Raw genomic sequence first — 57671 nt, 5'->3', positions numbered from 1 at the left:
ATTTCGATGAGAATGGCACTTTGGCGATAGAAGACTTTGTTGATGCTTTAATGGGACGTCGCCCTGAAAAGCGCTTTAACTTTATTCAAGCGAATGCAGCTTTTGCCGATTCGATTGATGTATAAGTATTGTTTTTGTTTCTTAATCTAAGAAAAGATCAGGAAGTAAATTTGATTCAGATCCTTGAATATAAGAGGAAAAATCAGTTATTCCTTCTTCTCTTAAAACTTCTTCATCTATAAAAAAGTGCCCTGTGCAGTGTCGGCTCTTTCGTTTGATAATAAAAATAGCAGCTTCAGCCACAATGTCAGGTTTTCTTGCTGCTTGTAGCAACGTTTTTCCTCCTAACATCTCAACAGCGGCGGTTGCAATAATAGTTTTTGGCCATAACCCATTAAAAGCTATACCTTCTTCGGAGAATTCTTGCGACATTCCAAGAACACACATACTCATCCCATATTTAGACATCGTGTAAGCCCCATGTTTCTCGAACCATTTGGGATTCATATTTAAAGGGGGAGATAAAGTCAGAACATGAGGATTTATCGCTTTTTTAAGATAAGGTAAACAAGCTTGCGTAACTGCAAAAGTTCCTCGCACGTTTATCGAAAACATAAGGTCAAATCTCTTTAAAGGAGTTTCAAGCGTTGAGGCTAAATAAATTGCACTGGCATTATTAATAAGAACATCAATCCCCCCAAAAGTTCTGATTGTTTGTTCAACAGCAGCTTGAATTTGCTCTTCATTTCGAATATCACATTGCAAAGGAAGAACTTTCCCCCCCAGCTCCTCAATCTCTGCCGCCACAGTATAGATTGTTCCTTCTAATTTAGGATGGGGCTCGGCTGTTTTTGCAGCAATCACAATATGTGCACCTTCTTTAGCCGCCTTTAAGGCAATTTCTTTTCCGATTCCGCGACTTCCACCTGTGATAAAAATTGTTTTCCCTTGTAAAGTTGTCATTGAATCATCTCTTTTCACGAATAGATTCTTCTAGGGTGCGCCAGTGCCTTATGGCGGATGTTAAGCGCTCTTTTTCAAGGACAATTTTCAATTCAGAAAATACTTTCTGCGTCGGAACAGATCCTTTTTTATTAATAAAAAGAGCTTTTACAATAGCAACCGCTGCCAATTGGCCATGAGAAACAAGACGTTGTTCAATGTAAAACCACTTTTCATCCCATCCGATAATGCTACTATGTAATTCAAATTTCTGGAAACAATTTAAAGCTCGACGGAATCTAATATGACTTGCCCCAAGAACAGCTTGCCACTTTTTTTTGAATACAAGCCCACGTCCATTTGAACGTAAAATAAGGTCTAAACGACCTAAATCCATAAGACTAAAATAGCGCGAGTTTGTCATATGCAAGTTAAGATCAAGATCCGTTGGAATGACCCGAAAAGAGAGAATAGATGTCCCAAAAAAATCAAGGGGTGTCCGAAAAAATGACTGTAGAAAGATACGCAGCAAACGAATAATCAGATTCATACACATACCCCTCAAATTTATTTTACTCTAAAACAAAAACCTCAAAAAGGTCCAAAATCTTCTTCTTTGATTTCCATCAAAGACTTAGAACCAGACATAATACACGCAAATAAAGAAGAAGTTTGCGGAAGAATTTTCTGCATAAAAAATCGCGCCGTTGCTATTTTACTCTCATAGAAATCTCTTTCATGTCCCTCTTTTTTTGCATAAGCAATCTCACAGGCTTTTGTCCATAAATACGCATGGGAAGTCAAAGCAAACATCCTCAAATAATCAGAAGCCGCAGCGCCAATCTCATCAGGATTACTTAATCCTCGCTGAGCTAAAGAGATTGTTGCTTGTTGAAGACGATCAAACGCTTTTTGAAGAGGTCCTATGAATTCAGCTAACATTTCATCTCCCTGTTTTTCTTGAATATAATTATAAACTGGATGAAAGAAACGACGTAAATATCTTCCTGTTGCCATCGGAATTTTTCGGCCTACAAGATCGAGGGCCTGAACACCATTCGTGCCTTCATAAATCTGCGCAATACGCGCATCCCGTAGATATTGCTCCATCCCATATTCATGAATATAGCCGTGCCCTCCATAGACTTGCACCCCTAGGCTTGCAACTTCTGTCCCGCAATCCGTCATAAATGCTTTAACAATAGGGGTCATTAACTGAACAAATTCCTCAGCCTCTTCACGATCATTCTCATTTTCAGCTTTTTGGGAACGTACAACCTGAGAAGCAACCCACGTCCCAAGCATCCGATTTCCTTCGTTATAGGCTTTCATTGTCAACAGCATTTTACGAACATCTGGATGAACGATAATAGGGTCCGCCGCTTTTTCAGGATGCTTTATCCCTGTTAACGATCTTCCTTGTAGCCGTTCTTTTGCATAAGAAAGCGCATTTTGATACGCGATCTCTGCGATCCCAAGACCCTGATTTCCGACAGCTAAACGCTCATTATTCATCATAGTGAACATATTAGCTACCCCTTTATAAAGAGAGCCAACAAGCCAACCTTTTGCCTCTTCAAAATTCAGCACACAGGTTGCAGAACCTTTAAGACCCATCTTATGTTCAATAGAATCACAATAGACTAAATTACGCTCCGTAATACCTCCATCTGAGTTGGATAAAAATTTAGGAACAAGGAATAAACTAACGCCTCGAACCCCCACAGGTCCTTCAGGTGTGCGCGCCAAAACAAAGTGAATGATATTCTCTGTGAGATCATGTTCTCCAGAAGAAATGAAAATTTTTGTTCCTGTGATTTTATAGCTTCCATCGGATTGAGAGAGAGCCTTAGTCCGCACTAATCCTAAATCTGTTCCGCAATGAGGCTCAGTTAAGCACATCGTGCCGCTCCATACGCCTTCAACCATTTTGGGAAGATAATGGCGTTTTAATTCATCTGTTCCATGTTTTAATAGAAGTTGATAAGCTCCACGCGTCAGACCCGGATATAGTCCAAAAGAAAGATTAGAAGAACAGACCATCTCTTCTACAGTCAGCGCTATAGTCTCTGGAAGGCCTTGTCCTCCAAATTCAGGTTCACAAGCAAGAGATGCCCATCCACTACTAACAAATTCATGATAAGCTTCTTTAAAACCTTTCGGCGTTTTCACTTCTCGATTTTCCCAATGACATCCTTCTGTATCACCACTTAAATTGAGCGGAAAAAGGACGTTTTCACAAAACTTTGCAGCTTCAGTAAGAATCATCTCAATATCTTGTTCAGACAAGTTTTCAAATCCAGGAAAAATTGCCTCTTCAGAGCTTGCAAAAAGCTCTAACATGGCGAACTTCATATCACGTAAGGGAGCTTTATAACTTGGCATTCTCTAGTTCCTTAAAGGCTTACCTGTTGCGAGGATATGTTCTATTCTTGCAAGGGTTTTTGGGTTTTTAATCAAAGTGATGAATGCTTCTCTCTCAAGTTTTAGAATTTCATCTTCTCCTTGAGTGTCTGTAATATCAATATCTCCACCACTTAAAATTGTGGCTAAATATTTTGAGACTTCTTCATCATAAGGCGTTGCTTTTCCTGCCTTAACAAGGACTTTAACCGCCATGGAAAGAGCCACACGAGCCACACCTCCAGGAAGAGAATAGAGATGTGCTTGAGGGGGATGATAATCTTTAACAAGATCAAGAGCTTTTTGTTTTGCTGCAGCGAGCAACCGATCACGATTCATCGTGATTTCATTCTCTTCTTTTATGAATAAAAGTTCTTTGGCTTCAAACGCAGATTTTGCCACTGTCGCAGTCCCAATCATTTCAAAGACTTTTCCAACAGCGACCATTGCTCCGCCAGGCCGCTTATGATGATTAAGCCAACGTCCCAACATTTCCTTACAGCCACCCCAGGCGGGAACAAGGCCAACACCGACTTCAACTAATCCCATATAGGTCTCAGCATGAGCTTGAATAGCATCACAATGCAAAAGTATTTCACATCCGCCTCCTAAGGCCATTCCAGAAGGGGCGCCAACGACAGGAAAAGGCGCATATTTTAGCGCTTTATAAGCTTGTTGCCCTTCTGCAACGAGTTGTTGAATAAGAGGCCACAAAGCACAATTTACAGCAAATAACGCAAGCCCAAGATTTGCTCCTACTGAGAAATTTTGACCTTCATTATAAATTACAAGGGCTTTGTAATCTTTTTGAACAATTTCGACAGCTTTATGAATCATTTTCATAATATCAAGATCGATAGAATTCATCTTGCTTGTAAATTCAAGACAAACCACACCGTCTCCAATATCCCATAAGGCGGCGGAGCCATTCTTGGCCAAAGGCTTCGATGTAATTTTAATATCCGACAGTAAAAGTTGCCCTGGAAGGCGTTGAATTTCTTGATACCCTCCTTTAAGGATTAAATGATGAAGCTTGCCGTCTTGTACTTTATAAAATGAATGTGAACCCACCTTCTCTAACAGAGATGGTACTGCTCTTCCTTCTTCTTTCAATCTTTGAACAAACCATGAAGTTCCAATTTTATCTAATAATTCGAAGGGACCATATTTCCATCCATACCCAAGCTTCATCGCCGTATCAATAGCCACAATATCATCAGCGATTTCATCTACTTTAGACGCGACATAGCAAAGGAGTTGCGAAAGAACCGACCATACATACTTGCCATACTGATCAGGATAAGAAAGAAGATCCTTTAGAGTCGATGTATTTTCTAAAATAGAAAGTTTAACCTTATTTGTTTGACTGTAGGTCCCCGTTATAAGATCAATAACTTCTTTAGTTTTAGACCCATTATCGCGATTAATACGATAAAATCCTCCCTTTCCTTTGCGCCCCACATACCCTTCTGAAATCATCTTTTGAATTAAAGGGGTTTCTTGTTCCAATTGACAATAAAGGTCATGAGAAGGCAGAGATGCTTTCATGCTCGTACCAATTAAGGGCATTAAATCAAGACCCACTAAATCAATTAAACCAAAAACACCTGTCTTAGGAATCCCCATCGGTTTAGAAAAAAGGGCGTCTACTTCCTCAACTTTGAGGCCTTGTTGAATAGCTTCTAAAACCGCAAGCTGCAGCCAAAAAATACCGATACGATTTCCAATAAATCCCGGAGAATCGTGGCAATCAACAACACTTTTTCCTAATTTAATGTCTGTAAATAATTTTATGGCCTCAACTTTTTTAGGATCTGTAAAGGAACTTTTTATGACTTCCAATAAACGCATATATCGGGGGGGGTTAAAAAAATGCGTAATCATAAAAGATGATTGAAAAATTTTCGTCCGATCTTTAATGAGGTGCCGCAACAAAATTGTCGACGTATTGGAGGAGATAATTGTATGAGGCTTAAGAATTCCTTCAAGTTTTTGATATAAATTTTGTTTAGCGTCAAGATTTTCAACAATGGCCTCAATTATCCAATCACAGGCGCTTAGCTTCTCAAGATCATCTTCAAGATTCCCAGGGGTAATAAATTTAGCCATCTTAGGTGTCATAAAAGCCGCAGGATCAACTTTCTGTAAGCGTTCAATAGCTTGCTCTGCAAGTTGATTCTTTTTTCCAAATCCCGATTGAGGCATATCTAAAAGAAGCACTTCAACGCCCGCATTTGCAAGATGAGCTGCAATTCCACTGCCCATTGTGCCCGCACCAATCACACCAACTTTTTTAATCTCAAAAGTCATTCGCAGGCCTCCAAGATAGTTGCAATTCCTTGGCCGCCACCGATACATTGCGTAGCCAGGGCATATCTCTTTTTTTCTCGTTTGAGTAAGGCTGCCGCCTTTCCTGTAATACGAGCGCCTGTCGCTCCTAAGGGGTGCCCCAAGGCAATTGCCCCACCATCAATATTAACCTTTTGAAGGTCAAGGCCGAGCTCTTTTACACAAGCAATAGCTTGAGAAGCAAAAGCTTCATTAAGCTCGATAATATCCAGGTCTTTTATTTCAAGTCCTGCGCGTTTCAGCGCTTTTCGGGTAGCATTTACAGGACCTATCCCCATCACTTCGGGATCGCAACCAGAAATTGCCATCGACTTAATTCTTGCAAGACAAGGGAGGTTATTTCTTTTTGCATATTCTTCAGAGACAACCAAAACAGCTGCAGCCCCATCAGTGAGAGGTGAAGAAGTTCCCGCTGTGACGGACCCTCCTTCTTCAAAAGCTGGTTTAAGTGTGGCGAGCACATCCAAAGTTGTTTCTGGACGAATACAGCCATCTCTCTCAATTTTTTGATCTCGGATAGGGACTGCTATGATTTCTTCTTCCAACTTGCCATTTTCACGCGCTGCAGCCGCGCGTTTGTGACTCTCAACCGCGAATTCATCTTGTGTTTTCCTTGAAATGTCAAAACGTCGGGCGACATTTTCAGCCGTCTCTCCCATCGACATATAAGCTCCTGGCATGGTTTCATAAAGTTTAGGGTTTGGCATTGGATTAAAGCCTCCCATGGGCACGCGACTCATGGATTCAACACCTGCACAGATAAAAACCTCTCCCGCTCCGGCTTCGATTGCGCCCACAGCAGAATGAATAGCCTGCATCGAAGATCCACAAAATCGATTTATTGTCACACCCCCTATTGAAAGAGGAAGTTCTGCCAACAAAACAATCAATCGAGCTACGTTTAATCCTTGCTCTCCTTCAGGAAAAGCACACCCTAAAAGAAGATCTTCAATGTCGTTAGCATTAATCCCTGTTTTGTTGAGGAGGTCTTTGATGACAAAAGCAGCTAAATCGTCAGCGCGAACTTTTGTAAGTTCGCCTTTATTCGCAAAAGTAAAAGGTGATCTCACATATCCTGCAATAAGCGCTTTTGTTGTCATTGTCATTCCCCCTCTTAATAGCTAAGTTGCCTTTTTAGTTGGTTTATTTAATTCTTCTGCTCGAAGTTCTTTCTTAGATAATTTTCCAATCATCGTTTTGGGAAGCGTGTCCCGAAATTCAAAATATCGTGGCATTTCAACAGCGGATAAACGGTCTTGTAGAAACTTTTTTATGTCATCCGGATCAGCTTTTTTTCCTGATTTCAATTTTACAAAAGCTTTAACGCTTTCCCCTTGTTTCTTATCTGGCACACCAATCACGGTTACTTCTTCAACGTCTGGATATTGGTAAATGGCTTCTTCAACAACTCGAGGATAAACATTATACCCACTACAAATTATTAAATCCTTCAGTCGATCCACGAGGAAAATATATCCATCCTCATCCATATAACCGATATCACCTGTCCGAAAATAATCCCCCTGGAATACACTCTGTGTGTCTTCAGGACGCTTCCAATAACCTTTCATCACCTGAGGACCTTTAATACATATTTCTCCTCGTTCTCCTTGAGGAACTTCTTGATCTTTTTTCTCAGAAGACATAATGCGGACTTCCGTCCCGGGTAAAGGAATGCCTATAGACCCTGCTTTATTAAGGGCGTAAAAAGGATTAGAGGTGACGCCTGGCGATGTTTCTGAAAGTCCATAAGCTTCTACAAGCTTACACCCCGTCAACTCTTCAAATTTCTTTTTGACTTCGATAGGAAGAGGCGCCCCTCCTGATAAACATGCGTTCAAACTCTTTAAGTTAAAATTCTTAATATTAGGATGGTTGTTAATCATTGTATAAATTGTTGGAACAGCAGGAAAAAATGTAATCTTATGCTTTTGAATCATCTTCATGGCTTCATCCACATTGAATCGTGGAAACATCATGAACATTTCTGAGCCAGATCTGATTGCGAATGTCATAATAGCTGTCATTGCAAAGACATGAAACAGGGGGAGAGCCGCTAAAATACGCTCATTTCCTTCATTAACTTTTGAGAACCACAGACGAGCTTGTTGAGCATTAATATAGATATTCGCATGCGTTAGCATGGCGCCTTTAGGTAACCCTGTGGTGCCGCCCGTATATTGAAAAACGGCAATGTCTTCCTGAGGATCAATCTTGATGACTTTAGGATTCCCTTCATTATTAATGAGCTCTTTAAAACGAACGTGATGCTGATCCCATGACATATTTGCGAGATCCTTCCGTTTTAACAATGGGAACAGAATATTTTTAGGGAAAGGCAAGATATCTTTAACGGGACAAATAATAATTTTTTTAAACTTTGTCTCTTTTTGTGCTGCAAGAATTTTCGAATAAAGAACTTCAAGATCAAGAGTCACCATTATTTCAGTTTCAGAATCCCGAATCTGATCTGCAATTTCTTGGACGACATAAAGAGGACTATAATTGACGACAACGCCCCCTGCTTTTAAGATTCCAAAATAAAAAATGGGGAAATAAGCCGCGTTAGGCATAAAAATACCCACTTTTGTGCCTTTTTTAACGCCGAGATTTTGTAATCCCTTCGCAACTTTATTCACAAGCGACAAAACTTCTTGGTAACTAAATTTTTTCCCTAAAAAATCAATGCATGGTCTTGTAGGAAATCTGCGAGCGCTTTCTTCAAGTAAGTCATAAACGGGCTTGCCAGTAAATTGAACATCCCAAGAAATATCTTCAGGATATTTCTTTAGCCATAAATGTTCAGTTTTTTTTTGTTTACCCATCTTTATTCCTCTTTCCTTATCTGTATCTTGAAATAATTCTTGTTAAAAAATGATTAAAAAAAAAGGTGCGTGATAACCTTCACACACCTTTTTTTTCTTAGCTTAATAAGCGACTAGAAACGCCACTTAATTTGAGCGCTCACTAAATCAACGCTCGTTTTATAGGAACCAACTAAGTTACCACGACTTGCATCGTTAAGTTTGCTTTTAGCCTTACGAACGAATTCATGCGCATAGTTAATGGAAAAAGACACATCCTTAGCTTCAGTTGGAGTCCACGTCGCACCAAGAGCTGCCCAATGACGTTCTTGATCGGGAACGGCAGGTGTTCGGTGATCATCGCGAACAGCCGATGGATCAAAAGCATACCCTGTCCGGAATGTCCATTCTTCAGAAGGACGCCAATTTAAACCAAGATGATAAGAAACCGTATTCCGCCATTTCATCGGCGTAATATCGGGGACTACACCTGGTGTAGCAAAACGGACATTAATTTCTTTCATCCGTTTCCACTGAGTATAATTAACCTCTCCCAATAAAGTCATTTGAGGATGAAAATCCCATGCGGCGCCTAAAATAACGCGTTCTGGTGTTTTTACATCTGCTTTGATGCCTTGATTATTAAAACGAGGCGCATTTAAATAAGGCGCTATGGCTGCGGGTTTTTCAAAATTAGCTTTTCCTGTAAGCTTATGATGAACTTGGCTAGTATAATTCAATCCAAGGCGAACATTCTTTAAAAGACGATAAGCTAAGCCAACGTTCCACCCATAACTCCACTTATCTCCCTTGAGCTTAACTCCTCCATCATAGGCTTGAGATGCTCCAAAAAAAGATCCAAAATCAATCGCGCGAGATAAACGCACATCCATATATTGAATCTGCACGCCTGCACCAATTGCAAATTGCTCATTCACTTTATAGGCAACCGCTGGCATAATATTGATCGTCTTTAATTCTGACCTTAAAGCATGATACCGCCCTTTCCAACCCTCTTCATAGTCAGTTTTAAGGCCCCAGGGGCTTGTAATGGCAAGACCAAACTTCACATCTTTGTTAAAATTCCAGGCTAAATAAGCCGCAGGAACAACTGCATCTTTGCCACCATTCCCCCCATTGCTTCCTGTTAAAGCAGCACCGGATGCAACTTTTGATCCCTTATCCTTAAATTTAATGCTGGGAAGTACAACGGTGCTTGCCACTGCAACTTGATAAGGAGAAGTCATAAACCCTAAAGCTGACGCCGGGTTTCGAGTCATTGTTGTAATATCGCCTTCTTTGACTGAACTTCCTGCAAGGGCTTCACCGATGCTATCGGAATTCCAAAGTTTAGCTTCATAACCACCGGCAATAAGAGGACTTACACTTCCTGCTAAACTTGCAGTAATTAAAACTAATGAGTGAAGTTTCTTCATATTTTCTCCATAAATTTAATTAACCTTTTCACAATAAAGCGATTTTTTTAGTTAAATACAACTAAAAAGCATTCTATTCTTTCTTATCGCGCTGAGAATCTTTTAAGACTTAAAAAAATCCCTCTTTTGATAACTTTTTTCGGGAACCATCTTGCATGGCCGAATCAACCTCATTATAGTCGCCATTAGTCGGAGCGTAGCGCAGCCTGGTAGCGCATCACACTGGGGGTGTGGGGGTCGTGGGTTCAAATCCCGCCGCTCCGACCATTTTGGTACTTTTAAAGGAAATTCCATGAAAATTAACAATAAAATCAAAAAGATTTTAAGTTATTATGAAAGTGATAACCCGGGAACAAAAACGAATCTTGCCCGCCTTTTGACGCATGGCCGACTCGGTAATACCGGACGATTAATCATTCTTCCCGTGGATCAAGGATTTGAACATGGTCCTGGCAGAAGCTTTGCCAGCAATCCCGCCGCCTATGATCCCCATTATCATTATCAACTTGCCGTGGATGCCGGCCTTTCTGCTTATGCCGCTCCCTTGGGCATGCTGGAAGCAGGTGCCGATACTTTTGCCGGCGCTATTCCTACTATTCTAAAAATTAACAGCTCAAACTCACTTCTTCCCTCAACAAAAGAAGCGCGCCTTTCAGATCAAGCTGTCACAGCTTCTATCCAAGATGCTCTCAGATTAGGGTGCATTGGAATTGGCTTTACGATTTATCCAGGCGCAGATGCGAGTTTAGACATGTTTGAGGAAATTCAAGCCCTCGCAGAAGAAGCAAAAGCTTATGGCCTTATCGTCGTTATTTGGTCTTATGCGCGTGGAAATGTTTCTAAAGAAGGCGAAACAGCCATCGACGTGGTCACGTATGGAGCCCATATGGCAGCTCTTTTAGGAGCTCACATTATTAAGGTGAAACTTCCTTCTGCTCATCTTGAAGTTGACGCGGCTCGCAAAGAATATGAAAAATATAAAATTAATGTCTCAACAATGACTGATCGTGTTCGTCATGTTATGCAATGTTGCTTTAATGAACGCCGTCTTGTGGTGTTTTCTGGCGGCGAAACAAAGGACTTAAACGGAGTCTATGAAGATGCGCGCGCGATCCATCATGGCGGAGGTCATGGATCTATTATCGGACGCAATGCTTTCCAAAGACCCCGAGAAGAAGCTCTTGAGTTATTAGATCAATTGACGAAGATTTATCTTGGGAAAGCTTAAAGTTTTTCCTTAATCCCATAAAAAAGCCTCCTTTTAGGAGGCTTTTTTTGTATCATCTGTAAACTTAATTTACTTCTTAAGTCCAAATCCTTGGAAACGATTCTTGAACTTAGACAATTGTCCACCTGTATCCATCAAACGATGTACGCCCGTCCAAGCAGGATGTGTTGTTGGATCAATATCAAGACGAAGGGAATCACCTTCTTTGCCCCATGTAGAACGGGTTTCAAAGCTTGTTCCATCTGTAAAAACAATCTTAACCTTATGATAATCTGGATGGATATCTTTTTTCATGCCAATAGTCCTTATATAAACTCTTACGGTGTTATAACCCTCACCTCTTTTAAATGTCAATCGCTTTGTACACGTTTTAAAGCTTCAAGGACATCCTTCTTTTTTAGAATTTCGCTTAAAACCACTCCTTGCGATTGTTTAGGTCCAAAAACAATATTAAAAGGAACACCTACTCGATTGTAGTGAGTAAGAAAATTCTGAATGTCTTGATCATAACGTGTCCAATCGCCGCGCATCGCAACAACGTGAGGTGATTTTAAGGCCTTTAAAACTTTCTTTTCTTCTAAAACAAAAGCTTTATTGAGCTTACAGGTTAAACACCAATCAGCCGTCACATCCACAAAAACGACTTTTCCGGCTTGAACAAGTTCAGGAATTTTTTGGATATCTAAAGGCTGCCAAAGACTATTCTCCGCCTTTAATGGCGAAACTTGTGTCGTTTTTATGGCTGAAGGCAAAAAAGCCGACAATAAGATGATTAAAAAAGGCCCCCAGACCCATCGACGTAACAACGGACGTTTTTGCCCCACATAAAAAAGAAGAGCCATTGTGAAAATAGCTCCTGTGACCACCAGCATTGCTAACATACTATGAGCTCCCGCAAGAACCCACACTAACCATCCCGTTGTCAAGGCTAAAAGCCCTCCTAAAATACGGGACAAAGTCAGTGTCCAAGGCCCCGCTTTTGGCAGTTTAAGCCACCGCACCGGCAAAAGAGCCCCTAGCCAATAGGGAAGCCCAAAGCCAATTCCCATCACACTAAATAGTAAAATAATTTCAAGCCCGGAGCGCGAGAAAGCATACCCCAAGGCTGTTCCCAAAAAAGGAGCTGTACAAGGGGTGGCCAATAGCGTCGCAAAAACACCAGTCAAATAATCTTCCACTAAGTGCGGAAAATGTTGCCCAAAAATAGCGCTCAATCTCGTTTGAAGTGCGACAGGCAAACCAATCTCATAGAATCCCAATAAATTACAGGTAAATAAGGTTAAGATGGCAATCATAAACACGAGAAAAGTAGGTTGCTGGAAATGCAATCCCCATCCGACTTGAGCTCCTAAAGAATCTAAAGCCATGGCAACAATGCCAAAAATTACAAAGGAAGATAAAATTCCGGCAAACGTCGCCCAAAAACCTAACCGATAATGGAAATCTTGATGAAGACGCTGTTCTTGTCGCGTAATACTCATAAATTTTAAAGACAGAACAGGCAAAACACAGGGCATAAAATTAAGAATAAATCCCCCCACGAAAGCAAATAACACCATAAGAGCAAAACCTACCTCATCCTCAGAAATAAGATCATGAGCTATCGTTTGTTTTGCGCGAAATAGAAGCTCCGAAAAAGGAGTTTCTTCACCACGGTCGCTTTGCAAGTCTACCTTAAAGGTCAATTCTTGAGGAACACATTGCTCTTGGCATAGAATATATTTGAATTTACCGTGAGCCTTGGTGGGTTGACTTGCATTCTTCAGAATATACCGAATAGGAATGATCACCGATTTTTCATAAGAATAAAAATCTATTCCTTCAACATGACGATGTTTGCCCAGCGGCCACAAAATTTGAGCCTCTTTAAAATTTTGTGATTCTTGCCACTCAAAAACAGGAGCAACCGCAGAATTTTCAGGAGAAGGCGCGTTTATCTTAGCCCCTGAAGGAATTTCAAGCCGAAGGCCGAGTAAGACGTCTTGATGGCCTTTCGTTCCTTGAACTGCACTCAAAAGCTCTGCTTTAATCATTTTTGAAGGCTGAGCAGATGTTATCTGTACGCCGACATATAGAAATGCTAAGATAAACTTTAAGTGGTTAAAAACTCTCAATTTGTTAGGCATGACTTGAATACCATTATGCAATTTTTTCTCATCCTACCTTATCTTGGTACTATAAATGAATAAAAATTCTATTTTCACTTCTTCAACAGATGTTTTAACCGGCAAACTTCTCGTGGCAATGCCTCATCTTATGGATCCTCGTTTTACCCATGCCGTGATCCTGATTTGTGGTCATGATAAACAAGGCGCCATGGGGCTTGTTTTAAATCGCTTGATTGATTCCCTTACGCTTCAAGAGCTCTTAGATCAATTAAACATCAAAACGCCTTTCATCACCGATGAAATTCCTATTCATTTCGGAGGTCCGGTTGAAATGGGACGAGGCTTTATTCTTCATTCAACTGATTATTTGCATAAGGCCTCTGTCAAAATCAGTGATGAGATGGCTCTCACAGCGACTGTTGATATTTTAAATGAGATCGCAAGTGGTCATGGCCCGCAAAAAAAGATCTTAGCTTTAGGCTATACAGGCTGGAGTGCTGGGCAATTAGAAGCTGAACTTCAAGAAAATAGTTGGCTCACGGTTGATGCAGATCTTGACCTTGTTTTCACAAAAGAATTAGACCTTCTGTGGAAACAAGTTCTGAATAAAATTGGGGTGAATCCTGAACTTCTCTCCTTAGAATCAGGCCATGCTTAAGCGCTACCTTGAGGCCATTTTTTAATTTTTATAAGGGCTTTTAAAACAATTATTTACCCCTTCCAAAATTTTCTCTAAAAAAATATTAAATCATTGTTATAAAAAGACAATTTATTAAGTACATTTATCGAATTTCCTTGAAAAATGTATCATATTATGATAGGCTAGTAATAGGATGATAAGAGAGTATTTCGCATCTTATACAGGCCTTGCAAAACCTTATAATCCTTTCACTCTCTCTGACATGAATCCTCAAGAAAAAGACTAAAATAGGGATTAAAATCCTTACTTAGGAGAAGAAATAAAGCCTCAACGCTCTTTTTGAGCGAATACCCTCTCTTTGCCTGATGAAAGAGAAGGGAAACCCCTCAGCGTGCGTGACAGGCAGGGTGAAAATGAGGGAGAAGTAGAGCATTTTTGGAATCGACTCTGGAACGTTTAGGATCTCGCAAGTTCTGGAAGATATCAACTAATTGATGTTAGACTAAAATGAATCATGTTCAGCCTACTTGTGTTTAAAAAAACAATTTTAATTTAGTTAATATTAAGTCTTTATTAATATTTTTATCATTTAATTAGATTGTTATTAACTATTTACATGGAGAAACAAATGTTAAAGAAAATAGTACTTACATCCATTATGTTGGGTTGTTTTGTGAGTGGCGCTGAAGCTACTGATGCATCACAACAATGTAGAGAGAGAGCGCGTGAAAATAGAGATCATGCCCTTGATAGCATTAGAGAAAATCGCGACATTCTACCTCATGATAGACAACGCGAAATAGAACGCATTCATCGCGAATATGACGAAGCTATTGCAAATTGTTAATTCGTTAACTTAAAAATTTGTTTAATAGAGGGCATATCAATATATGCTCTCTATCATTTTACACTTCTTTAGGTTTGACAATTATCTTTACGTTGTCAGCTTAATTTTTCCGCTGCACGACAAAAGTACATGTCTCTAACAAAGCCTCACGAATAAGGCTTGACGGAAAAGTATAGAGAGCTTGTTTGGCTTTTTGGAGATATTGTTGCGCCAGACACAGCGTTTTTTCGAACGCTTGATGCTTTTCTAATAATGCATGAGCTTGTTTAAAATCTCCTTCTTCTTGAGTGAGAGTAACCATCACGCGGTGCCAAAATTTTTTCTCAGCCACATCACTTTCTTGATAACTATGAATCACGGGGAGTGTAATTTTTCCTTCACGAAAATCATCGCCGACAGCCTTGCCGAGCGTTTTTTCATCTGCCGTATAATCTAAAACATCATCTACTAACTGAAAAGCCATCCCCAAACTATGCCCAAATTCTTGTAAGTTTTTCTCTTCCTCAACAGTCCTTTGAGCAATGATCGCCCCAATACGCGCAGCAGCTTCAAAAAGAGTTGCGGTTTTAGCATGGACGATTTCAAGATATTTTTCAGTCGTCATTGCAAGATCATTAATATGCAAAAGTTGCAAAACTTCGCCTTGAGCAATTGTTGCTGAAACTTTGGAAAGTACTTTCAACGCGGGAAGAGATTCTTGTTCAACCATCAGTTCAAAAGCACGACTAAATAAAAAGTCCCCCACCAATACTGAGGATTGATTTCCCCATAATTGATTTGCAGAAGCTTGCCCTCGTCGTAAGCCACTTTCATCAACCACATCATCATGTAAAAGCGTTGCTGTATGAATAAATTCAACACTTGCAGCTAATGAGATCGCCTTTTCCCCTTGATATCCGAAAAGTTGAGCGCAAGCCAGAGTAAGCACCGGCCTCAACCGCTTTCCTCCACTCTTAATCAAATAACCTGCAATCTCGGGTATTAAAGTAACCGGACTTTGAAGTCTCTCCAAAATTATATCGTTAACATGAGCAAGATCAGTTTTCACAAGAGACATTAATGGCTCTAAACTAGCTAATTTCCGATGTTCTTCTTTAAAAATTTTTAACTCTTCTTGTGCCATTCGCGCCCCTCTTTTTAATAAGCTAATCTTCTCTCTTTCAAAAATTAGCTAACATGACTATGCTACGGACTCAGAACTTATAATATAACCTTATTTTCTTTACCAGGAATGTCATGAACACGACAATGGATACTTTATTGAATGGTCAAATTCTTTTAGAGCAACCTCAAGAAGGTTATCGCGTTGCGATTGACCCTATTTTTTTAGCGGCCTCAATTCCTACCACTCCCGGTGAAACAGTTTTGGATGTGGGAACTGGCGTCGGTGCAGCCTTATTGTGTCTCGCTCATCGTGCCTCAAATATCCGTGTTGTGGGACTCGAAGTCCAACAAGAACTCGGACGTCTTGCCACAAAGAACGTTCGCGCGAATCAAATGCAAGACCGGTGCGAGATTATCATTGGAAATCTTTTAAGACTTCCCCCCCGCCTTGCGGCTGGTTCTTTTCATCATATTATGGCGAATCCTCCTTATTTTGAGGAAAAAAACGCAACTCTTTCGAAAATTGATAACAAACGATTCTCAAACATGGAAAGTGAAGCCACCCTCTTGGATTGGGTCAATTTTGCTTATCTTATGGTTCGTCCAAAAGGATCCGTAAGTTTTATCTATCCCGTCGACCGGATGGATGCCCTTCTTGCCCTGATGCATCAAAAATTCGGTGAAATTATTGTTTATCCCTTGTGGCCGATGATGGGGAAAGATGCTAAACGCGTCATCATTCGAGGACGTAAAAATATCTTGGGTCCAACGCGCCTTTCACAAGGCTTAATTCTTCATGAGAAAAATGGAAAAATTACCCCTGAAGTAGAAAATATCTTAAGACAGGGATTTGCGCTTGAATTCTAAAATTAATGATCTCTTTTGTGTAGCTGGCGTTTTAAAAAGAAATGACCTCTACTTAATCGCAAAAAGACCAGAAGGAAAACCTTTCGCAGGTCTTTGGGAATTTCCTGGCGGAAAAATACATCCTCAAGAAACACCGATAGACGCTCTTGTTCGAGAACTTTATGAAGAGCTTGGCATACATATCACCACCCGTGCTCTCCAAAAAATTATTGACGTGTCTTACGCTTACCCAGATTTTAATCTTTTGATGCCAACTTTTTTATGTACAAACTGGGAAAAAGAACCTCAAGGATGTGAAGGGCAAACACTTCAATGGGTCTCTCTTCAAGAATTGTCTCATTATGAGATGCTTCCTGCAAGTGCGGCAATCATTCATTCCCTTCAAAAACTTTTTTCAGAATAGATGATATATTATTCTCTTGATGCGCAAAATCTCTCCGCTTCTTTTAGTAAACATCCCTTATTTTCAAATGTGAATTTTTCAATAAAATCGACTGAAATCCTTAAAATTATAGGGGCTAATGGCTCAGGAAAAACAACCCTTCTTCGCATTATCGCCGGCCTATCTCTCCCGTTAGACGGAAAATTACAGTGGAGATCTGAAGGTCACCTTTTATCGCCTTCGATTGAGTCAACTTTTGTCTCTGTTAATCCTCCCCTTAAAAATAACTTTAGAGTTTTTGAACAGCTCCATTTTTGGCAACTCTTGAGAGGAAAACTTCCGTCACGATCGCCTTCAAACCTAATAAAAGAATTTGAAAAAATTTTAGATCATTTTGGCTTGCAAGATTTATGGGATACCCCTATTTGTTATCTTTCTGCAGGACAACGGCAATCTCTCAATCTTTGCCAACTCTTTTTAAAAGAAACACCCTTATGGATTTTAGATGAACCTTTTGCTCATCTTGATGCAAGACAAGCCGATCGTCTTTCTCAAGTAATGGCTTTACACTTGTCAAAACAAGGGGTGATTATCATAGCTTTTCCGCATGACTTGCTTCCTCTTGAAGGGCAACTTCTTCATTTGGAAGATTTCAAGCCTATGCAATCAATCCAAGAGGATAATAGATGGTAAAAGCTTTTTGGATCTTATTTTATTTTGAACTTAAAGGATACGAAAACGCCCAAAATATTTGGAATCCATTGGCATTTTTATTAACATGCTTTAGCCTTTTACTTATTAGTGTTGATCCTTCTCTGCTGATGTCATCTAGCGGCCTCAGCTTATTTTGGATTATTTTTCTTTTTATTGTTAATTTAAATTTTTCTCGATTCTTACAAGACGATTATGAAGATGGAACTATTGATTTATTCCGTTTATCCCCTTTTGCATTTGAATGGATCCTTATGATAAAATTCTTAGGTCGTTGGGCTCGCCTCATGGGACCTTTCCTCTTATTTTTACTGTTTGCAGGATTTATGTTTGGCGTCCCTGGTGAGCAATATGGGCAAGCTCTTATCTGTTTTTTCGTAAGTTCTCTTTTTTTATGCGCAACGACAGCTTTTATTTCAATTATTTCTTTAGGAGGAAAAAACTCTACTTATTTAGGGCCGTTATTGAGTCTTCCCTTAAACATTCCTCTTTTAATTATCAATGGGATTGAGCTAAATTTCGCCTCAAAACTCTCTTATCTCAGTAGTTTTTTGGCGCTCATTTTTCCCCTTTTTCTCTTGGCGAAACATTCTATATTCATGATTAAGAATCCCCAAGACGTCGAGCCTCATCAAGCAATAAGATAGGGATTCCATCCCGAATAGGATATGCTAATCCTGCTTTATCACTTACTAATTCATTCGTTTCTGCATCATATCGCAACACTGTTTTTGTCTGCGGACAGACTAAAATCTCAAGTAATTTGGGATCAATAGGAACAGGCGTGTGACTCATTTATTTTTTACTCCACTAATGTTTAAACCATGAGGCTTGCGAATTTTTTAAAAAAGCAATTTCTAGTAAAGCTGTCATCATTTGTGTCCGTTCAATTAAAGTCGGAGACTCCAAAAGAGCTTGCTTTTCTTGGGGCTCAAAGGGATACAATAATGTCAAAGAACTAATTAGACGTTCATTGGAGGCCATTTTGATTTCATCCCAATTTGCAATTAAATCAGATGATGAAAAATAAACCTTTACCAAATCTAAAAGTTTCTCTCGCTCAATCTCATTCTCTTTTTCTTCATAAATATCAAATGAAAAAGTTTCATAAGAAACTGAGTGAATAAAATATGGTTTTGATGTTTCTTGTGGGTCAAGCAAGTTGAAACGACATACTCCTGATAAAATAACGAAATAATCCCCTTCTTCGCCTTCAGAGAATGTTGTGATTTTTCCTAAACAACCAGAACGAAAGAGTTTTTCTCCTTCTGCTCGTTTATCTGCCTGAACGACGCCCACATAGCGGTCCGTCTTCAAGGCTTCTTCTATAAGGAGTTTATGTTTATCCTCCATCAGGTGAATAGGGAGCTTCCCCCGAGGAAGCAATATAATGCCGGGCAAGTCTAAAATAGCAAGTTTTGTTGGGAAGTGGGAAAGATTAAGGTGCATGATCCTCTACTTAAGAAAATAATAATGATGATAATCTCTTACGAGCCTGAATTGTCAAGGGGGCATTACTTCCCAAGGCTTCAAAAAACTTTAAAATTTGCTTTTTTGCTGCACCATCTTCCCAATGAGGCGCCGTTTCTAAGCTTTGGAAAGTCAATTCTAAAGCCTGCTCAATCTTGCCTGCGGCAAAAAACTGTAAGGCCAGATCAAGTTGAATTTGTTGATTTGTAGGATTTTTCTCAAACTTCACCTTTAAAATATCAAAACCCTCTAATGAATTTCCCTTTTCTAACAACGCTAAAGTTGCTTTTAATGTTTTAACTTCTTCTGAAGTATCTTCAGGAGGGAACATGTCAACATAGATTTTTGCTTTCTCATAAGAGGCTGTTGCCAAGTAACTTCTGGCAATTCCTCCTAAAGCGCGTATATTTTGAGGCTCTTTTTCAAGAACCCGCGCATAGCAGCTAATTGCTGAAATAAAGTCATCTTGTTGTCGTGCATGATCTGCCATATCAAGTAATTCTTCAAAGGGAGAAATCTGAGCTCCTAACAACTTTGCGATGAAACTCTTGATCTGAGTAAGACCTAGACTTCCCGAAAATCCATCCACAGGTTGTCCATCTTGAAATGCAAGCACTGTAGGCAATGATTGAATATGACACTGTTGAGCCAGTTCCGGATAAAGTTCTGTGTCAATCTTCACAAGCTGCACTTTTCCCTTCACTTCAAGAACAGCTTTTTCAAGTAAAGGCTTTAGCTGTAAACAAGGTCCGCACCATTCTGCCCAAAAATCGACAAGAACTAGCGTTTTTTTAGATTCTTCGATAACCTTTTCTATAAAAGTGGCAGGGGTACCATCACTGATAAAATCTTGTGTTTGCTGTGTTGATGAAGAATTAAGGATGAATGACATAGATATTTTGACCTTTTTTTCACTAAAAAATTTTACAGCGCCTTAAAAAAGTGAACCTTGAGAATGTGAGTTCACTGTTGTGCTTTTTTCCGCTTCTGATTGTATCTTTGCAAGCTTATCACCGTCTTGAAATGTTAAAGTAACAATTTGTTGAGGACGCAATTCCTCTGTTTTTTTTACTATTTCTCCTTTGGAAGATCGAACCAAGCAAAAACCACGTTCTAAGGTTCGATGAAAAGAATAACTCTGAAGTAACTGGGCCATGTTTTGAAAAGAAAGCAACCTCTGTTCGATATATTGCTTCCCACTCAAATTAAGCCTATTTGAAAGATTATGAATGTTTATTTCGGACTGAGCGAGTAGCATCCGAGGATGTTTTAATTGAACAACTAAGGTCTTTAGACGTTGCTCTATGTGGGTAAAAAAAATCGTTTTTGTATTCAAAAAACGCTCATTCCAATCATCAAAATATTGAGTGGCTCCTTCATTATATCTTAAAAGGCCTCGATTTAAACGTTCCAATAATTTTGCACTGATGTCTAATAACTCACGTCGCACGGGAACAGCTCTCTCTGCTGCCGCTGTAGGTGTGGGAGCGCGCCAATCAGCTGCAAAATCAATTAAAGTCGTATCAGTCTCATGACCCACTGCCGAGATAATCGGAATATGACTTCTAGCAACGGCACGAACAACAATTTCTTCATTAAAAGACCAAAGATCTTCGAGGCTTCCCCCTCCTCTGGCAACAATCAATAAATCAGGACGAGGAATAGTCCCCTCGAAGGTCAAACGATTGAAGCTTTCAATCGCTGTCGCAATTTGTGCTGCAGCACCTTCTCCTTGAACTAAAACAGGCCACACAATCACGTGTCGCGGAAATCGATCTTGAAGACGATGAAGAATATCTCTAATAACGGCGCCAGTAGCGGAAGTAACCACTCCGATCACCTGGGGAATAAACGGAAGGGATTTCTTTCTCTCTTCAGCAAAAAGGCCTTCAGCCGCGAGTTTACGGCGACGCTCTTCCAAAATTTTTAAAAGAGCACCTTCCCCTGCTATTTCCATTGCTTCAACAACTATTTGGTATTTTGACCTGGCGGGATAACTTGTAATACGCCCCGTGCAAATAACTTCCATGCCATCAACAGGTTTAAAAGGCAATCGCCCATAAACCCCTTTCCAACACACTCCGTCTAAAACAGATTGTTCATCCTTTAAAGCAAAATAAAAATGTCCTGATGTGTGAAGCTTAGCCCCTGAAATTTCCCCTTTAATTCGGATAAAATTAAAGGCTTGTTCAAGCGTATTCTTAATGGAATAAGCAACGGCACTTACACTCAACGGTTCAGGTAAGAAAGTTTCATGATGCTCAGGAATAAAACTCATTAAATTATTCTTTCTGAGAGAGGATTAAATATAAACTGTTATTTTGAGCTTTGTTTTGCTTTCATCCAAACGTACACGGGAAGACTAGAAAATAAAAAGAGGCTGCCTAAAAAGACAACTTCCGTTCCAGCTCCAGTAATCGTCCACATAGCATAAATTATCCCAACAAGAGGAACAAGCATTGCTTTCGAAAATCGCAGTTGATCTTTATTTTTGTTTTCTTGCAACAAAAGCAAGAGTTCTGCAGCACTTGAGTATAAATAAGGCAATAAAATAGCAAATGTCGTCAAATTCACAATAAACTTGAATTGTTCAACGAGGCCAACTTCATAATTCATAGCCAACAGCAAAGTAATAAGAAAACTTGAAAAAATAAGCCCAAAAATAGGAATCCCTTTTTGAGAGACTTTACCGAAGGAAGCAGGAAATAAACCATCCCGGGCAGCAGCCATTGGAATTTGTCCCTGGATAAGAATCCAACCATTTAAGGTTCCAAAACAAGAAAAAGTTGCTGCAGCCGCAATGATCGGTCCTGCCCAAGATCCAAACAAAACTTCACTGACTTGAGAGAAAGGAGAGCATGCCCCAACAACCTCGCTCGAAGGCACAACACCAAAAACAACAAAATTGCTCAAAATATAAATAAAAGCGGCGATAAGTGTTCCCCAGACTGTTGCTCGTGGAATAGTCTTTTTAGGATTTTGAACTTGTTCTGCGGGGATTGTGGCCGATTCTAATCCCATAAAACTAAACAAGGTCAATGCTGCAGCCTGTTGAATCGTAAAAAATACATTTTCAGTATTCCCTAAGAAAGGGGCAAAATTAGCCTTATCAACTTTAAAAAAGCCAAAAATAATAATTGCGATTAAGGGAACAAGTTTCAGAGCTGTTGTTAGGACTTGGATATTTCCAACATGACGCAAACTTAGAGCATTGATAGCTGTTAATAGCCATAGAATTCCTATAGACATTAAAAAGCTATAGGTCGGTGTCGTCATCAGCGCAGGCCAAAAGTAACTTAAGAAATTAACAAAAGCGATAGCAACAGCTGCATTACTAACCCAATTTGCAATCCAATACGTCCAAGCCATTTGAAATCCCACAAAATCACCAAATACAAGACGACTATAAATATAAGGCCCCCCACTCTGTGGGAAGCGACGACTCAGATTAGCAAATGTTAAAGCCAGAAAAATCGCGCCTATTGAGGTTACCAGCCACCCCAAGAGACTTATTGAACCAAAAGATGCAAGAACTGAAGGAAGCAAGAAAATACTTGTTCCAACCATATTGCCAACAACAAGAGCTGTAGAGCGAAAAATGCCAAAAGCAGGCTTTTGAGTCGATGTCACTTATTTGATCCTATGCGGGCTTAAGCCGCTTTTTTAAAATGGTTTTGTAGCGTGTTTAAAGAAGATTCTTTTATCACTAAAATTGAAATAATTAAAACACAAACTACAGAACAAATAAGCTGTACCCATGCAATTGGCAAGACCGTATCGTCAAAAAAATTACTGACAACAGAGACAGTTACGGCCGGAATTAAAGATTCAAAACCTCCCATCATTGCAGAAGCCGCCCCCCTAAGATCTGGAAAAACATCAAGAGCACGTGTTGCTGTATTTGCAAATACCAGCCCCATACCAATAGAATAAATTCCCATTAAAGCCGTTATGTAGAAAGGGTCAGCTACCGCCATAAATGCATACAATAAGAACAAGATACTTCCAATTGTACAAATAATAAGGCCATAGATTAAGACAATATTTACTCCTACTTTCGTCACACAAAAGCGATTTAAATTTGATCCAATAATAAAGGCAAAAACAAGAGCCATTTGATAATAACCAAAATGGATCAATTCAACTTTTAAAACATCCATAAGAATGTAAGGGATGGCAGAAATATATCCCCACCATCCTGCGTACAATAAGGCGGAAATCATCGCATATCCTGAAAAAAGCGGGTTTTTAATGATTGTACAGTAGTTCAAAAAAAGCATCTTAAGAGAAAGTTTCATCCGCTTTTCTGGTAATAACGTTTCCTTAAGCGCAACTGCCATAACGAGAGTCACTATCAAAGCAAGAGCAGAAACAACAAAAAAAGTTGCACGCCATCCTGAAGTTGCAACGACTTGAGTCCCAATAATAGGCGCAATTCCTGGCGCAAAGGCGATCACCATATACATTGTTGAAAGGATACGAGAACATCTCTCTTCTTGGTAAAGATCTTTTACCATGGCGATCCCCACAATCCAAGAAACACTTCCCCCTAGTCCTTGAATAAAACGGGCCCCTATAAGGAATTCCATTGTAGGCGCCATCCCTCCTAGAAATGCGCCAAATGTAAAAATTGTCATTCCTAAAATAAGCGTAAACCTACGCCCCAAACGATCGGAAAGTGGACCATAAATTGTTCCTGAGATAAAAAGTGCAAATAAATGGCCACTCAGTGTTAAGGCAACGATCTCTTCTTCAACATGAAAATAGTGAGAAAGAAGTGGCAAACTTGGAATATACATATCCACTGCCATTTCAGTTGCTGCGATTGCCAGCACTAAAATCACAGGCACTAACCAATCAAATCTTTTATCCATTTATTCCCTTTGATATATCTGAAATGTATCTCTCATTAAGTATAATGAATCCTACCCAAGTTCCTATGTTCTCTTTTAAATATGCCTTTTTATCTTCTTCATGTTTAAGGAAAAATGCTAATAAAAAATTATAGGGGGTCCCTTTATTTTTCCATATCCTTTATATTTCATTTATTTATCAAATACTTGAGTTTTTTACTTTCTAAATTCTTTTGGCTTTGCGTCTTCTCCTTGCAGCTCAGATTAAGGAATGATAGAACTTGGTTATGAAAAAACGATTTATTGATATTGAAAGACGAGGCTTAATGCTCGTTCTCTCGTCTCCTTCAGGCGCAGGGAAAACTTCTTTAGCGCGAAAATTACTCGAAACTGATCTCCAATTGATGCTTTCAATCTCAATTACAACAAGAAAACAAAGACCTGGTGAAATCCATAGTCGCGATTACTTCTTCGTCACACCTCTTGAATTTGCAAAATTACGAGATGAAGGTGAGCTCCTTGAACATGCGCGCGTTTTTGACAATGATTATGGAACACCGCGTGCGCCTGTTGAAAAAGCCTTATCCCAAGGAAAAGATGTTCTTTTTGATATTGATTGGCAAGGTACTCAGGCCCTTAGCCAAACAGCTCGTGGAGATATGGTAACGATTTTTATTTTACCCCCTTCCTGCGAGACTCTTGAAGAACGTTTAAAAAATCGCGCCCAAGATTCAGAAGAAGTCGTCAGTGCGCGCATGGCAAAGGCCGTTGACGAAATGAGTCATTGGGCTGAATACGATTATGTTATTGTTAATGAAGATTTTGAGCAAAGTGTGGCAGACATTCAAGCTATTTTGGTTGCAGAACGGCTTAAACGTCAACGTCAGATTGGACTTTCCACTTTCGTAAATAATTTACGTCATGTGTACTAAGAAAGAATCTTTCAGCTCGATACTGAATGATTTTCTGTGCCAAAGTGAGAAGTCTTAAGAGCCTTTCTTAATAACATCGTCCCCATAAAGGCAGAAAATAAAGATCCTAAAATTACACCGAGTTCCATCTGATTCGTATAAGTTTTATCTTCAAATGACAGAGTTCCAATAAATAAACTAAACGTGAAACCTATCCCACAAAGGACATTAATTGCCCCATATATTCTCCAACTTATGTCACAAGGAAGTCTACATAATCCCATCTTAATAGCCGTAAAAGAGAATCCCATAATCCCGAGGGGTTTCCCAATAAATAAGCCTGCGATAATTCCCAGTGTAATTGATGAATAAAAATCAGGTATCGACAATTCTTTAAAAGCAACTTCACAATTTAAAAAAGCAAAAATAGGTAAAATTATTAAAGCCACAAAAGGATGAAGAGAGTGTTCGAGTCTTTTTAAAGGAGAAGATGCTTTTTGATCTAACTCTTTGACCCTGAGAGGAATAAAAGCACCCAGAAGAACGCCTGCAAGCGTTCCATGGACGCCCGCTTCTACGAGAGATAACCAAAGCCCTATTCCTAAAACTAAGTAGATACTAAGCTTACTGACTTTTAATAGATTAATAACAGTCAAGAGAAGCAGAATAAGAACAGCAATAAGAAGCGGAATATAATTTATGGAAGCAGTATAAAAAATAGCTAACACCATTACCGCAATAATATCATCAATAATTGAAAGAGCGACGACAAATAAACGCAAGGTAAGCGGTATTTTCGTCGAAAAGAATGAGAGTATACCAAGAATAAAAGCTGTATCTGTGGCAATTGGAATCGCCCATCCTTTTGCCTGTAAAGAATCATCGCCATTAATAAAATAATAAACAATAGCGGGCACGATGGCTCCCCCAAAGGCTCCGATGATCGGGAGCTTAAGGTTTTCTCGAGACGTAAATTCTCCTTCCAAAAAATGATATTTAGCCTCAAGCGTAATTGTTAGGAAAAAGATCGCCATCAACCCATCATTTGTCCATTTTATGAGAGGCTTATGAAGTCCAAAATCACCGACTGTAATACTGATAGGGAGGTTTATAAGGTTAAGGTAAATATCATAAAGACTACTATTACTTATGCATAACGCCAAAATCATTCCACTAAAGAGCAAGATCCCCGACAAAGATTCGATATTGATATATTGTTGGATTCTATTCTTCATTAACTTCTTTCCCTGCAAAACAGTATTAAGAAGTTATACCAGTAACTCTATTAAAGAATTGTAAATGTCTGTGTTGTGTGCCTTATTTTATTGGCTTTATATAGATGGTTTATAATTTACACTTAACTGTTCTTGAGAAATTCCAAGCTCTTTCCCGAAATTTTTTAATCTTTCTTCAAGGTCTGAAAGAGCCTGTTTTTGATCAGAATGGATTATTGACGGGAAAAGTCTCAAATTCCCTTCTGGTACTTTTTTAAAAAAAGCGTCAATAAATTCTTTAAGTTCTTCTTCTTTTAAAGAGCTACTTAAAACTAAACTTTCTAATTTAGAAGGAAAATAATCTAATAATGATAAAAATTCATTATGCACAGTTAAACACAGGCCTTCTAACTTTTTAAATTGAGGAAGCATGTTCAAAAATTCCGTTAAGTCTGCGTTCCAATCATTAATAGCTAACGATGTTATAGCTGGAGCAGTAAGCTCAACCCAATTCTTTTTACTATTTTTATACGCCCACACGATCGCCTGCTCTATAGTGGCTGAGAGCTCTTGATTTTCAAGATACCCTTCCATAATTTGTGGGTTGCAAGAAATTATGGCACACATTTTCTCATCAGTAAGAACCGGATTATCTCCTATTGTAAGAGAAATTAACATTGAAGTCAGTTGATTGATTGCATGATAATCCTGTAAATTTAATACTGACGCCATTAAAGACCGTGCAAAATTTTCTAAAAATCCAAGCCGATTCCTAAAAATAAGCTCAATAAAAGACAGTTTAGTTTTAAGTGATCTAACATCGACACCATAACAAAACGAAGAAAGCTCTGAAGGTGATAAGCGAGAGCTTTGTTCCCTCAAAAAATCTAAACTTAAAAATTGGGGAGATATTTCTCTTAAAAGCGATGTAGATAAGAACTGTTCTGTAGGAACAGTTTTACGCCAATTATTTTCTTCATCTTCGCACACTTCAATATTTGAGTGCATTGTCGTAATATGCCATATAAAGCTTTTCTTATCATTAACTTTAAAAATAAGATCACCAAAATAGTCTTTTAATTCTTCCTTTCTTAAAGATTCCTCAAGTTCTGCTTCAAAAGAAAATTTTTGATTTAATTCTGCTATTGCATTTTCAATAGCTTCTTCTCCCTCTTCAAAATGAATAAGAGGAATTTCTTCAGGAGAATCTGCAAGAACTAAGTTAAGGCAATTCAGAATATTCATAATTCCAGCCTTCAATTCATAGGTTCTTTTTTCACGAGGTGCCGTCCCAGGTTTGCAATAAACAACTCCTTTTCTGGCAGATAACATCGTCGCCCATTCATCATGCACTTCTGGTGAAAAGTGTGTGGTAGGATCTGGATGTTGCTTAAAAATTTTATAAGCTAAAGAAGTTAAAGGGAATGCGTTTATATCTTGATGATAACCTTGTTCCCCTTTCCGTCGAGAGATAAAATGTAAGAAGTTAAAGCACGATGTTTCAACACAATTCGCAAAAGACTGCCCCTTATATCTTGATGTACCATAAGGAATAAGAGGTGGCAAAAAAGCATCAAAAAGTTGATATCCCCAAGAAAGAAGAGCAAGTTTCTCAGAATTTAAAAGTATTTCTTCACTTCCAGGTGACCTTTCTAAAACCATTGCTTTCCAAGGTTCATATTTAGCGAGCGAAAAGCGTGATTTAATGTGAGGCATGACCTCATCTGAAGAAACATCAAGTAGACCAGAAAACCAATCGGCAATATCCGACTCATTTTTTGCCTTCATCCAGAAGTAAGTTACCAAAGCTCTTTGAACAATAAATGCTGGATAAGAATAACTTCTTTCATCATTTCGTTGCTGGGAAAGCGCCTGAATAAGAGTTTCAACAAAAATAAATTTTTTAAATTGAGCCTTATTTTCTTCTAAAAACAGCTCATCTTTACATCTATGTTTAAAGCCATTTATTTCAGCTAGTTGTGCTTCAATTAATTTTCTACCCTTAAATGCTTTATATTTATTATATTGATCCCAATAAAGAATATAATCCTCTAATTCATTATCTTTTAGTAATCCTTTCTCAAAAAGATCATTTTTTTCAATAGATTTAAGTGCTTTTGTATATTTATCTGGGTCATCTTGAGTAAAGTCTACATCTTCTAAATCTTCTTCTGAAATTCCATTCAGAAGTTTAGCAGTATATAAAGCTAAATTCTTCTTAAAGTCATACGCAAGAAAAGCTTTATAATGGGTTATACACTCTTTTAAACTCACAGCAGGAACATCAAAGAAAGATGTTTTTTCTTCCCTCTCTTCCAAAGGAAATAGCTGATGAAGCGAGTCTCTAAGTGTTTGCTCACTTTTTTCAACCTCAGAAATCATACTACCTTCGTCAATTTTGCGGGACATCATTCCTAAAGTTTTAAAGGAGGCTGAGTTAATAGGGTCTGAAATTGTTTGGTTAGGTTGAAGCTCAATGCTCCCTGGAGACGGAAAAAGAAGTTGTAAAATACTCGAGATGGAATCTTGAGGACAAAAAACTATCCCATCATCAAAAGAAATAGCTTGAAAATGAACAGGAAACTCAGGGTTCCATTGACCATAATTCCCAAAAAATCTTCCATTTTTTATTCTTTCCTTCTCACTAAACCTTAATGACGGAGAATAATAGAGCGCAGAAGGATAACCTTTTGAAAAGAGTTTAGACTGTACAAATTTATCCAAACCATCAAAAAAATATAAATCCGTTGCCTTTAAGGAAGTCGACAAGATGATCAAAAAACTAAGACGCAAAATGAAACGTTGGATCATGTCAAAAATTTAAACCAAAAAGTTAAGAATTATTGGGAAGAAATTTGATGACTATAGTAGATCTTGGCAAATTATGTGTCAAGATTATCGTTAAAGCTTAAAGCCTTCCCCTAAGTAAACACGCCTTACATTTTTATCGGCAATAATTTCAGAAGGAGTTCCTTGCATCAACACATACCCATCATTCATGATATAGGCGCGATCAACAATATCAAGGGTTTCACGCACGTTGTGATCTGTAATGAGGACACCAATATTGCGATCTTTAAGGTGAGAAATAAGTTCACGAATATCGTGAACAGCAATAGGGTCAATTCCTGCGAGAGGTTCATCAAGCATGATAAAATGAGGGTGGGTCGCTAAAGCTCTCGCGATTTCAACGCGACGACGCTCTCCCCCTGAGAGTGTAATAGCCACTGAGCGTCTTAGATGCGTAATCATAAACTCTGAAAGCAAACCTTCTAACATATCTTCACGTTCATCAGAATCTTTCACCGTTACTTCAAGAACTGCTTTTATATTCTCTTCAACTGTCAGCCCCCTAAAAATAGAGGCTTCTTGAGGAAGATATCCTATTCCTAGGCGAGCACGACGATACATGGGTAAAGCCCCAATTTCATAACCATCAAAATATATCTGGCCTTGATCGGGTTTTACCAATCCTGCGATCATTGAAAAACAAGTTGTCTTTCCTGCACCATTCGGTCCAAGTAACCCAACTGCTTCGCCTCTTTGCACATGAAGAGAAACATCTTTTACAACAGGTCGTTTGCGGTAGCTTTTACCAAGCATTATAGCTTCCAAGCCTGTTCCTTTTAAAAGAGATGTCGTGGGTTGAGAAGAAGCCATAATTTTATCTTATTGTTCTCTGCGTTTTAGGTAAAATAAGCACTTTTACACGATTCGGTGCGGTTTTTACTTTTTTATCTTGTTCTTGTATTGGAGATTTTCTTAACATTTTACTGATGCCTTTGTCGAGGTCAACTTCAGCATAAGCACCATGCATTTGCCCCTCTTCGTTTGTGATTTGAACATCTTCTTTTAATATTACGACATCCTTCTCTGGTTGATAATGACCATATTTCGCTTTCGCAATTTCTTTTTGGGTCACAATAATCACGTTATTAAAGGCCTCAATTTCATCAAGATTATATTTTCTTGTTGCATCTTTTTTGATATGCGCTTTCAAAAGTTCAGCTTCAATAATTTTATCAGGAGAACTCATGATGGCATGCCCACTTGCCTCAATTTTATATAATTCATTTTTTGAATGTGCTGTTGATCTGAAATACGTTACGAGCTTGTCACACTTTAATTTGTACGCTTTATGGATCACTTCAACATTTCCATAAGCCGTACACATATTTTTATCACGCTCACAGATAATTCCATTATCAGAATTAATTTCGATCGGAACTTCTGCCTTTTCAATAGGTTGCTCTTTAATTTTTGCGTATGCAAAATTAGAAATCAACCAACCACTCCCCATAAAACACCAGAATAGGAGACTATTTTTCATGAGAAAGACCAACTTTTTTATTATCAGGAGACTCTGATGCATTCAATATAAGGGTGCTTTTTCCTATAAAGTGAATCTTATTCCCCTCATTTTCTATTTTAAAACCTTGAGCAACAATTTCGCTTGAAGGCCCTTTCCCTACAATTGGCTTAGACCCTTCAATACTTTTACCATTTGTGTCAATTGACGCCGAGTCCGTCGTGAATTCGTAGCCTGAGCTTGTTTTTAATTTAACATTTTTTTCATAATTTAAAAATTTTGTATTTTGATGAAAGATTCCTTGATCTCCATTAATTTCAATTTCTATTCCATTATGAAGAATATGCTTACTAAACGGTTGTTCAAGTCCAATCTTTTCTGAAGAAACTTGTTCAGCACTTTGGGCATCAATATTAAAAGGGCGTCGATCTTTATCATAGGAATGCATTCGTGGCTGCTGAATCCTATTTTGCACTGCAAGATGTTTAAAGCTATTGTCTCCTTGCGATTCTATCGAATTTAGAAATTTCTCTATTTGTGGCCAAGCAATTAAAGTTACTCCCATTAATATAATTACCGCACATGAAAACTTTCTCAAAAAAATGATCTTTTCTGAACGACGTTGATGTTGTTGCTGCAATTCTTGACTTAATGGTTTTCCTTTAAGAGAGGCATAGAGTTTATTTTTTATGGAATTCATCGCTTCTTCTATCGCTTATTAAGAAATATTCGCTCTTAAAAAGTCATGTATATGAACAATCCCCACGACGTGATCTACTTCCAGTTTATTTTCAACAATAAAAAGAGTTGTCACTTGTTTTTCATTCATAAAAGCAAGCGCCTCTTCCGCCAGAGCTCCGGCATGAATAGTGTAAGGATGAGTTGTCATGACTTCTTCTACTAAAGCTGAAAAAAGATTTGCATTCATATGACGTCGCAAATCTCCATCCGTAATAATTCCAACTAAAGTTCCTGATGTTTCTACAACTCCCACACATCCAAATCCATGAGAGGTCATGGCTAAAATAGCCTCATTCATAGAAGTCCCAGGACTCACAAGAGGGACTTTCTCATTTTTATGCATAATCTGAGAAACTCTTGTCAAACGCTGACCTAATTTCCCCCCAGGATGAAAAACGCCAAAATCTTCAGGAGAAAAATCTCTAAAATTCAAAAGTGTCGTTGCCAACGCATCTCCCAACGCAAGCATCATTGTCGTTGAGGTTGTCGGCGCAAGTCCTAAAGGGCAAGCTTCTTCTATTGAAGGTAAGAGTAAAGTGACCGTTGATGTTTCCGCAAGAGTACTCCCTTTTTTTTGTGTAATCGCAATTAAAGGAATAAGGCGACGTTGCGCATAAGCCAGTAAATTAGAAAGTTCAGTTGTTTCTCCCGAAGAAGATAAAACTATTAAGGTATCCGCTGGCGAAATCATTCCTAGGTCCCCATGACTCGCTTCAGCTGGATGAACAAAAAGAGCGGGGGTCCCTGTGGAAGAAAGCGTCGCAGCAATCTTTCGCGCAATATGTCCGCTTTTACCCATTCCAGAGACAACAACGCGACCTTTTGTTTCAAAGATAATTTGGCACGCTTTTAAAAAATTCTCATCAATGGCCTTAGAAAGAGCCTGCAGAGCGCTCGCTTCTAAATTTAGGACTCGTTGAGCTTCTTCCAGCGTAAAATGCAATACCATATCAGATTTTTGGGGGTTTGAGTTTGTAACTGCATTGAAAGCAATAACTGTCATTGATACCTCTTTTTACCTTAAATTTAGTGATCGAATACATTTAAGTTTTGATATCCTAAAAGATCCAATTGGGAACATGTGGGGATAAAATTAAAACATGTTTGTGCCAGTTTTTCTTTTTCTTCCCGTATTAACATAGCCTCTAAGATATCTTTAAGCTTATGAAGATAAAGCACATCCGTGGCCGCATATCTTAATTGTTCAGCTGTGAATGTGGGCGCTCCCCAATCAGAAGTCTGAGCTTCTTTTGAGATATCTACGTTTAAAAGTTCTCTACAAAGATCTCTTAATCCATGGCGATCCGTAAAAGTACGCGCAATTTTTGACGCAATTTTTGTACAATAGACCGGATTAATTTCAATTTTAAATGTATGCGATAACAAGGCCACATCAAATCGAGCAAAATGAAAAATCTTTAAAATAGAAGGGTTCAATAAAAGTTGAACAAGATTAGGTGCGTGATAATTTTTCTCATGACTGAACTGAACAACATGACAAATTCCATCACCTTGAGAAAGTTGTACTGCGCATAATCGATCTCGATGGGGATTCAACCCCATAGCTTCTGTATCAATTGCAACAGAGCCCTCAAATTTTACAGAAGAAGGTAAATCTCCAAAATGATGCTGAACATTGAGACTTTGCTGTGCAGTCACAATTAATCCTCCATTAACTCGCATGGTGCCCAGGAGAAGACTTGAACTTCCACAAGCTTGCGCTCACTAGAACCTGAATCTAGCGCGTCTACCATTCCGCCACCTGGGCTCTAATCTTTATGCATAAGTCTTTGCAACCTTCTCTGTCAAGTTTTAGAGATAAGCAAAATCTTTTTGTATTATCTCTATTTGTTTGAAAAGAAGGATTAGGAAAAGAGGAAAGAGAGCGGAACTCATCACGTCTTCACCCAATCACAATAGCAAATTTAAGCTACAAACTCAAGGAAAAATTGCCTATATGCCTTAATTTGTCTCTTATAAGATAGATGAAAAAGCATGTAAATTTTAGCCCTTTTCTAAAATTGGCTTGTTGTGATCCTTCAGGACTTTTAAAATAATCTGACGTTAAAAGAGGAATTTATATGCGAAAACGAAAAATAACCCAAGCGGGCTTTAGTCTTGTGGAACTTGCTATTGCGCTTATGATTATAGGGCTTATTGTGGGAGGCATTCTAAAAGGGCAAGAACTTCTCGAAAGCGCGCGCTTAAAATCTGTCTTAACTCAGGTAAATGAATATCGTGTAGCAGTCAGCACATTCATGGACCGTTATGATGCTCTGCCTGGTGATTTTGATCAAGCGGCTGAACTTATTCAAGACGGACTTCTTAATGGAAACAATAATGGAACGATAGAAGGTCCAGGCTTAACAACTCAAGGGAAAGAGCATGAAGCCGCTTCGTTCTGGGCCCATTTAGCAGCAGCTAATCTTCTTCCAAGTTCAGGCCTTCCTTCAGGAACCCAAGCAAAATTTGGGTCGGGCGCTCCAAAAGCTAAAATTGGTGGCGGCTTTACAATTTGCCATCATCCCTTTGAAGATATGCCTGGTCACTGGTTTGTCCTTGGCAATCAAAATGGAAATAAAGGAGATGCCCCAGGCCTTACGCCACTTCAGGCCATGAGTCTTGATAAAAAAGCCGATAATGGCGACCCAACAACAGGAAGAATAAGAGTTAAAGATGGAGCTGGTGTCAAAGCAGGAAGCTGTGTCACCCCTAAAGGCGAATATAATACGAAAAATAATGAAATTGCGTGCGTCATTTATTTCCAAATGTAAACATAATCAAGCTGGTTATTCATTAATTGAACTTGCTATTGTTTTAGCAATTATTGGTATTATTGGGGGGTTGAGTATTCCTCTTTTAACGCCGCAAATAGAAAGAACAAAACTTGACGTAACACGCCGCCATCATCAAGAAATCATGGACAGCTTAGCGTCTTATGCCGCCCTCTACAAATCACTTCCCTGTCCTGCTGATCCTGCGGCTCAAGGACAAGAAGCAGGCGTTGCCCGTCTTTATTGTTCAAAATCTCCTGAAGCCAGAGGAATTATTCCCTATCGAACCCTTGGACTTCCCGAGAGTGTAGCACGCGATGGTTATAAAAACTTTGTCACATACGCCGTTGAACCTAAAATCATCTTCAGACCTAGCGCCGAATTTAACTTTAAAAGATTTTGTGAAAAAATCAGTTCACGTTCACTTAAAGTTATTGATGAAAATGGCTCTAGTGTCTTAGGAAAAGGAGAAGATAGTATTCTATTTGTCCTTGTAAGTCATGGCCCTACAGGACATGGAGCCTATATAGGAAAAGGCACAATAGAAATACATCAAGGAATAGATGTCGGTCGTGGGGAAATTGAGAATGGTAACGGAGATTTAACTTTTATAAGCGCCCCTTATTCAACAAGAAAAGACGCCCCTTTCCGCCATATTGTGACATGGAAAACTCAAAGAAATTTTGCGGGAATTTGTACAAGTTATCGTCTTCACACTCACCAGTGATGAAATATCCTCTTAAGAAATATCTTTTTGAGTATTATGCGTCTGCCAATCGCCCTCTTTTATGCATCTTTTGTGAGGAATAAAAGTTTGGTTAGGCTTTAAAATGATCACTGATTCTTGAGAATTTATTTTTCTTAAAGTGACTTGCTGATCAGTTACAAAAAGAATCTCATATCCAAAATCTTTAGCCCCTTGAAGTGTCGTTATTTTCTGACCATTGAGCCAGAGAGTCCATGTTTTTTCATCGAGATAAAAAATTGCTGCCAAATACAAAGACAAAGGCGATTTTGAAGAGACTTGACGCGAGATCTTTTGAATCATTCTTTGAGGTATTTTTTGGTCTTTTTCAAAGATCCAAAAATTCTTCGTCATCAATAATGCTCCCCCAATTATTCCACCAAGCAGACAAAAAAAGGCATATTTATAAATAAATTTTTTGTAAGGGAACATTCCAAACTCAGGAAATTGAAACATACGAAATTGAGATAAACGATGAGCTTTAATATGAGAGAACACCTCTTTTGCTAGATCTTGAATTTCTATAACTTCTCTTACATCTTCGTAAATTTCTTGAGTTAGCGAGTCTTTCATATAAACAATTGGAAGATTGGTTATAGTAAGATGATACTGACGCCTAATATACTGACTGTAAGAAGTGATTTGATTATTATATTCTTCTTGAGAGGGCTGCTTTATTATCCTTAAATGACGAATTTCACCCTCTAAAAATAACATCTGCTTCAAATACCCATTCCATGGCAGTAAAAGAATCAAGGGAGACTTTTCACCTATTTTTTTGAGGTTTTGCAGCAAATACTTTCTAGCCTCAATAATAAAGAAAGTTAAATGAACATTGATTCCTCTTTTTCTTAAAGGCACTATCCATGTTTTCATCGCCTCAGAAAGTGGTGATGCCATTCCCAAAAAAGGAGATGTTTTTTGATATCCTTTTAGATACATACCTCCAAACAAACTTTCAGCGGAAAATTTTTCTCTTAAATGATTTATAAGCAACGATTTTTTATCAAAAAAAGAAGTTCTTGGTAGGATTCCTGTTTCTAAAATTTCACTCTCATGATCTATCAGAACAGTTAATGAAATCGGACCACTTGAAGAAATTTTTTCCATCAACTCATTGGGTGTTTTTAAACAAGATCTTTCTTTTAAACGTCCCCATCGATAGATAAAAACCTCCCCCCGATCCTCTCGTAAAATCAAGTACCATTTCTGCGGTATAAAGTAAGAAAACATTATAAATCCAGTCCTATTAACTGTTCATATAAAGGGATAAAAACAGCACTCACGATCCAAAACATTATTCCGCCGATTATTAGAAGACCAATCGGCTCAAGATAAGCCAGAAGTTTTCCTATCTTCTGATCAATAGTATGGCGATAGTGCTGAGTAATACAATGCAAACAAGGGTCTAATTTTCCCGTCTGTATGCCAATTTTTAACATTCTTGAGAGATACAGATCAAAAAAATCATCACCCTTAAAAGCGTCCGGTAAATTGTGACCTCTTTTTATTTTCTCACTGACTTCAGATAATTTTTGTTTGATAAAAAGATTTGTTAAAGAAAGTCGAGCATTCGCAAAACACTCAAAAAGATTAATCTTATTCTGATGAAGAATCGCAAAAATCTGAAAAAAAAGAAGAACCTGCATCTCTTTGAAAAGGCGCCCGATAAAAGGCATTCTAAGAATAACTTGATGACACTCTATTCTTATTTTTTGAGATAAATGACTTAAACAAAATAATACCCCTATACCCCCGCCTAACAATAAACAAAGACTACTTATAATAAGAAAAAATTTGTCAGAGACAAAAACAAGAATACGCGTTGATAGAGGAAGTTCATGACCAAAACTACTAATCAATGTTTGAATTTCAGGAACAACAAAAACTGAAAGAATACTGATCAATAAAAGAATCATTCCTAATAACAATAGAGGATAACGCAGTGACTGGATGATTTTGACTTTAAATTTTTGCTGTTCTTTCAAAAATATTGCTAATTGATCAAAAGCCTCAACTAATTCTCCACTTATTTCAGCAGCCCTGATGATTCCTACAAAAACGTGGTTAAAAACTTGCGGGAAATAACTCATCGCTTCAGAAAGAGAGGCGCCATTCTCAACGAGATAATAAATATTTTCAAAAACATCCTTAAGGTGAATAGAGGGTGAGGATTGCTTGATTGAATCAAGAATATCCAAAAGAGGAATACCAGCTTGACTCATTTCTTTGAAATGAATGCAAATCTCTTCAAGATGACTTTCATTACGTGAATAAAAAAAACGCCTATAATGCGATTGTTCACGATAACGTAATAAATATTCTCCACGCTCTGCAAGACGATGTCGCACCTCTTCTAAAGAGGAGGCCATTATAATTCCGCGCTTTTTTTGACCTTGGGCCGTGACAGAATAATACCTGAAATGAAGCATGTTAAATTTTTCTCAGTCCAACAACTCTTTCAATTTCAGCCATGTTCACTATTCCTTCTTGAAAAATCGAAAGAGCCGCATGGCTCATCGATTGAAATCCTTGACTTTGAACATAAGTCCGAAGTTCAGTCAGTTTAGCATCACTTAAAAGATCATCCATTTGCTCATCAAATACGAGCCATTCAGCAACAGCAATACGTCCTTTATAACCCGTGAATTCACACTCATCACACCCTTCTGCTTCCCAGAAAATATGAGCGCTCTGTTTATACTCTTGAAACAGAAGTTTTTCCTCTTGAGTCAAGTTTCTTTCAATTTTACAAAAGGAACAAAGCTTTCTTAAAAGTCTTTGAGCAATCACGCCTCGAAGATGGCCTGCTAACATTTGGGGAGAAATACCCAAATCCTTAAATCGAGAAATGATATCAAAAGCATTATTTGTGTGAAGAGTCGTCAAGACAAGATGACCCGTCATAGCGGCTCTCAACGCCATTTTAGCCGTTTCTTCATCTCGCACTTCTCCAATAAAAATAATGTCGGGGTCTTGACGCAAAATTGAACGGATGCCTTCGACAAATGATACACCACCCGGTTCACGCACTTCAGTTTGCCGAATCAAAGGAAGCTCATATTCTACAGGCTCTTCCAGCGTCATAATATTAACATCTGTTGACGCAATATAGCGTAGCATCGAGTAAAGAGTTGTTGTTTTTCCAGAACCTGTGGGACCCGTCACGACCACAAGCCCCTGAGGGGACTTGATTAATTGCTTAATAGAATGAACTGTTGCTTCTTTAAATCCTAATTCTTCTAAAGGTAATAAAGAATGACGTTTATCCAAAATACGAACAACAAAATTTTCCCCATGAACAGTTGGATGAGAGGCCGCTCTAAAATCAACTTCACGATTTGCCACGATAAAACTAAATCGACCATGCTGTGGAAATCGATTTTCTGTAATATCCATTTCTGACATAATTTTTAAGCGCACAAGAAGCATTGGCCAATATTGACGATGAAAAGTGCATATCTGCCGAAGAACACCATCCAAACGATATCGACATCGAATAAATGTTCCTTCTGGCTCAAAGTGGATATCTGAGGCCCTTCTTTTCACAGCATCCATTAATAAAGTGTTGATAAAGCGAATCGCTGTCCCTTCAGTGTGTTTTTTATCTTTATTTTCTTTTTCCTCAATTTCATACAGAAGACCTTCAATAGAAAGAGCATGACCATAGGCTTTATCAATTGCTTGACTTAAATCCATCGAAGTCGCCACATAAGGAATAATATTTGTAACGTGAGGAAAAAAATACCGAAGCTGATCAATGGCTATCAGATCATCAACATCCACCAACGCAGCATGCAAAGTTTTTTCTTCGCAAAATAAAGGTAAGACTTGGTAACGTTCAGCAACATTTTTAGAAAAATTAATCAGAAGATGGGCATCGATGATAAATTCTTGAAGATTAAAAATAGAGATTCCCTTTAAATCCGCAATGATCTCTCTCAGAACTTGATCACTTAAAAAACCTAAATTAACAAGTATTTCTTCTAAACGCTTACCTTGCTTTTGGTGTTCGATTTCTGCAATTTTTATTTGATCAATTGAAAGCAGACCTCTTTTTAAAAGGTGTATTCGCAGATCAAAAAATTCGTCGATCATGCCGGAAATTTTCTCTTGGGGAATGGGATTCACCTCGCGCAAAGTAATTCTTTGCATAAAATCTCCGTGTATTATGTCTTCATCTACTTCTTTTTTAAAATAGAATTATTTTCTAATACAACCAATTTTACTCTAATGGGCATGAATATGTGTTAAGGCCCATCGAAAATCTCTCTCAAGTTTTTGAAAATCAATGGTAAGTGCTTTATCGCGTGCGATCAGAACATAATCAAAGTTGGTTTGGGTATGAGTCAGATTAAGCCGCACAACTTCCTTTAAGCGACGTCGGGCCCTATTTCGCTGGACAGCACCACCAATCTTTCGACTTGCAGTAAAACCGAAACGAGCATGATGAAAGAGGAAATTTTCTTCTTGAGGAAGACATTGCAAGATAAACGCTGAGGTAACCCAGCGTTTTCCAAGGCTAGAAATTTTTTTAAATTCTTGTCTCTTTTTCAGAGAAATAAAAAAGGTCACAGTCTCTAGGCAGAGAGTCTTGCGCGCCCTTTAGCTCGTCGATTTGCTAAAACTCTACGGCCACCAATTGTTGCCATACGAGCGCGATATCCATGACGACGCTTTCTTACCAAAACGCTTGGCTGATAGGTCCGCTTCATTTGAAATCTCCTTAGGAACTAATTTATTGAAAGCAGTCTATACGGTTTTTACGCTTAATTGTCAATCCTTGTATCATGGTATTTTCTTGCATCGCGGTATTTTCTTCATGCACCTCCCTAAAATTCATGATAATTTTCTTTCACCGCAAATAAAGAGAAATATCAATGGCACCAACTCCTTTAAAACACGTGTATTTAATTGACGGATCAGGCTTTATTTTTAGAGCTTTTCATGGATTACCTGTGCTAACGCGACCTGATGGGACTCCTGTCAATGCAGTTCTGGGTTTTACAAATATGCTCATGAAGCTTTTATCTGAAACTAACGTGGACCATTTAGGGGTTATCTTTGATACGGCTAGACGAAATTTTCGCCATGATATTTATCCCGACTATAAAGCCAATCGTCCTCCACCGCCACCCGAGCTTATTCCTCAATTTCCACTCATCCGCGAAGCTTGCCAGGCTTTTAATGTCCCCTCAATTGAGTTAATAGGGTATGAAGCTGATGACCTGATCGCGAGTTATACTCAAGCTGTTCTTCAACAAGGAGCAGATGTAACAATTGTCTCTTCAGATAAAGATCTGATGCAACTTATCGGTCCAAACGTTCGTATGTTTGATCCTATGAAAAATAAGTCTATTGGAGAAGCTGAAGTCGAAATTAAGTTTGGCGTCAAACCTGAGAATGTTGTTGATGTGCAAGCCCTAGCCGGAGATAGTTCGGATAATATCCCAGGTGTCCCAGGAATAGGACTTAAAACAGCAATGCAACTTATTCAAGAGTTCGGATCTCTTCACGATTTATTGAACCGTCTTCATGAAATCCCTCAAACAAAACGTCGTGAAACGCTTCAGCAAAATACAAAAGAAGCCCTTTTGTCATATCAGCTTGTGACTCTTTCCAAAGAAGTTCCCCTCCCAATGCCCCTTGAAAACTTAGAATTAAGGGTACCAGAACCTGTAAAATTAAGAAGCTTTCTTGAAACACAGAATTTCCGCTCCCTTCTTTCCCGTCTTGAGCGTGAAGGAACGATCGCTTCTAAACCAGCGACTTCTGATTCTCCTCAAAAACCCACTCCTATGAAGGCCAACTATCAATTAATCACACATCTCGAAGAGCTGCAAAAGTGGATTCACGAAGCTAAATTTCAAGGTGTCATTGCGCTTGATACAGAGACAACCTCCTTGAAAGCTCTCCAAGCCGAACTTGTTGGCGTTTCTTTAGCTCTTGCACCAGGAAAAGCTTGTTATATCCCTTTGAGACACAAAACAAAAACGCCCGAAGATTTATTTTCAGGGCCCTCAACAAATCCTCAACAAATCCCTTATGAAAAGGCTCTTAAAGAATTAAAAGAACTCTTAGAAGATCCTTCTATTCTTAAAATTGGGCACAATATAAAATACGATGCTCTTATTCTCTCGCAAGAAAATATCAACGTGGCTCCTTATGATGATACGATGGTACTTTCTTATATTTTAGATGGGACCCATCATGGGCATGGTCTTGATGAATTATCTCAAGTTCATTTTGATCATCAAACAATAAAATATAAAGAGGTGGTGGGCACAGGCAAAGAAGAAGTTACTTTTGACTTTGTCCCATTAGATAAGGCATGCACTTATGCCGCAGAAGATGCGGACATGACCTTTCGACTTTATCAATTGTTAAAACCTAGACTTCCAAAAGAACAAGCGACAAGTATTTATGAAACCATTGATCGGCCTTTAATCCCTATCTTAACTGAAATGGAAATGATCGGGATCACGGTCAATCTTCAAAAATTAAAAGAACTGAGCCAGAATTTTCAAGAACGTCTTCATTTCCTCGAACAAGAAATTCATCAAGAAGTAGGGCACCCTTTTAATCTTGCCTCTCCCAAACAACTCGGCGAAGTTCTTTTTGAAGAGCTGAAATTAGGCACGGGTAAAAAAGGAAAGAGTGGTTCTTATGGAACAGGGGCTGAGGTCCTCGAAGATTTAGCTAATCAAGGCCATAACTTACCTCAAAAAATTCTTGATTGGCGACAACTTGCAAAACTTAAAAGTACCTACACAGATGCGTTAGTTGAAGAAATTAATCCACATACTGGACGTGTTCATACCACATTTGGAATGACGATGACTTCGACAGGTCGCCTTTCTTCAAGCAATCCTAACCTTCAAAACATTCCTATACGGTCGGAAGAAGGACGTAAGATTCGAGAAGCCTTTGTCGCAAAACCGGGGCACATGCTCATCTCTTTGGACTATTCTCAAATTGAATTAAGACTTCTCGCTCAAATGGCAAATATGGAATCTTTAAAAACGGCTTTTCGAAACGGTTACGATATCCACGCCTTAACGGCGTCGGAAGTATTTGGCTTGCCCTTGGAAAATGTTGATGCAGAACATCGTCGTCGGGCAAAAGCCATCAATTTTGGAATCATTTATGGTATCAGTGCCTTTGGTTTGGGGCGGCAATTAAAAATCTCCCCCAAAGAAGCTGCTCATTATATTGAAATTTATAATGCTCGCTATCCTGGGATTTTGGCTTTCATGGAAGATCAAAAAGAAAAAGCTCGAGCTCAAGGATATGTTGAAACCTTATTTGGACGAAAATGTTTTATCATGGGTATTCACGAAAAAAATCCTACCTTAAAAGGCTTTGCCGAACGCCAAGCTATTAATGCACCTCTTCAAGGCACAGCAGCCGATATTATAAAACAAGCCATGATTCACCTTCCGATCAATCTCGCTAAAGCCCAATTGAAAGGAAAGATGCTTCTTCAAGTTCATGATGAATTGATTCTTGAGATTCCAGAAACGGAAGTTGAAGCCACTCTTCAAATCGGAAAACAAACGATGGAGAAAGTCGTCTATCTAGATATTCCTTTAACTGTTGATACGGGTGTCGGTCGAAGCTGGGCAGAAGCAAGTTAAAACCGAAAGAAGAGGTTATTTAGTTTAATATCGATAAGCGCCACTAATTCAAATTGGCGCCTTCTTTTTTACCTAATTTCTTTTAAGGATGATCATCGATTTCGCCACTGGGATCTTCATGGATTAAGACTTCTGTATAAGGAAAAGCTTGTTGAATTTTCAAGATGACCTCTAGAGAAATTTTATGAGCTGTTTTTAAGGTTAAATCGCCATCCATTTCAAGATGAATTTGAATAAATTTCTGTGTCCCAGAAGAGCGAGTTCTTAAATCATGATACCCTAAAACTTGGGGATGATTTAAAACAAGTTGAATGATCTTTTGTCGATCTTCTTGAGAGAATTCGCGATCAATGAGAATATCAAAAGATTGAGCAACAACTTTCCAGGCTGTGTATAAAATATAAGCCGCAATGCCTGTCCCAATGAGAGGATCCAAAAAAGACATCCCGTTAAAGCGGCTTCCTAAAAGCGCAATAATAACGCTTATATTAATAAATAAGTCACTTTGGTAATGAATTGAATCCGCCTGAATGGCGATAGAATGGGTGCGCTTAAAAACATGCTTTTGATACAAAACAAGGGCAAGCGTCAGAACAATCGAAAATCCCATCACTCCCAACCCGATGCCCGCCTCTTCAACAGACTCAGGATGTAAGAAACGATTCCCCGCTTCGTAAAACAACCAACTTGCAGACCCAAAAATAAAAATGGATTGAGCTAACGCCCCAATTGCCTCAATTTTACCGTGTCCAAAACGGTGTTCTGCATCAGGAGGACGATGGGCTTCACGGATTGCAAACATATTTAAAAGCGAGGCTAATCCATCAAGCACTGAATCAATCAACGAAGCTTGCAGGCTCAAAGCCCCTGTCACTTGCCAGGCGAAAAATTTTGCAAGAATCAAGATGCAAGCAACAACGACCGACGCATAACTTGCATATTTCACTGATTTTAAATCACGTTGAGGCACCTTCTTAACCTTTCGCTTTTTTGTTCCATTAAGAGTAAAAGATTTTGGAAAGAGTGTACAATACGACTTTTCAATAAAAAAGGAGCAAAATTTAATTTGCTCCTTATAACTAACTTTTTAAGAAAGTTTATCTTTATTAAATTGTGGGATTTAAGTACGATCTAAACTAATTTTTTTCCAACCAAGCCCTGCATACATAGATTCAAGAAGTGCTGTATCAATCCCTAATGACAAATAAATTTCATTCTTCAAAGAATTGCTGATCGTCGTATAGAATTCGTTTTCTAAACGTATATCTTCAGGATTAAATAACATTTTTAGACATATTTCATCTGACATTTTTTGACTCTTCATATACTCAACAAACCATGTACGTCCAGCGATTTTAGCCACCTCATTATAATCTAAAGGATATATCTCTGGCTGTTGCAACGCTTTGTGAACATAGAAAAATTTCATAAGCGTTTGATTAATGCGGTGTGCCCCAGAAGTTTGCTTTATAAAAGTTGCATCAAATTCATACAATACATGAAGACAGAGGGGATTCTGCTCAACATCACCATGAGAAAAAATTGGACGAAAAACATCATAACTACCCACCACATTTATTTCATTAATAGAACTAAATGCATATGCACCCGGAAGTGTATAAATTCCTTTAAATGTTTTCAAAATCCCCATTTCTTTCATTCCAGGAAGCATTTCTATCTCGTATTTTTCATCTTCCTCATAACTCGCTTCCTTAAAACAGAGACGTTCTTCCAGAGGATTTGTATAATTAGTCAAAATTTGTGATTTATTAGGTGTTAACTTTTTTTTATTTTCCTCATCTACTCGATAAACTTTAAAGCCTTCGGTGGCTTCTCCTTTAGTATAAAGTTGCGTCCATTGATCTTTCGAAAAATTCTGCGGAAAAAAAGATTTTTTCTCGTCTGATTGATCATCTGAGGCAAAACTTGGCAAAATATTTAAAGAGATAACGGTCATAAGAAGGAGGGATTTTTTAAGCATAATAACGGTCCTTGAGTTTGGTTATGTTTCATATATAGGACGAAAATTTTTGACTTCAAGGGCAATTGTTACATCTTTGCTATGCAAAAATTGCAATTCATACTTTTTCAGGGGAGAGACTTGCCAAAAAGCATTGTTTTCAGTAGGGTTAGGAAGAATATCAGAAAGTACCCACATGCGTTGCTCCGCTTATTGCACAGCAAAAACATATGATCTTGCCCAAATAAATGACTTTTTGCGCTCCCGATGCCCTACCACTCTGTATCAAGATGTCATTCATTTTCGCTTTAAAAAAGGTGAAGTCTTTTGTTTTGATCATGGTTGCGTTATTTTTTGGAATCTTTCAGAAGAAGAAGAACAAGAATCTTTAAAATATATTCTGAAATATGAAATAGAGCCTCTCAAAACGCCGGAATTTGATGAATTTTCATTTCACTATGGACCTCACACCCGGATGTCTCAAGATGAGATTACGCTGGAAGATGCCCAAGATCCTCTTCTAAAACTCGCAATTTCTTATGGACTTGCTCAATCCGTAAAATTACTTGTTTACGAGCGCCGAATTGAATCCGCGATCGAAGATGCTAGCGTTATTACCCAAGCCCTTGCAACAAAAGGAAAAGTCCCTCTCTCTCGTCGTCAGATTGGTCGAAAAATAGGCGCGCTTTTCTTTGAAAGAAGCTCTATCAATCTTCAAAGTGATTTCCTCGACACCCCCGATTTTTTCTGGGAGAACTCTGAATATGAGTCTTTTTATCGTCAAGCTGCCAAAGATCTTGATATCAAATCACGAACCCAAAGTTTAAATCGCAAACTTGAGATGATTCATGAACTTTTTCAAATTTTAGGGGATACGTTAAACCATCGTCATTCCACAAGACTTGAGTGGATTATTATCATCTTAATTTTGCTTGAAGTTTTACTTGCAATTTCAACAAGTTACGAACATTTACTGTCCTGTTTTACTTAAGAACTCTTAGAAGGCTCAGGGCTTCTTTCATCACGGGATTTTTGAGGCGATAGAATTTCAAATTCACCTTGGTCACCTGTAAAAAGGCCAGGCCCCTTTTTCATCTCACTTTGTTCAGGGTATGTGCCGGCTTTAAAACCGTGACACCCACTTAAACAAACGCTGCCTAGGCCTAAGATCCCAAAGAAGAATTTCATTAAAGTTTAACTCGCACACCGGCAACAAAAGAAAAAATCCTACTGAACCAGTCACCTTGACGTTTCAGTTGATGCGTCCGCGCTGCGGCATACACTTCGGTTGCGGCAGAATCAAGAGATTGAACAGCAACAAGGCCATAACTATTAAAACGCTCTGTATTGATGATGTTAAAATCTGTCAGCGTGAAACTGGGATCATCCGCTATCGATTTACTCCAGGCATAATCTATGGCAAACGCCGTTTTTCCAACGTCAAAATAGTTAAATTGATAGCCAACCTTCCCATACCAATATTTACCTGGATTACGCCCCTTGTCTTTGAATTTACGATGACCTGAAGCGCCCATTAAACTGAGCCCATTTGAGAAAAGAATAGAAGCCGACCCATTATATTGCTCCCATCCTTTACGCGTGGCCCCTGTGAAAGGATTCTTCGCAACGGCGACAGCGGCCCCAAATTTTGTTTTCTCATACTCGCCTGCGTATTTTAAAGAAGCATCCACAATATCGCGTGTAGCGTGGCTCGCGCCAAACACAAAACCATTAAAATTGGGCGTATCATAACGGACGCGATCTTGGCGGAAAGTCTGCCCATAGTTATCATAAACAGCACCAATCGTGCGAGCATCTTTCTGCTGTGTCCGTTTATTAAAGAACTTAATGCCTCCTGCCTGATCTTGGATCTCTGATCCACTGGTAATCACATCTGTCCCAGAATAATCTACTTCTGAGGTGCTATCACTCGCCATAGGCCCTTGCCCTAACCATAACTTTCCATATCTTTTATGATCGAAAATAGCCTCAATGCGGCGCTCTCTCAAAAATACCGATGAACTTGGGTCCGACGCCGTTCCAATATCCCGTGTTGAACTCGCATCTGAGCGAATTTCAACTTCAAGGACGCCAGAAACTGTGGTCTCATCATTGAGAGCACCTTTCCCCGTAAAATTGAGGCGTGTTGAAGAAAAGGAGTTATCCTTATGAGACACTTGAGAGTTTTTGCCGTTACTATCAAAACTCACCAAACGATTGATTTGGCCTGAAAGAGTAAGTTGGACTTTATTATTGCCTGAGATCACCTGTAAAGGCGCTGTTGGTTTGGGTAAATCGCTGACATTCGTAATTTTTTCTTGCGGTGCGGAAAGACCTGCTTGAGTTACTTTCTGATTTTTCTCAAGGGTTTCAATTCTCTGCATCAAGACTTTCAATTGCTCTTTAAGAACTGTGATTTCTTGTTGAGAAGAACTCGCCTGCATTCCTTGAGAAAAAATCAAAAATCCGCTTAACACCCCTAAAATAAATCTAAATTGTCGCAAAATATAAGCCTCACCTATTTAATTAAAATTTTAATTAAATTATTTTTAACTTAGATCATGGCAGGTCGCAAGCTATTATAATCCCCACAAGGAAAGACAATGCTTTAATCCTTCAAGGAACTTTTTAATTTTCGCCATAAATTTATCATTTTCAGGCGTATGATCCCCTTTTTTCATCGTTTCATCGAGTTCCTTTAGCAACTCTTTTTGTCGTTTATTAAGATGAACAGGAGTTTCTATATTCACTTGAATAATCATATCGCCTCGGCCAGACCGCCTTAAAATAGACATTCCCTTGCCTTTTAATCGGAATTGGCGTCCACTTTGAGTGCCTTCTGGGATTGTAACACGAACGTGATTACCATCAATCGTTGGCATTTCAAGCGTTCCGCCAAGGGCCGCGGTTCCAAACGAAATTGGAGTTTTGCAATACAAATCAGAGCCTTCTCGTTCAAATAAACGATGGTCTTCAATCGCGACAAAAACGTACAGATCCCCAGCGGGGCCACCGCGCAGACCAGCTTCGCCTTCTCCGGCAAGACGAATACGAGATCCATCCTCAATACCCGCAGGAATCGCGACAGAAAGAGTCCGCTCACCTGTTTTTCGGCCCGTGCCACGACATCCTTTACAAGGATCTTTAATAAGTTGGCCTGCCCCATGACATGTTGTACATGTTCGCTCAACAGAAAAAAATCCTTGCTGCATGCGAATAGACCCTCGCCCTCGACACGTCGTACACGTCTCAGGCTTAGTGCCTTTTGCGGTGCCATGTCCTTCACACGTGTCACACTTAACCGGCGTGTTAAGCTTGATGGTTGTTTGGGCTCCTTTAAAGGCATCTTCAAGCGTAATCTTCAAGTTATAACGTAAATCGGACCCGCGTTGAGCAGAAGAGGTTGCGCCTTGTTGTCGGGCGCCACCGCCCATAAATTCACTGAAAACTTCTTCAAAGATATCTGAAAAACCACCGCCCCCTTGAGAGAAATGGAAATCAAATCCAGGCCCATTACTTCCACGACCGCCACCGCCAAATCCACCAGCCGCAGGATCAAAAGCAGCATGACCATAGCGATCATAGGCCGCTCGTTTTTGATCGTCTTTCAGAATTTCATAGGCTTCATTAATTTCTTTAAATTTTTTTTCGGCTTCTTTATCGGATTGATTTCGATCCGGATGATATTTCATCGCAAGCTTGCGATAGGCTTTTTTAAGATCATCTGCAGAGGCATCTTTTGAGATGCCCAGCATTTCATAATAATCGCGCTTTTCTGTCATTGTTTTTCTTCCAGAAATGGGGAAAGAGGAGCCACAAGAGAAATCTCTTCTGGCCCTCTAAGGTTATGCGTTTTGAGACTTGTCGTCTTTTACTTCTTCATAATCTGCATCAACGACATCGCCTTCTGCTTGTTTTGTAGCTTGAGGATCGCCAGAAGCAGCAGCAGAAGCCGCACTTTCCGCTTGAGTTGCTTTATAAATAGCCTCTCCAAGTTTCATGGATGCTTCCATCAAAGTTTGTGTTTTTGCCTTGATAGCTTCCTCATCTTCCCCTGTTAAGGATTCTTTGAGGTCTTTAATCGCCGTCTCAATAGCTGCTTTGTCTTCAGCAGAAATCTTATCACCATACTCTGAAATATTTTTTTCAGTGGAATGCACAAGACTTTCACCATGATTTCTAGCTTCAATCACAGCGCGACGCTTCTTATCTTCAGCTTCGTGAGATTGAGCATCTTTTACCATTTTCTCAACTTCATCATCACTCAATCCACCAGAGGCTTGAATGCGGATTTGTTGTTCTTTTCCAGTGCCTTTATCTTTTGCTGAAACATTCACCAAACCATTCGCATCGATGTCAAAAGTGACTTCGATTTGCGGCATACCGCGAGGTGCTGGAGGAAGCCCAATCAAATCAAATTGCCCTAAAAGCTTATTATCCGCAGCCATTTCACGTTCACCTTGTGAAACACGAATCGTTACAGCGGTTTGATTATCGTCCGCGGTTGAGAACACCTGGCTTTTCTTGGTTGGAATAGTTGTATTTCTCTCAATCAAACGCGTGAAAATACCGCCAAGAGTTTCAATTCCTAAAGAAAGAGGTGTGACATCGAGCAGAAGAACGTCTTTAACATCACCTCTCAAAACTCCGCCTTGAATCGCCGCACCAATCGCCACGACTTCATCCGGATTCACGCCACGATGAGGTTCACGTCCGAAAAAGTTCTTAACTGTTTCAATAATTTTTGGCATCCGTGTCATACCACCCACCAAAATAACTTCTTCGATCTGTCCTGCAGTTAAGCCAGCATCTTTAAGAGCCGCTTTACAAGGTTGAATTGTCCTTTCAACAAGATCTTCGACCAAAGACTCAAGCTTTGAGCGAGTCATTTTAATATTGAGGTGTTTAGGCCCTGAGGCATCTGCCGTAATAAAAGGCAAATTGATTTCTGTTTGGGTTGCGGTTGAAAGCTCAATCTTTGCTTTTTCCGCTGCCTCTTTAAGACGCTGTAAAGCGAGACGATCTTGACGCAAGTTGATGCCTTGCTCTTTTTTAAATTCATCTGCAAGGTAATCAATGATTTTTTGGTCAAAATCTTCACCGCCTAAGAAAGTATCTCCATTGGTAGATTTTACTTCAAAAACACCATCACCAATCTCTAAAATCGAGACGTCAAAAGTTCCGCCGCCTAAGTCATAAACCGCAACAATCCCTGTCCCTTTTTTCTCAAGCCCATAGGCAAGAGCAGCAGCTGTTGGTTCATTGATGATTCTTAAGACGTCAAGGCCTGCGATTTTACCCGCGTCTTTTGTGGCTTGACGTTGAGCGTCATTGAAATAAGCGGGAACGGTAATAACGGCTTGAGACACTTTTTCACCGAGAAAATTCTCAGCTGTTTCTTTCATTTTTTGCAAAATGAAGGCGCTTACTTGACTGGGGCTGTAATCTTTGCCGTGAGCTTCGACCCAAGCATCGCCCGTCTCTGAATTAATAATTTTATAAGGAACAAGTCCTTTATCTTTTTGCGTCGTTGGATCATCATAGCGACGCCCAATCAAACGCTTAATTGAAAACAGTGTGTTTTCTGGATTTGTAACGCCTTGGCGTTTTGCGGCTTGCCCAACAAGACGTTCACCGTCTTTTGTGAAAGCAACCATAGAGGGTGTTGTTCTTGCCCCTTCTATATTTTCAATTACTTTTGCGCTACTGCCATCCATCACGGCAACGCAAGAATTTGTTGTACCTAAGTCAATACCTATTACTTTACTCATTATAACCTCTTTTGTTAGCAAACCCTTATGATCTCAATCGAGCATCCTAAGGACTCCCATATAAGAGCACCATGCCCTTACATTTCTTTTATAAATTATTTACACCCCTTTTCGCAAGCATATCTTAAGCAGCCTCTTTAGTTTTAGGCTTTTAAAACTGAGTTGCAGACAAAGCAGCAGCTTCATTTTTAGCAACTCAGCGAGCGCTTGCAAAATATTTACAAGACTAAATTATACACATAGCTATACCATCAGAAGATAACCTCCCTTAATTTTATTGTTATTCCTTAAAACGATTAGATTTTGAGCGCTCATTTGAGTCTTCAGTGGCCATCTTCTGACTCTATTATAGTATATCAAAAAAGGGGGGATTTTGGAAGAAAAAAGTAACAATTATTTAAAGTTTTTATTTTTATTATTCAAATACTTAAAAAGTATTTTTCCCGCGATAAAATGAAGCTCTTTTTTGCAGGGAAACGACCCAAGTGAAGACCTGGATTTTAAGACGTTGCTTTTATGCTTGATTTGCCTAATTGGTCATACTATATCTAATATAAGATCAAAGACCCCACTTAAGCTGTAGAAAAATCTCATTATATTTAAAAAACCATGAAAATTTATAAGAAATTACTGTTAAGTTTTATTTTATTATCTTTTTTCTCAATAAATGGATGGACAACATACTCAAAGCTTGAAGAACTTCCTCCTGAAGTTCTTAGGCGTGTTTGCTCTTATTTAAAGGAACAAGAAAATGGGGTTGTTAGGCAGACCGCCCCCATCATGCAAATAAAGATGGAAGCAGCTTATGTAAATTACCTCAACCAAGTCATCCATAGATTTTCTCTTAATGAAGATGAGACAGACGGCTTCCCGGAGCCCGATTTAAGTACCAAATATACACATCAAATAATGCGGACTCACTATCAATACGCGTTTGTGCCAGATAAGAGCCCCATGCGCACCTCCCTTTCAAGAATATATAAGCGTATTGGCCTTTATGATTTCCTTAAAGATGAAGCCAGAGATTGGTCGAAAATCCTTTTTAAATCCCTTTTTGATCAAGAGATGCCAGAAGATAAGTTTGAGGTTGCCTTAAATCTACTAACAGCCTGCCTTCCCGTTAATCATATTTATGCGGGTAAAGAAGTTGAAGATCCCGGCCCTTTATTAAGAGAGTTCAGAGAAAAATATGGATCTTCATTGCAAGAGGAACTTGAGTTTATGAAGGAGCATTCTAAGTACTTTCTTGTGGGAGTTGATGAAGATGCGAGCGTTTTAGATAATCATTCTCATACTATTATTGTGAACCAATCACAGTCCCAAACTCTTCATAACCTACAGAAATTTCTCACAAAAGGTCATGGGCACACAATTATTTATAATGCTGATCAAGAGGTTGTTGACATTCCAACTCCCCCGGAAAACATAGGAAAACTAATATTAACGAATGGTAATAATAAATCTAGATCAATTGGCGATAATTTCCTCTTCGGTTGCACAGGCCTGACATCTTTCAGCACCTGCGGGTTAACCAACCTAAGATCAATTGGCGATAATTTCCTTGCCTTTTGCTATAGCTTGACCTCATTCAACTCTCATGGATTAACCAAATTAAAATCAATTGGAAATAATTTCCTCTCCTATTGCAAGAGCCTGGTATCACTCGGCACTCGAGGTTTAAACAACCTAAGATCAATTGGGGATAAATTCCTTTACCAAAGTAGTAGCGTGACCCCATTCGACACTCGAGACTTAAACAACCTAAGATCAATTGGAAATACATTCTGCTACGATTGTACTAGCGTGACCTCATTCGACACTCATGGATTAACCAATCTAAGAACAATTGGTCATCTTTTCTTCTGCTCTGATTCACCTTTCCTATCATTCGACACACGCGGATTAATCAATTTAAGATCAATTGGAAACGATTTTCTTTTTAATCGCACAGGCCTGATATCTTTCAGCACGTGCGGATTAACCAACCTAATATCAATTGGTTCTAATTTTCTTTCCGGTTGCACAGACCTAACATCTTTCAGCACCAACGGATTAACCAACCTAATATCAATTGGGAATAATTTTCTTTCTCGTTGCACAGGCCTAACATCTTTCAGCACCAGCGGGTTAACCAACCTAATATTAATCGGGGATAATTTTCTTTCTCGTTGCACGGGTCTGAAATTACAAGGTGAAGAATTAAAGCGTGAAATTTTAGAAAGGAATAAAAAAATTCTTTTGTTGAGTTACTTCAGGCCTATATATTGAGGAAATATTTCCCTTTAAAAAGTGTGATTTAAAATCCCTAAATTCTGAAAAAAACAAAACAACAAAGAAAATATTTGACTTTTTAATAAAAAAAGACCTTTAAAATGGTAAGTATTCCTAACTTTTTACAAGAAACAATTTAACACGTATGAACTTTTCAGATCTCGGCTTAGGTCAAAAAACCCTTCAAGGGGTTCAAGATGCAGGATATACAACTCCTACCCCTATCCAACAAAGTGTTATTCCATCTGTGTTAGCTCACCGAGATCTTTTTGGATGCGCTCAAACTGGCACAGGAAAAACAGCTTCTTATACGCTGCCTTTACTTGATCTTTTGGAAAAAGGCCGAGCCCGAGCGCGGATGCCGCGCATTCTTGTGCTGGCCCCCACTCGTGAACTTGCCCAACAAATTGCCGAGCATTTTGACTCCTATGGAAAACATCATAAATTAAAGACTGCTCTCATCATAGGGGGTGGCTCAATGATTCAACAAGAACGCGCCCTCAACGGCAATATCGATATTCTCATTGCAACACCTGGGCGGCTTTTGGACTTTGTAGAGCGCGGAAAAGTGATGTTGATGGCTGTTGAAGTTTTGGTCATTGATGAAGCAGATCGCATGCTTGATATGGGATTCATCCCTGATATTGAAAAAATTACGAAAGCTCTCCCCCCGCATCGACAAACCCTAATGTTTTCAGCAACTGTTGCCCCAGAAGTCCGCAAACTTGCTGATTCATTCTTACGAAATCCTGAAGAAATTACGATGGCGGCGCCAGCAACGACCTCCGCCAACATACAACAATTTATTGTTAAATCAGCCCCTCTCAGAAAACGTCAAATCTTACGCGCGATTATTCAAAAAGAAGACATCAAAACAGCGATTATCTTTTGCAACCGAAAAAAAGATATTGCCACCCTTTGTAGTTCCTTTAAGCGGCATAAATTTAATGTCGCCAGTCTTCATGGGGACTTAACGCAAACTGTTCGATCAGAAACCTTAGAAGCCTTTAAAAAAGGGGACATCTCATTTTTAATTGCGAGTGATGTTGCCGCCCGCGGAATTGACGTCGAAGCCCTTTCGCATGTTTTTAATTTTGATGTGCCAATCAATGCCGAAGAATATGTGCATCGAATTGGACGCACAGGACGCGCAGGAAAGACTGGAAAAGCTTTCACCTTTATAACGCCAGCGGAACAATCTTACCTTACCGCTATTCAGAAACTGATTGATATGGAAATTCCTGTTTATACAATCGACAGTCCTGAGGATCAAAGAGGTGGAGCCATCTCTACGGAAACTCACCCAAGAGAGAGAAAAAATTACAAAAACCAAGAAAATAAGGTGCCTCCTAAAGAACAAGCACCTAAAGTTACAGCTTCTCACCCTTCTGCTCCAAAATCTCGCGAACCAATCATTGGCTTTGGAGATACACCTCCAGCCTTTATGAAAAATTATTTTCCTGATGTGCCTGCCGGATTTGTGAAAAAAATTTAAACCTTGCATCCTTCTTAATCATCTATAAAAGAAAGATGGAAATAGTTTATTCAGGGAGACCTTTTTAAAATGTCCAAAATCTCTCGTAAAAATCTTTTAATCTTAGGAAGCCTGAGCAGCCTACTTATCCTTATTTTAGGGCTCTTGTGGCTCTTCAACTGGCGTTATCATGAGAGTACTGATGATGCTTACGTTGAAGCCGATATGGTCGCTATTAGCGCAAAAGTCACCGGCTACGTTGCTAAAATTCATATTCAAGACAATCAAGAAGTTGCCGCCCAATCTTCGTTGATTGAAATTGATCCCGTCGATTTTCAGGCAAAATTTGATGAAGTTCAAGCAGGTTATCAACAAACTGAAAGTGAATTCCTTGTTTTGCAACAGAAAATTTCTGAACAAAAAGCCGTTATTCTTCAAGCTGAATCTGCGGTGATTAAAGCAAAAACCGAGATTTTGCCCACCAAACGGGCTTTTGAAAGATCCCAAATCCTCAAAGTAAAATCTTTTGCCAGCCAAGAACGATATGACCGAACTGAAGCAGATGCCCAGAAAGCAGAAGCAGCCCTTAAGGAAGCCCAAGCTAATTTAACATCAGCTCAGAAAAGTTTAGCCGTTCTTGAGGCCACTACGTCCATCATCAAAGCCCAACAAGCTCAAAGCCAAGCACAACTTGCCCAAGCCACTCAAAGCTTAAAAGAGACAAAATTGTCGGCTCCGTGGGCTGGTTTCATTGGAAATAAAGCCGTCCAAGAAGGACAACTCGTCAGACCCGGACAATTTCTAATGATGCTTGTGAGCAAAAGACCCTTTATCCGGGCCAACTTTAAAGAAACGCAAATTACGCGCATGAAACCAGGTCAAAGAGTTGAAGTCAAAGTTGATGCTTATCCAGGACAGATATTCCAGGGGCGAATTGAAAGTTTGTCACCTGCAAGTGGTGCCGTTTTTAGTTTGCTCCCCCCTGAAAATGCGACCGGCAATTTCACAAAAATTGTCCAACGTATTCCTGTAAAAATTCACCTTGAAGATATGAATATTAATACTTCTTTTCTACGCCCCGGTCTTTCAGTGATTGTAAAGGTCTTCACAAAAGAAGGTTAAAAATATGACTTCCCCTTCCTCGCAAACCGTAACTTTACGTGAATGGGCTGGTTTTATTGCTATGGCATTTGGAATGTTCATGGCCATCCTTGATATCCAAATTGTCTCAAGCTCCTTAAGCGAAATTCAAGCCGGTATTTCAGCAAGCGCAGATGAAATCAGTTGGGTTCAAACATCTTATCTAATTGCCGAAGTCATTATGATCCCACTCTCCGGCTATTTGTCTCGCATTTTCTCCACCCGCATAACCTTTTGTGTTTCGTGTATTGGTTTTACGGTGATGAGCCTTTTTTGCTCTTTTGCTTGGAATATTGAGTCCATGATCGTCTTTAGAGCCTTACAAGGATTTGTGGGAGGCGCCATGATTCCAACTGTCTTTGCAGCCAGCTTTACAATGTTCCCGCCTCGATTACGTCCCACTGTGGGGGTTATTGTTGGATTGGTTGCTACTTTAGCCCCCACTCTTGGCCCGACACTTGGAGGATATTTAACTCAACTCTTTTCATGGCAATGGCTTTTTTTAATTAATATTGTTCCCGGCATTGTGGTTACAACTCTCGTTTGGTTTCTTATCGACATTGACACTCCTCACTTTAAGCTTTTGAAAAGATTTGATATTTTTGGAGCATTGTGTATGGCTATTTTTCTTGGAAGTCTTGAGTATGTTCTCGAAGAAGGTCCTCGAGAAGGGTGGTTTGATGACACAATGATTTTAAGCTTTACCTGCTTAATGGGAATTGCCGGTTTAAGCTTTTTTTGGCGAGTACTATCCTATCAAGAACCGATTGTTGATTTAAAAGCTTTCATGGATCGAAATTTTAGTATTGGGTGTTTTTATAGCTTTACAATCGGCATTGGCCTTTATGGAACAGTTTATCTCATCCCTTTATTTCTAGCTCGAATCCGTGGCTATAATAGCCTTCAGATCGGAGAATTTATGATGGTCGCAGGCCTATTTCAGTTTGTAGCCGCCCCTATTGGCGGACAACTTCTTAAACGAATAGACATGCGATATATCCTGGCTTTTGGGATCGCGCTTTTCTTTTGGTCTATTTATCTTTCATCTGCCCTTACCAATCAAGCGAGTTTTGATGAATACTTCTGGCCACAAGCTATACGAGGAGTCGCCATTATTTTTTGTTTCTTACCCATCAATAATCTTGCTCTTGGAACACTTCCCCCAGAACGACTTAAAAATGCCAGCGGCCTTTACAATTTAATGCGCAACCTCGGTGGAGCTATTGGACTTGCACTTATTAATACGACCCTCATTAAACGCCTTGATCTTCATAAAGCCCGACTTTCAGACAATTTAAAAAGTGGGAAAATTCAGCTTGAGAATTTTTTATATAATCTTGAGAGCAAATTTGAAAATTTTAATATCCAAGATGATCATCGCGCTGCCTTAAAAAATCTTGCCGGGTTAGTCGAACGTGAAGCCGGTGTCCAAGCTTTTAATGATTGTTATACCATTATGGGGTGGCTCTTTGCAGCTTCCTTTATCTTGGTTTTTCTATTACGCAAACCTGAGAAAACGTTTCAGGATGAAGCGGGGCATTGAAAAACAGCTTAACAAAGTTGAACTAGCCAATAGATTCACTCGAGCCATCGCCGTTGGAAATCCACGAGAATTTACGCAAGGTGACAAAGAAGAGCAGGAAATAGCCGAAAGCTGCAATCGGCTCATCAAAAACGCCATCATCTGCTGGAACTACCTGTATCTGTCACAAAAACTGGAAGGAATGGACAGCCTTGAGCAGAAAGATAAGTTGCTCTCAGCGATTTCATCGCATTCTCCGATTTCTTGGGCGCATATCAACCTTCTAGGAGAATATGATTTCTCAGATGAAAAACTTAAGGATACAGCCGGAATCCAACTTCCAAAAATTTTAGTCTAATCAGCACAAAAAAGGGAAGTGATAAAAATCATGGTGATAAACGACTGAAAGAGGTTTTTCTTAATTCCTATTGTTAGATACGTACCGTTATGGGATTCGACCCTTATATATGAAAATGAGAACTCTAAATGGGGAGCCCCATTCAGGGATCAGATTAGCAGCATAACACAATACAGACTATAGCTTAATTTGCTGCTATCCTGTCTAATCTTTGGGGACCTCCTCTTGCGTACATCAAAACACATTTGATGAACAAATTGAGGCCTTTTTAAAAACCTCAATTTACTTATCAATTGCAGCTATTAAAGTAGCCTCCACGTTGATTGCATATTACAGAGCACATATAAGTACCTGTAACCATGCCTGCAGACTCAGCGTGGAATGGAAAAGCCCCCTTATCTCTTATGTCGCAATAACATTCACAACTCGAAGGTGCAGGTTTAATTTCAGGGATTCCAGCTGCAAGTGTAAGTTGAGCTACTAAAACAAGGCTAATCATTACTGTTTTTGTTGGGTTTTGTGCAGCGTAACTAATAATATCGCTGACAGCTTTGAGAGGGGTAAATAAATAGGATGCCCAAGAGGTTGAAGGTTTTTCCAACTCAATAGTTTGTGAGGATGTCAAATCAACTACATTCAATTGATCGTCTTCAGTTTGAGCAACTAATCGAGTTCCCTGTAATCCTGTAAGTTCAAATTC

At 39.1% G+C, this 57671-nt stretch carries 54 protein-coding genes and 2 tRNA genes (1 of these 56 running past the window's edge); 19 read left to right on the top strand and 37 right to left on the bottom strand.

Features of this window, described 5'->3' with window-relative positions; translation table 11 throughout:
- A protein-coding gene (gene parE / locus J0H12_00370) for a DNA topoisomerase IV subunit B (protein MBN9412367.1) crosses the window boundary here: on the top strand, positions 1-125 show its final stretch. 1873 nt of this gene lie to the left of the window's left edge; 125 of the gene's 1998 nt are visible here — the last part of the coding sequence; the start codon falls outside the window, past its left edge; the stop codon is at positions 123-125.
- A gap of 16 nt (positions 126-141) precedes the next feature.
- Here parE and J0H12_00365 read toward each other — a convergent pair whose 3' ends face one another.
- The 7 genes from J0H12_00365 to J0H12_00335 all read right to left on the bottom strand — a co-directional run bounded on the left by J0H12_00365 (position 142) and on the right by J0H12_00335 (position 9934).
- Positions 142-963, bottom strand: coding sequence for an NAD(P)-dependent oxidoreductase (locus J0H12_00365; GenBank protein MBN9412366.1), 822 nt, complete (start codon positions 961-963; stop codon positions 142-144).
- A 4-nt stretch (positions 964-967) separates the two neighbouring features.
- Complete coding sequence (locus J0H12_00360) at positions 968-1492, bottom strand: thioesterase family protein (GenBank protein MBN9412365.1); 525 nt, start codon at positions 1490-1492, stop codon at positions 968-970.
- A 41-nt stretch (positions 1493-1533) separates the two neighbouring features.
- Positions 1534-3327: an acyl-CoA dehydrogenase C-terminal domain-containing protein gene (locus J0H12_00355; protein MBN9412364.1), complete on the bottom strand. Its 1794-nt coding sequence runs from the start codon at positions 3325-3327 to the stop codon at positions 1534-1536.
- Positions 3328-3330: 3 nt separating this feature from the next.
- The gene (locus J0H12_00350) at positions 3331-5655 is read right to left on the bottom strand and encodes an enoyl-CoA hydratase/isomerase family protein (GenBank protein MBN9412363.1); all 2325 of its coding nucleotides are present in this window, start codon (positions 5653-5655) and stop codon (positions 3331-3333) included.
- Positions 5652-6794, bottom strand: a complete 1143-nt coding sequence (locus tag J0H12_00345; GenBank protein MBN9412362.1) for a thiolase family protein — start codon at positions 6792-6794, stop codon at positions 5652-5654. The genes J0H12_00350 and J0H12_00345 overlap by 4 nt, the downstream gene beginning before the upstream one ends.
- Positions 6795-6815: 21 nt before the next feature.
- The gene (locus J0H12_00340) at positions 6816-8519 is read right to left on the bottom strand and encodes a long-chain fatty acid--CoA ligase (GenBank protein ID MBN9412361.1); all 1704 of its coding nucleotides are present in this window, start codon (positions 8517-8519) and stop codon (positions 6816-6818) included.
- A gap of 113 nt (positions 8520-8632) precedes the next feature.
- Positions 8633-9934 carry an outer membrane protein transport protein gene (locus J0H12_00335; GenBank protein MBN9412360.1) on the bottom strand — a complete coding sequence of 434 codons (1302 nt, stop codon included), beginning with the start codon at positions 9932-9934 and terminating at the stop codon, positions 8633-8635.
- Positions 9935-10124: 190 nt separating this feature from the next.
- Here J0H12_00335 and J0H12_00330 point away from each other — a divergent pair.
- A tRNA-Pro gene (locus J0H12_00330) sits at positions 10125-10201 on the top strand.
- Between the two features lie 25 nt (positions 10202-10226).
- A complete protein-coding gene (locus J0H12_00325; protein MBN9412359.1) occupies positions 10227-11162 on the top strand; it encodes a class I fructose-bisphosphate aldolase in 936 nt (311 codons plus the stop codon).
- Between the two features lie 69 nt (positions 11163-11231).
- On the opposite strand, the gene rpmE is transcribed toward J0H12_00325, so the two are convergent.
- Together rpmE and J0H12_00315 are read right to left on the bottom strand one after the other, a co-directional pair.
- The gene (rpmE, locus tag J0H12_00320) at positions 11232-11456 is read right to left on the bottom strand and encodes a 50S ribosomal protein L31 (protein MBN9412358.1); all 225 of its coding nucleotides are present in this window, start codon (positions 11454-11456) and stop codon (positions 11232-11234) included.
- Between the two features lie 56 nt (positions 11457-11512).
- Positions 11513-13309, bottom strand: coding sequence for a thioredoxin family protein (locus tag J0H12_00315; GenBank protein ID MBN9412357.1), 1797 nt, complete (start codon positions 13307-13309; stop codon positions 11513-11515).
- 34 nt (positions 13310-13343) lie between these two features.
- Between J0H12_00315 and J0H12_00310 the strand changes: the two genes are divergently transcribed.
- Together J0H12_00310 and J0H12_00305 are read left to right on the top strand one after the other, a co-directional pair.
- On the top strand, positions 13344-13928 hold the full coding sequence (locus J0H12_00310) for a YqgE/AlgH family protein (GenBank protein MBN9412356.1): 585 nt from the start codon (positions 13344-13346) through the stop codon (positions 13926-13928).
- A gap of 610 nt (positions 13929-14538) precedes the next feature.
- Complete coding sequence (locus tag J0H12_00305; GenBank protein ID MBN9412355.1) at positions 14539-14757, top strand: hypothetical protein; 219 nt, start codon at positions 14539-14541, stop codon at positions 14755-14757.
- Between the two features lie 100 nt (positions 14758-14857).
- On the opposite strand, the gene J0H12_00300 is transcribed toward J0H12_00305, so the two are convergent.
- Positions 14858-15880 (bottom strand): polyprenyl synthetase family protein, encoded by a 1023-nt coding sequence (locus tag J0H12_00300; GenBank protein MBN9412354.1) that lies wholly within the window; start codon positions 15878-15880, stop codon positions 14858-14860.
- Positions 15881-15993: 113 nt separating this feature from the next.
- Between J0H12_00300 and J0H12_00295 the strand changes: the two genes are divergently transcribed.
- The 4 genes from J0H12_00295 to J0H12_00280 are packed head-to-tail and all read left to right on the top strand — an operon-like array spanning position 15994 to position 18468.
- The gene (locus tag J0H12_00295) at positions 15994-16728 is read left to right on the top strand and encodes a methyltransferase (GenBank protein MBN9412353.1); all 735 of its coding nucleotides are present in this window, start codon (positions 15994-15996) and stop codon (positions 16726-16728) included.
- A complete protein-coding gene (mutT, locus tag J0H12_00290) occupies positions 16718-17131 on the top strand; it encodes an 8-oxo-dGTP diphosphatase MutT (GenBank protein ID MBN9412352.1) in 414 nt (137 codons plus the stop codon). The genes J0H12_00295 and mutT overlap by 11 nt, the downstream gene beginning before the upstream one ends.
- On the top strand, positions 17132-17803 hold the full coding sequence (gene ccmA, locus J0H12_00285) for a heme ABC exporter ATP-binding protein CcmA (protein ID MBN9412351.1): 672 nt from the start codon (positions 17132-17134) through the stop codon (positions 17801-17803).
- Positions 17797-18468, top strand: a complete 672-nt coding sequence (locus tag J0H12_00280; GenBank protein ID MBN9412350.1) for a heme exporter protein CcmB — start codon at positions 17797-17799, stop codon at positions 18466-18468. The genes ccmA and J0H12_00280 overlap by 7 nt, the downstream gene beginning before the upstream one ends.
- On the opposite strand, the gene J0H12_00275 is transcribed toward J0H12_00280, so the two are convergent.
- From J0H12_00275 to J0H12_00250, 6 genes are read right to left on the bottom strand one after another with little or no spacing between them, the layout of a single operon-like run.
- Positions 18425-18595 carry a Trm112 family protein gene (locus J0H12_00275; GenBank protein MBN9412349.1) on the bottom strand — a complete coding sequence of 57 codons (171 nt, stop codon included), beginning with the start codon at positions 18593-18595 and terminating at the stop codon, positions 18425-18427. The two genes, J0H12_00280 and J0H12_00275, sit on opposite strands and share 44 nt — an antisense overlap.
- Positions 18596-18631: 36 nt before the next feature.
- Positions 18632-19270, bottom strand: a complete 639-nt coding sequence (locus J0H12_00270) for an LON peptidase substrate-binding domain-containing protein (GenBank protein MBN9412348.1) — start codon at positions 19268-19270, stop codon at positions 18632-18634.
- Between the two features lie 10 nt (positions 19271-19280).
- Positions 19281-20183, bottom strand: a complete 903-nt coding sequence (locus J0H12_00265) for a tetratricopeptide repeat protein (protein ID MBN9412347.1) — start codon at positions 20181-20183, stop codon at positions 19281-19283.
- Between the two features lie 42 nt (positions 20184-20225).
- A complete protein-coding gene (locus tag J0H12_00260; protein ID MBN9412346.1) occupies positions 20226-21569 on the bottom strand; it encodes an exodeoxyribonuclease VII large subunit in 1344 nt (447 codons plus the stop codon).
- A 38-nt stretch (positions 21570-21607) separates the two neighbouring features.
- Positions 21608-22921: an amino acid permease gene (locus tag J0H12_00255; protein ID MBN9412345.1), complete on the bottom strand. Its 1314-nt coding sequence runs from the start codon at positions 22919-22921 to the stop codon at positions 21608-21610.
- Between the two features lie 20 nt (positions 22922-22941).
- On the bottom strand, positions 22942-24165 hold the full coding sequence (locus J0H12_00250; protein MBN9412344.1) for a multidrug effflux MFS transporter: 1224 nt from the start codon (positions 24163-24165) through the stop codon (positions 22942-22944).
- A 266-nt stretch (positions 24166-24431) separates the two neighbouring features.
- Between J0H12_00250 and gmk the strand changes: the two genes are divergently transcribed.
- The gene (gmk, locus tag J0H12_00245) at positions 24432-25076 is read left to right on the top strand and encodes a guanylate kinase (GenBank protein MBN9412343.1); all 645 of its coding nucleotides are present in this window, start codon (positions 24432-24434) and stop codon (positions 25074-25076) included.
- Positions 25077-25087: 11 nt separating this feature from the next.
- On the opposite strand, the gene nhaA is transcribed toward gmk, so the two are convergent.
- The 8 genes from nhaA to J0H12_00205 form a co-directional block, all read right to left on the bottom strand.
- The gene (nhaA, locus tag J0H12_00240; GenBank protein MBN9412342.1) at positions 25088-26290 is read right to left on the bottom strand and encodes a Na+/H+ antiporter NhaA; all 1203 of its coding nucleotides are present in this window, start codon (positions 26288-26290) and stop codon (positions 25088-25090) included.
- Between the two features lie 96 nt (positions 26291-26386).
- Entirely contained in the window at positions 26387-29080 is a 2694-nt protein-coding gene (locus J0H12_00235; GenBank protein ID MBN9412341.1) for a hypothetical protein, read from the bottom strand.
- Positions 29081-29170: 90 nt separating this feature from the next.
- Entirely contained in the window at positions 29171-29929 is a 759-nt protein-coding gene (gene lptB, locus J0H12_00230; protein ID MBN9412340.1) for an LPS export ABC transporter ATP-binding protein, read from the bottom strand.
- A gap of 4 nt (positions 29930-29933) precedes the next feature.
- The gene (locus tag J0H12_00225) at positions 29934-30554 is read right to left on the bottom strand and encodes a hypothetical protein (GenBank protein MBN9412339.1); all 621 of its coding nucleotides are present in this window, start codon (positions 30552-30554) and stop codon (positions 29934-29936) included.
- 34 nt (positions 30555-30588) lie between these two features.
- On the bottom strand, positions 30589-31278 hold the full coding sequence (gene lptC / locus J0H12_00220) for an LPS export ABC transporter periplasmic protein LptC (protein MBN9412338.1): 690 nt from the start codon (positions 31276-31278) through the stop codon (positions 30589-30591).
- Positions 31279-31296: 18 nt separating this feature from the next.
- Complete coding sequence (locus J0H12_00215; GenBank protein ID MBN9412337.1) at positions 31297-32268, bottom strand: KpsF/GutQ family sugar-phosphate isomerase; 972 nt, start codon at positions 32266-32268, stop codon at positions 31297-31299.
- A gap of 77 nt (positions 32269-32345) precedes the next feature.
- Complete coding sequence (locus J0H12_00210; GenBank protein MBN9412336.1) at positions 32346-33002, bottom strand: ribonuclease D; 657 nt, start codon at positions 33000-33002, stop codon at positions 32346-32348.
- Positions 33002-33087 (bottom strand) — tRNA-Leu (locus J0H12_00205). Before J0H12_00205 ends, J0H12_00210 begins: the two co-directional genes overlap by 1 nt.
- 313 nt (positions 33088-33400) lie before the next feature.
- On the opposite strand from J0H12_00205, the gene J0H12_00200 reads away from it, so the two are divergent.
- Together J0H12_00200 and J0H12_00195 are read left to right on the top strand one after the other, a co-directional pair.
- Complete coding sequence (locus J0H12_00200; GenBank protein MBN9412335.1) at positions 33401-34093, top strand: prepilin-type N-terminal cleavage/methylation domain-containing protein; 693 nt, start codon at positions 33401-33403, stop codon at positions 34091-34093.
- Positions 34059-34820 carry a prepilin-type N-terminal cleavage/methylation domain-containing protein gene (locus J0H12_00195; GenBank protein MBN9412334.1) on the top strand — a complete coding sequence of 254 codons (762 nt, stop codon included), beginning with the start codon at positions 34059-34061 and terminating at the stop codon, positions 34818-34820. Before J0H12_00200 ends, J0H12_00195 begins: the two co-directional genes overlap by 35 nt.
- Positions 34821-34832: 12 nt before the next feature.
- Here the strand turns inward: J0H12_00195 and J0H12_00190 are convergent, their stop codons facing one another.
- The 5 genes from J0H12_00190 to rpmH all read right to left on the bottom strand — a co-directional run bounded on the left by J0H12_00190 (position 34833) and on the right by rpmH (position 39553).
- On the bottom strand, positions 34833-36071 hold the full coding sequence (locus tag J0H12_00190; GenBank protein ID MBN9412333.1) for a hypothetical protein: 1239 nt from the start codon (positions 36069-36071) through the stop codon (positions 34833-34835).
- On the bottom strand, positions 36071-37270 hold the full coding sequence (locus J0H12_00185) for a type II secretion system F family protein (GenBank protein MBN9412332.1): 1200 nt from the start codon (positions 37268-37270) through the stop codon (positions 36071-36073). The genes J0H12_00190 and J0H12_00185 overlap by 1 nt, the downstream gene beginning before the upstream one ends.
- A gap of 1 nt (position 37271) precedes the next feature.
- On the bottom strand, positions 37272-38993 hold the full coding sequence (tadA, locus tag J0H12_00180) for a Flp pilus assembly complex ATPase component TadA (GenBank protein MBN9412331.1): 1722 nt from the start codon (positions 38991-38993) through the stop codon (positions 37272-37274).
- Positions 38994-39068: 75 nt separating this feature from the next.
- Positions 39069-39413 (bottom strand): ribonuclease P protein component, encoded by a 345-nt coding sequence (gene rnpA / locus J0H12_00175; GenBank protein MBN9412330.1) that lies wholly within the window; start codon positions 39411-39413, stop codon positions 39069-39071.
- A gap of 5 nt (positions 39414-39418) precedes the next feature.
- Positions 39419-39553: a 50S ribosomal protein L34 gene (gene rpmH, locus J0H12_00170; protein ID MBN9412329.1), complete on the bottom strand. Its 135-nt coding sequence runs from the start codon at positions 39551-39553 to the stop codon at positions 39419-39421.
- Between the two features lie 165 nt (positions 39554-39718).
- Here rpmH and polA point away from each other — a divergent pair, with 165 nt between their 5' ends.
- On the top strand, positions 39719-42475 hold the full coding sequence (gene polA / locus J0H12_00165; GenBank protein ID MBN9412328.1) for a DNA polymerase I: 2757 nt from the start codon (positions 39719-39721) through the stop codon (positions 42473-42475).
- Between the two features lie 82 nt (positions 42476-42557).
- Here polA and J0H12_00160 read toward each other — a convergent pair whose 3' ends face one another.
- The 3 genes from J0H12_00160 to J0H12_00150 form a co-directional block, all read right to left on the bottom strand.
- Positions 42558-43445: a cation diffusion facilitator family transporter gene (locus J0H12_00160; protein MBN9412327.1), complete on the bottom strand. Its 888-nt coding sequence runs from the start codon at positions 43443-43445 to the stop codon at positions 42558-42560.
- Positions 43446-43595: 150 nt separating this feature from the next.
- Entirely contained in the window at positions 43596-44456 is an 861-nt protein-coding gene (locus J0H12_00155; protein MBN9412326.1) for a hypothetical protein, read from the bottom strand.
- Positions 44457-44477: 21 nt separating this feature from the next.
- Entirely contained in the window at positions 44478-44633 is a 156-nt protein-coding gene (locus J0H12_00150) for a hypothetical protein (GenBank protein MBN9412325.1), read from the bottom strand.
- Between J0H12_00150 and J0H12_00145 the strand changes: the two genes are divergently transcribed.
- On the top strand, positions 44632-45426 hold the full coding sequence (locus J0H12_00145; protein ID MBN9412324.1) for an RMD1 family protein: 795 nt from the start codon (positions 44632-44634) through the stop codon (positions 45424-45426). The genes J0H12_00150 and J0H12_00145 overlap by 2 nt on opposite strands.
- Here J0H12_00145 and J0H12_00140 read toward each other — a convergent pair.
- The 4 genes from J0H12_00140 to dnaK form a co-directional block, all read right to left on the bottom strand.
- Complete coding sequence (locus J0H12_00140; protein ID MBN9412323.1) at positions 45423-45623, bottom strand: hypothetical protein; 201 nt, start codon at positions 45621-45623, stop codon at positions 45423-45425. The genes J0H12_00145 and J0H12_00140 overlap by 4 nt on opposite strands.
- Positions 45623-46897, bottom strand: coding sequence for a porin (locus J0H12_00135; protein ID MBN9412322.1), 1275 nt, complete (start codon positions 46895-46897; stop codon positions 45623-45625). Before J0H12_00135 ends, J0H12_00140 begins: the two co-directional genes overlap by 1 nt.
- Positions 46898-47014: 117 nt before the next feature.
- Positions 47015-48217: a molecular chaperone DnaJ gene (gene dnaJ, locus J0H12_00130; protein MBN9412321.1), complete on the bottom strand. Its 1203-nt coding sequence runs from the start codon at positions 48215-48217 to the stop codon at positions 47015-47017.
- A 63-nt stretch (positions 48218-48280) separates the two neighbouring features.
- On the bottom strand, positions 48281-50206 hold the full coding sequence (gene dnaK / locus J0H12_00125) for a molecular chaperone DnaK (protein ID MBN9412320.1): 1926 nt from the start codon (positions 50204-50206) through the stop codon (positions 48281-48283).
- 609 nt (positions 50207-50815) lie between these two features.
- Between dnaK and J0H12_00120 the strand changes: the two genes are divergently transcribed.
- The 5 genes from J0H12_00120 to J0H12_00100 all read left to right on the top strand — a co-directional run bounded on the left by J0H12_00120 (position 50816) and on the right by J0H12_00100 (position 56971).
- A complete protein-coding gene (locus J0H12_00120) occupies positions 50816-52474 on the top strand; it encodes a hypothetical protein (GenBank protein MBN9412319.1) in 1659 nt (552 codons plus the stop codon).
- A gap of 148 nt (positions 52475-52622) precedes the next feature.
- The gene (locus J0H12_00115; protein MBN9412318.1) at positions 52623-53972 is read left to right on the top strand and encodes a DEAD/DEAH box helicase; all 1350 of its coding nucleotides are present in this window, start codon (positions 52623-52625) and stop codon (positions 53970-53972) included.
- Positions 53973-54041: 69 nt separating this feature from the next.
- Positions 54042-55073: an HlyD family secretion protein gene (locus tag J0H12_00110; GenBank protein MBN9412317.1), complete on the top strand. Its 1032-nt coding sequence runs from the start codon at positions 54042-54044 to the stop codon at positions 55071-55073.
- Between the two features lie 4 nt (positions 55074-55077).
- Positions 55078-56634, top strand: coding sequence for a DHA2 family efflux MFS transporter permease subunit (locus J0H12_00105; GenBank protein ID MBN9412316.1), 1557 nt, complete (start codon positions 55078-55080; stop codon positions 56632-56634).
- Positions 56618-56971, top strand: coding sequence for a Tn3 family transposase (locus tag J0H12_00100; protein MBN9412315.1), 354 nt, complete (start codon positions 56618-56620; stop codon positions 56969-56971). Before J0H12_00105 ends, J0H12_00100 begins: the two co-directional genes overlap by 17 nt.
- Positions 56972-57260: 289 nt before the next feature.
- Here the strand turns inward: J0H12_00100 and J0H12_00095 are convergent.
- The coding region (locus J0H12_00095) for a hypothetical protein (GenBank protein MBN9412314.1) at positions 57261-57671 on the bottom strand (411 nt) is incomplete at its 5' end.

The sequence above is a fragment of the Candidatus Paracaedimonas acanthamoebae genome, from assembly GCA_017307065.1.
GTDB lineage: Bacteria > Pseudomonadota > Alphaproteobacteria > Caedimonadales > Caedimonadaceae > Paracaedimonas > Paracaedimonas acanthamoebae_A.
This window is presented reverse-complemented; position numbering and strand designations above follow the sequence as displayed.

Bases quoted from the DNA above. Each gene is read 5' to 3' on its own strand.
- J0H12_00365 (MBN9412366.1), bottom strand. From the start codon at position 963: ATGACAACTTTACAAGGGAAAACAATTTTTATCACAGGTGGAAGTCGC.
- J0H12_00360 (MBN9412365.1), bottom strand. From the start codon at position 1,492: ATGAATCTGATTATTCGTTTGCTGCGTATCTTTCTACAGTCATTTTTT.
- J0H12_00355 (MBN9412364.1), bottom strand. From the start codon at position 3,327: ATGCCAAGTTATAAAGCTCCCTTACGTGATATGAAGTTCGCCATGTTA.
- J0H12_00350 (MBN9412363.1), bottom strand. From the start codon at position 5,655: ATGACTTTTGAGATTAAAAAAGTTGGTGTGATTGGTGCGGGCACAATG.
- J0H12_00345 (MBN9412362.1), bottom strand. From the start codon at position 6,794: ATGACAACAAAAGCGCTTATTGCAGGATATGTGAGATCACCTTTTACT.
- J0H12_00340 (MBN9412361.1), bottom strand. From the start codon at position 8,519: ATGGGTAAACAAAAAAAAACTGAACATTTATGGCTAAAGAAATATCCT.
- J0H12_00335 (MBN9412360.1), bottom strand. From the start codon at position 9,934: ATGAAGAAACTTCACTCATTAGTTTTAATTACTGCAAGTTTAGCAGGA.
- J0H12_00325 (MBN9412359.1), top strand. From the start codon at position 10,227: ATGAAAATTAACAATAAAATCAAAAAGATTTTAAGTTATTATGAAAGT.
- rpmE (MBN9412358.1), bottom strand. From the start codon at position 11,456: ATGAAAAAAGATATCCATCCAGATTATCATAAGGTTAAGATTGTTTTT.
- J0H12_00310 (MBN9412356.1), top strand. From the start codon at position 13,344: ATGAATAAAAATTCTATTTTCACTTCTTCAACAGATGTTTTAACCGGC.
- J0H12_00305 (MBN9412355.1), top strand. From the start codon at position 14,539: ATGTTAAAGAAAATAGTACTTACATCCATTATGTTGGGTTGTTTTGTG.
- J0H12_00300 (MBN9412354.1), bottom strand. From the start codon at position 15,880: ATGGCACAAGAAGAGTTAAAAATTTTTAAAGAAGAACATCGGAAATTA.
- J0H12_00295 (MBN9412353.1), top strand. From the start codon at position 15,994: ATGAACACGACAATGGATACTTTATTGAATGGTCAAATTCTTTTAGAG.
- ccmA (MBN9412351.1), top strand. From the start codon at position 17,132: ATGATATATTATTCTCTTGATGCGCAAAATCTCTCCGCTTCTTTTAGT.
- J0H12_00280 (MBN9412350.1), top strand. From the start codon at position 17,797: ATGGTAAAAGCTTTTTGGATCTTATTTTATTTTGAACTTAAAGGATAC.
- J0H12_00270 (MBN9412348.1), bottom strand. From the start codon at position 19,270: ATGCACCTTAATCTTTCCCACTTCCCAACAAAACTTGCTATTTTAGAC.
- J0H12_00265 (MBN9412347.1), bottom strand. From the start codon at position 20,183: ATGTCATTCATCCTTAATTCTTCATCAACACAGCAAACACAAGATTTT.
- J0H12_00260 (MBN9412346.1), bottom strand. From the start codon at position 21,569: ATGAGTTTTATTCCTGAGCATCATGAAACTTTCTTACCTGAACCGTTG.
- J0H12_00250 (MBN9412344.1), bottom strand. From the start codon at position 24,165: ATGGATAAAAGATTTGATTGGTTAGTGCCTGTGATTTTAGTGCTGGCA.
- gmk (MBN9412343.1), top strand. From the start codon at position 24,432: ATGAAAAAACGATTTATTGATATTGAAAGACGAGGCTTAATGCTCGTT.
- nhaA (MBN9412342.1), bottom strand. From the start codon at position 26,290: ATGAAGAATAGAATCCAACAATATATCAATATCGAATCTTTGTCGGGG.
- J0H12_00235 (MBN9412341.1), bottom strand. From the start codon at position 29,080: ATGATCCAACGTTTCATTTTGCGTCTTAGTTTTTTGATCATCTTGTCG.
- lptB (MBN9412340.1), bottom strand. From the start codon at position 29,929: ATGGCTTCTTCTCAACCCACGACATCTCTTTTAAAAGGAACAGGCTTG.
- lptC (MBN9412338.1), bottom strand. From the start codon at position 31,278: ATGAATTCCATAAAAAATAAACTCTATGCCTCTCTTAAAGGAAAACCA.
- J0H12_00215 (MBN9412337.1), bottom strand. From the start codon at position 32,268: ATGGTATTGCATTTTACGCTGGAAGAAGCTCAACGAGTCCTAAATTTA.
- J0H12_00210 (MBN9412336.1), bottom strand. From the start codon at position 33,002: ATGCGAGTTAATGGAGGATTAATTGTGACTGCACAGCAAAGTCTCAAT.
- J0H12_00200 (MBN9412335.1), top strand. From the start codon at position 33,401: ATGCGAAAACGAAAAATAACCCAAGCGGGCTTTAGTCTTGTGGAACTT.
- J0H12_00195 (MBN9412334.1), top strand. From the start codon at position 34,059: ATGAAATTGCGTGCGTCATTTATTTCCAAATGTAAACATAATCAAGCT.
- J0H12_00190 (MBN9412333.1), bottom strand. From the start codon at position 36,071: ATGTTTTCTTACTTTATACCGCAGAAATGGTACTTGATTTTACGAGAG.
- J0H12_00185 (MBN9412332.1), bottom strand. From the start codon at position 37,270: ATGCTTCATTTCAGGTATTATTCTGTCACGGCCCAAGGTCAAAAAAAG.
- tadA (MBN9412331.1), bottom strand. From the start codon at position 38,993: ATGCAAAGAATTACTTTGCGCGAGGTGAATCCCATTCCCCAAGAGAAA.
- rpmH (MBN9412329.1), bottom strand. From the start codon at position 39,553: ATGAAGCGGACCTATCAGCCAAGCGTTTTGGTAAGAAAGCGTCGTCAT.
- polA (MBN9412328.1), top strand. From the start codon at position 39,719: ATGGCACCAACTCCTTTAAAACACGTGTATTTAATTGACGGATCAGGC.
- J0H12_00155 (MBN9412326.1), bottom strand. From the start codon at position 44,456: ATGCTTAAAAAATCCCTCCTTCTTATGACCGTTATCTCTTTAAATATT.
- J0H12_00145 (MBN9412324.1), top strand. From the start codon at position 44,632: ATGCGTTGCTCCGCTTATTGCACAGCAAAAACATATGATCTTGCCCAA.
- J0H12_00150 (MBN9412325.1), bottom strand. From the start codon at position 44,633: ATGTGGGTACTTTCTGATATTCTTCCTAACCCTACTGAAAACAATGCT.
- J0H12_00140 (MBN9412323.1), bottom strand. From the start codon at position 45,623: ATGAAATTCTTCTTTGGGATCTTAGGCCTAGGCAGCGTTTGTTTAAGT.
- dnaJ (MBN9412321.1), bottom strand. From the start codon at position 48,217: ATGACAGAAAAGCGCGATTATTATGAAATGCTGGGCATCTCAAAAGAT.
- dnaK (MBN9412320.1), bottom strand. From the start codon at position 50,206: ATGAGTAAAGTAATAGGTATTGACTTAGGTACAACAAATTCTTGCGTT.
- J0H12_00120 (MBN9412319.1), top strand. From the start codon at position 50,816: ATGAAAATTTATAAGAAATTACTGTTAAGTTTTATTTTATTATCTTTT.
- J0H12_00115 (MBN9412318.1), top strand. From the start codon at position 52,623: ATGAACTTTTCAGATCTCGGCTTAGGTCAAAAAACCCTTCAAGGGGTT.
- J0H12_00110 (MBN9412317.1), top strand. From the start codon at position 54,042: ATGTCCAAAATCTCTCGTAAAAATCTTTTAATCTTAGGAAGCCTGAGC.
- J0H12_00105 (MBN9412316.1), top strand. From the start codon at position 55,078: ATGACTTCCCCTTCCTCGCAAACCGTAACTTTACGTGAATGGGCTGGT.
- J0H12_00100 (MBN9412315.1), top strand. From the start codon at position 56,618: ATGAAGCGGGGCATTGAAAAACAGCTTAACAAAGTTGAACTAGCCAAT.